Source organism: Sinanaerobacter chloroacetimidivorans (genome assembly GCF_018128545.1).
In the GTDB taxonomy this organism is placed as follows: Bacteria; Bacillota; Clostridia; order Peptostreptococcales; family Anaerovoracaceae; genus Sinanaerobacter; species Sinanaerobacter chloroacetimidivorans.
This window is the reverse complement of record NZ_JAGSND010000010.1, coordinates 1-57,671: the sequence shown is the minus strand read 5'-3', so window position 1 is coordinate 57,671 and position 57,671 is coordinate 1. Positions and strand designations below refer to the sequence as shown.

The following is a 57,671-nucleotide window of genomic DNA, read 5'->3' as shown; positions in this document are numbered from 1 at the left end:
AAACAACTAAAATAGACTTGCAAACACAACATTTTTACAGGTATTCCGTCAATTTCTTCCTGTTTACTATCTTTATTCCTTTTCTGGATACATTCACAATTCCTTCATTGGAAAAATACTTCAGCATTCTGGAAATGACCTCTCTGGCACTGCCCATATGACCTGCAATCTGCTCATGGGTCAGGGTAATCACGTCTCCGTTCTCCAGATTGGCCTGCTCCAGCAAAAACATTGCCAATCGCTTGTCAAGCTTCATAAAGAGAATTTGTTCCATTACCCACATGGCTTCCGAAAATCTCATGGAGATCAAATCGGTCATGAAATTCCCCACTGCAGGATTTTCCTTGGCCAGTTTGTCATAAACCGAAGAATTCAGTACAAAGAGTTCGGTGTCTCCCTCAGCATCCACATAAATATCAAAAGAAATGTTTCTCAAGATACAGGATGCGGAAAGCAGGCAGATATCATTCTCCAAGAGCCGAAACAGCGTCACTTCCTTCCCTTCTTCCGAGAGTAAGTATACCCTGATTCTGCCCTTTTTAACAGCAATGACCCCGGTGCAATCTTCATATCCGCCATGGACCTGCTCCCCATTTTTATACGCATGCAAAATGGTATGATCCATCACCTGTCTTTTTTCATTTTCTTTTAGATTCTTCCAAAACGGAAGTAATTCAGACAGTAGTTTTTTATCTTCCTGATCCATGCCTATCGCCCCCTTAATCCTATTTTCTTATTTGATCGTCACTTTGTCAATCATAATATGGAAATGTGACTTTGTCACTGAGATCCCTGCTCTGCCGTGCTAAGATTGTTACAAGAATATCAATCATGGGTGCAGAATCTCCATTTTATAAAAACTCTGCTGAGTATTCATTGTACCCCATTCAGGAAATAATAAATCGTAACATAAAATCAGAAAATCATATGTATAGGAGAATAAAAATATGAGTAAAAAGGTTTTAATCATTGGAGGTGTTGCAGGCGGTGCCAGTACGGCTGCAAGACTCAGAAGATTGGATGAAACACTGGAAATCATCATCTTTGAACGTGGAGAGTATATTTCCTACGCCAATTGCGGTTTGCCTTATTACATCGGTGATGTGATTAAAGAACGAGATGCTCTGCTCCTTCAGACTCCCGAAGCGATGATGGCTAAATTTAATATTGACGTTCGCGTAAATCATGAGGTTCTTTCCATTCAGAGAGAAGTCAAAGAGGTTACCGTGAAAAACGGTAAAACCGGCGAAGAATATCGTGAAGCTTATGACACTCTGTTAATTGCTACCGGTTCTTCTCCTATCAAGCCTCCCATTCCCGGCATTGACGGACCTGGAATCTACACTTTATGGACCGTACCCGATACGGATCGGATCAAGCAATTTGTAAGGGAGCAGAAACCGAAAAAAGCTGCCATTATCGGCGGTGGGTTTATCGGTTTGGAAATGGCCGAAAATCTGCACGCTGCAGGCTGCCAGGTGACCGTAATCGAAATGCAGAATCAGGTAATGGCTCCCATGGATTACGAAATGGCCCAGCTGGTACATGAGAACATGAGAATGAATCATGTCCGTTTGGAGCTTGGAGACGGCGTCAAAGAATTCCGCCAAAAGGAAGGGGCAACCACCATTCTCCTTCAAAGCGGGAAAACAGTGGAAGCCGATATTGTGATCCTGTCCATCGGGATCAAGCCTAACAGTGAGCTTGCAAGGAAAAGCGGGCTGACCTTGAATGCCAAGGGCGGCATCGTAGTGGATGAATTCCTGAAAACCTCAGACCCAAGCATTTATGCTGTAGGAGATGTCATCGAGGTGGAAGAGTATGTATCCAAAAACAGAACCATGATCCCGCTTGCGGGCCCGGCCAACAAGCAAGCCAGAATCTGTGCGGACAATATCGCTAAAGAATACGGATTACTTGCAGGGAAACCGGAGAAATACAACGGAACCCAGGGAACCTCCATTGCCCAGGTATTCGATCTTACTGCGGCAGCTACGGGTGTAAATGAAAAAACATTGACAAGCTGGGGCAAGGAACTGAACCGGGATTACTATATTGCTATCATTAACCAAAAATCCCATGCGGGATATTATCCAGGTGCTACCCCTCTTACCTTAAAGCTGATCTTCAATCAGGAAGGAAAAATATTTGGTGCTCAAATCGTTGGTCAGGATGGGGTAGACAAAAGAATTGATACCATCGCAACTACGCTGCGGCTCGGCGGAACTGTTCACGATCTTGCAGAATTAGAGCTTGCTTATGCTCCGCCTTATTCTTCGGCAAAAGATCCGGTGAATATGCTGGGCTTCGTAGCTGAAAACATCTTATCCGGTCTCGTTTCCATCGTGGGATGGAATGAGCTGGAAAACTTGGCCCAGTCCGGTTCAGAGGACTATATCATTCTGGATGTTGGTGAAGATTTGGAAAGAATGGCATTTTCCATTCCAAACTCCTGCCATATTCCACTGGGTCAGCTGAGAAAACGATATCAGGAGCTGGATAAGGAGAAACTGATCATTCCTTATTGTGCCATTGGCGTAAGAGCTTACAACGCTGCCAGAATTTTGATGAATTTAGGATTCAAAAATGTGAAGATCTTCCCCGGAGGCACCACCTTCTATAAATCCGTATTTCATGACCCTGCAATGGGCCAGCGATCTTCCGAAGGAGGAGAAACCATGGAACACACAACGCAACCAATCAAAACTCAGGAAATAGATATGGGAAAAATTGTGGCAAAGCAAACGCTGGACTGCAGTGGACTGCAATGCCCAGGACCGATTATGCGGGTCTTTCAAACCATAAAAGAAATGGAAGAGGGTGAAATACTCCAGGTATCTGCCACAGATATGGGTTTCGTCAGAGATATCGAGGCCTGGTGCAAGAGAATGGGAAATACACTTCTGAAATCCGAGAGGGTGGGAAAAGAAAATATCGTTTATATTCGGAAAGGTCTTGCCACCGGCAACGGGCTTCCACAGGAAGCTAAGGGAGCTGACAGCATACCGGCCGCCCTTCCCCAGGGTAAAACCCTTATCGTCTTCAGCGGAGATCTGGATAAAGTGCTTGCTTCCTTTATTATTGCCAACGGCGCTGCTGCCATGGGAAGACCCGTCACTATGTTCTTCACCTTCTGGGGCTTGAATGCGTTAAGAAAGCGTGAAAAACAGAGTATTAAGAAACCTCTGATGGATAGCATGTTCGGTGCCATGATGCCGAGAGGTACTTCAAAACTTACCCTTTCCAAGATGCATATGGGCGGAATGGGTACCCAGATGATGAAGAAGGTCATGAAAGATAAGAATATTGACTCTTTGGAAGATCTGATGCGACAGGCTATGTTCAACGGCGTAAAGCTGGTAGCCTGTACCATGTCCATGGATGTCATGGGAATTACAAAGGAAGAATTAATCGACGGAATTGAATATGCGGGAGTTGCTGCTTATCTTGGAGATGCGGAAGAGTCTAACGTAAATCTGTTTATTTAAGCAAATGAAAAAAGAGGACGATTCTATTATGGAGGAATCGCCCTCTTTTCTCGTTATTGTAGAAGATAATGGATGAAATAGAATCCGGCTAAAGTTTTGTTCCGCACTCGCCGCAGAATTTAACACCCTGAGCGATTTCGGCACCACAGCCGGGACAGGTTCTCAAAGATAAGTCCATACCGCAGTTGTTGCAGAATTTTCCGTTACCGCTGGGTTTCCCACAGCGAGGACAAATAATGGTTTTCGATTCTATATCTCCGTTGAACACTTGGGTTTCATCTGCTTTTGCATTGATATCCTCGACCATTTTACGCGCTCTTGCAGCAGAAACCTCCACGTTCATTCTTGGTGCACATTCGACACAAAGTCCTTCATCTTCGTTGAAGTCTGCATCACAAACCCACTGTCTGCATTTGTGACAGCGGTGAAAATGTCTTTGCGCTTCATTTTGAGCCCTTTCAAAAGCCTTCTCGTGCTCTTTCTGCCATTCCGGACTCATGCCGTCAAATCTTTCAGACAGGATATCGCTTCCATAGCCGGCATGCCATACTGCGTCTCCGATCCTGCCGCCGAACAATCCCCCTAATACTCTTGCTCCTCCTGATATCCCGCGGAGCAGTGACCCCTTTTTATAAGTTTCCGATTCTACAAAAGAGGATTTATAGCCATCATGACAAAGATCACAGTAAAAAGTAAACTGAAATCCTGCCTCTGTTGAATTGTCCTCATAATTCCTTGTGAATGCCTTCAGCATTATTTCACCTCCATAAACGGCAACGCTTTCCCCTTAAAAATTGCAGTTCTACTCTCTCCCCAGCTTCTTTCCGCAGGCCCGGCAATGTGAAACATCAAAGAAAACTTTTTCACCGCACCTCATGTTCGGGCAGTCAACCATCAGACTCTCACTGCAGACCTGACATTTTTCCAGTACAAAGGTTTCCTTTCCGCATTTGGGGCAGAGAATGAAAAGGGGCCTGCCGCAGCCTGCACAAATGGGATCATCGGTGGCTACTTCCCATAGGCAGGAGGGGCAGAGTACTGCCAAAGGATCTCTGTGCCCGCATTTGGGGCAAAATTTCGCGTCTGAGTCAATTAGCGTATTACAATAGATACAGGTTTGTTTATAAGATGCCATATTTACCAGTTCCTTTCTCGCTTCCTATTACAGACGGCCTCCGCAGGCACCGCAGAAATGCGCACCTGATTGAAAGGGCTCACCACAGGAAGGGCACTTCTGTTCTGCCGGGGGTGTTAGTTTTGTACCGCAATCCTGACAGAATTTAACACCCTCCGGGTTTACGGTATAACAGTTCGGGCAAATGCAGCTTTCAAACTTTTCCTTTTCCGATTTTTCCTTTTCCGCCTTTTCATTTTGAGCCTGATTGAGTTTGCTTTTCGCATTCTGGATTTTTTTATCATTAAGGTTCAGTTCCATGACCAGATCATTGTATTCCGGCAGTTCTTTAATTTTATCAAATTCTTTTTTTCCGATTTCCGCATAAAGTTCCTTCCGGCGGTTTTCCAATTCGCTCACTTCCGTATGTACCTGAAAGAGTCGAACATCGGGATCATCCTTAGGCATAAAAGCACCAAGTCCTTTCACCAGCCCTCCAAAGATATCGCTGCCCATAGTAAAATCCTCCTTTATCAATATGATTACATAGCAATTTTTTCGTATCCTGCAGGTATTTCAAACAGGCTGTCAGGAACCTGATTGCTCATCTCAAGAATTTCCATGGTGGTAGTCAGCCCTGCAATATCCGCAGTGATTTTAACAAGCTTTTTCCCGTCAAAATAATATTTCAGAGTACCGTCTTCCGTGGAATACTCCTCATAGGTTAAGCCGCCTTCCTTCCCGCTGCCCACATAGGTTATCCCCTCGGTATTGATGGTTTCATCTTCGACTTTATCGGTCTGGGCCATAACCAAAACAGACTTTGCCCCATGATCCACCATGTACATGGTATCGTCCTTAAAAATCATGGTGCTTTCCATACCAGCGCCTTTGCTGATGATTGCAGTATCGTCACCCTTTACGGCAACGGTGGCTTCCATTTCCACCTGCTGGCCTTCCATATCCAGGGATGCTTTATACTTCATGAGGTATTTTTCATCCTTCATCATGGCGATATAAGTGCTGGCAAGCTTATCGCCCAAAGAGTCCGTGTCTACATTCTTAGAGCTCTCTTCTGCCTGCTGATTATCGGATTCTTGCTGTGAAACGCCGTTCTCCGGCTGAGCCTTCTCTCCGCCTCCACCACACCCTGTAACCATGACCAGAACAAAAATCGCCACAAAGATACAGCTTAGAATTTTTTTCATTGGATCCTCCTTATGATCGCTCATTGAATTACTTATTGAATGATTCGAAACCTGCCGATAACCGGCAGTTCTCTAACCTTGCCATTGAGACCGTTTACCAGTCCGAAAATCAGCAAGGCCAGGATTGCCAGGCTGAAAAGTCCGTACAGCAGCGAAACAACACCAAAAAGTCTCCAGGTAATGGTCGCCAGGATGGTGGTAAAAATGGAGAGGACCATATACCCTCCAACACTCAGAATGAGCAGCAGCAAACCCTGGTTGGCATGAAACCTTCCGAATTTCGAATCCTTGCAAACTACCAGAGGCAGAAAAAACAGCAGATACGCCAACCCGGCCATGGTCTTATTTTGCTGAATATCATCGGTATCAAAAATCTCTACAGGAATACCATCTTTGACTTCACTTTGCATCTTATTTTCCTCCTTACTTTTTTAATTGGGGAAGGTATTATCGAATTTTAATTTCGTTGACTACGTTGGATTATTCTGGTAATGTAGTACCGATAAGACCTTCCCTATTATATTAATAAACTGGTATGATTTGTAATCACCCCAAGGGTGATTTTGGAAGAAAAAACAGGGTGATTTTTAGGGTGATTTTGAAACGGAGGCCTTACAATGAAAAAATTTCTGTACATAATGGTATTCGCACTGGTTTTTTTCCTTTTCACAAGCTGCAATGATGATCATGGCCTGAAACCAAAAGAACCGGTAACCTTAAGCCTATGGCACAATTACGGCGGGCAGATGAAGGAAACGATGGACAATATGGTGGATGAATTCAATGAAACCGTTGGAGCAGAGAAAGGTATTATTCTCAGTGTCACTTCCATCTCCAGTTCGGCCGCCTTACACGAAAAACTGATGATGATTGCCAACGGAGATCCTGGTGCACCGGAAATGCCCGATATCACAACAGCAAATCCCAAAACCGCTCTCATTCTTGCCGAGAAAGGCCTTCTGGCTAATTTAGATGATCTCTTTACCGAAAAAGAGCTTTCTGCCTATGTCCCACGCTTTATAGAGGAAGGAAGATTGGAATCCGATCATTTGTATGTTTTTCCTACGGCAAAATCCACGGAAGTCCTTTTTTTGAATCGAACTGCATTTGACAGATTTGCAGCAGAAACAGGCGTAACCTATGAGGATCTGAAAACCTTCGAAGGAATTGCAAAGGCAGCTGTCCTTTATTACGATTGGACCGACGCCAAAACACCGGATGTTTCAGGGGATGGGAAAGCCTTCTATCATGCCGATTCTCTCTTTAACCTTGCACAGGTAGGCTGCAGGCAGCTGGATGAAGACTTCATAAAGGACGGGATGCCGGAAATCTCTTCGGGGGCTTTCCAAAGGTTCTGGCATTTCTACTATGATTCAGCTGTAAAAGGACACTTTGCCATTTTTGACGGATACGCCTCTGATCTGGCCAAAACAGGAGAAATCCTCTGTTCGACAGGCTCAACTGCAGGCGTTCTATTCTTCGATCCCGTTATTACTTACCCCGATAATACGACGGAAACTGCGGAGCTGATGATCCTACCCTATCCGACCTTTGAAGGAGGCAAAAAAATAGCCATGCAGCGAGGCAGCGGCATGATGGTAGCAAACACCACGGAAACCAAAAGGTACGCCGCCGGCATTTTTCTGAAGTGGTTTACCAGCCCGGAAAACAATCTCCGGTTTGTATCATCCACAGGGTATCTTCCTGTTACGGACGAAGCCTTCGGTGATATGATGTCAAAAGAAATCGAGCAAATAGACAATCAAAATATACGGACCCTTTTAAAAACCTCCATCGAAATGCAGAAGGAATATGATTTTTATATCCCGCCTCTTTTCGCTGGAATTGACGTTCTGCAAGACAATTTTAACAATGAAATCCGACAAAAGGCAACGGATTCCAGAGCCGCTTATCGGTCATTGCTGACTGAAATGGCCCCTGATGCAGCCTTTGAACAGGTAAAAACAGATTTTAACATGGAAAAGGTAATTGAATTGAATGAATAAAATCAAATCCCTTTCTGTTCCATTCCGAAATTTGCGTTTTCATCTAAATAAACTGGGCATTCCCATGCGGATACAGCTTTTTCTGCTCCTCACCCTACTTGTGGTGTCCACCATTTTAGGGGTACTTGTCATACTCACGATTAATGGTACCTTTACAATGGGCATCCGTGAAACGGAAAAGGATATTTCACAGGAGCTTACTCATCTTCATCAAGAGATTGATCATCAATTTGACCAGATGTCTGCACATACTGTTGAATATGCAAACGAACTATCCTTCCAGCTGGAAAGAAATCTGGCACAAAGAGGTCTGCACCCGGAAGATCTGAAAAATCATCCGGAGCTCCTGGAAGAAGTCATCGCTTCAGAATATGATCTCAGCCTGTTTACAATGCAGCGAGCCCAGAGCAGCGGAGTTTTTCTGATTTTGGATGCCACTGTGAACCCTGAGGGCGACCATGCGGAGTTTTCCAAATCCGGCTTATATATCAAAGATATGGAACCCAATATTCTCCATTCCGGTTCCTCCTATCTCTTTATTCTTCGAGGACCGTCCGAAATTGGCAGGCAGCACGCCGTAACCTTGCATCCACAATGGCGAATGGAGTTTGACGTGGACAACGCTTCCTATTTTCAGAATCCCATCCAGGCAGCCAGAGAAAATGATCTGCCGGTATCCCGGCTCTATTACTGGAATCCCGGCACTACATTACCCGGAACCTCTGAGGAAGTCATGTTATGTTCTGCACCATTGGTCGATTCCAGAGGAGGCGTTTACGGCGTATGTGGTTTGGAAATCAGCTCTATGCTCTTTAAGATGTCCCACATTCCGGAAAATAACAATTATCAACGCCTTCTTTGTCTTCTGGCTCCGCAGACCGGAAGTAAGCTCAGCGTTTCAGAATCTCTTGCTTCGGGAAGTTATTCTTTACGGAACATAAAGGAAAACGGACAGAGTCTTTTTATCAAAGAGAATGAACCTTTTCCTTCTTATCGTATGGATAACGGCCCCCTTTTCAGCGGTCTCCACAAAAAAATTGGTCTGTATCCTCAGGATTCCGCTTTTAAAGAGGAGTCCTGGGTAGTTTTGCTTGCCATGCCCGACGAAGACATCTCCGCTTCGGTGATACAGTTGAATAAAAAGCTGCTGATTTTGTTCTGCATCCTGTTGTTCACCGGCATTTTTCTGTCTTACATTCTAAGTAAAAAATTTCTTCTGCCCCTTTCCCGGGGAATTGAAATTATCAAGTCAAGCGATTATCGCTCCCGGACCAATAATCCGGAGATCGATGACCTGATCGAATTTCTATCCACCAGCATCCAGACTCAGACGCTCTTAAAGGAAACTCCTCCTGTGACAGAAAAGCTTCCTTCTGTTATTTTTGATGAATTTGTAAAAAATACGCGGCTTCTTTCTCCTGCGGAGCGTGCTGTATTTGATCTTTATGTCCAAGGTTATACCGCAACGGAGATCACAAAAATCTTATGCTTGAGTATCAATACCATCAAAACCCATAATAAGCGCATCTATATGAAATTAAACGTAGCTTCCAGAGAGGAACTGCTAGTTTATGTTAATATGCTGAAGGAAGCAGGCAGAGATATTATATAAAAAAAAGTGGAAATGACAGAATCAAAGAAGCCCCTCAAAGTTTCACTAAGAAGCTTTGAGGGGCCTTTTGTTATTTCAAATTTTTAAGCAAATTTACCATTTCAATAGCGGATACGGCTGCATCAAAGCCCTTGTTTCCGGATTTTGTTCCGGCCCTTTCAATGGCCTGTTCGATGTTGTCCGTAGTGACCACTCCGAAGATCACCGGTACTTCGCTGGTCAGAGACACGCTGGCAATCCCTTTCGATACCTCTGCGCATACATGATCATAATGAGAGGTTGCACCACGAATTACGGCACCCAGGCAGATCACGGCATCATAATTCCCTGATTCCGCCATCTTTTTTGCTGCCAAAGGCAATTCGAAGGCACCGGGAACCCAGATAAGATCAATCTGATCCTCCTTGATTCCATGTCGTAGAAGTCCGTCTTCTGCTCCGCTTACGAGCTTTGATACGATAAATTCATTAAACCTCGCTGCAGCAATGCCGATTTTCATATCTCCCGCTATCAGTTTTCCCTGTATGATATTCATCACTTATTCCCTGATCAGATCTTTCTGTCTGACTTTTCCTTTCCTCTTTAAAATCTTAATTTTCTTCTTTTATAAAGCGCCTGCTCTCTAAATTTGGGAAACAGGCAAGCATCTAACAATTTTTTAGGATTACAGAGGACTAGGCTCCGTAATTCAGCATATGGTTCAGCTTTTCTTTTTTCGTTTTCAAATAAAATTCATTGTTCTCATTACATTCCATCTGAATGGGAACCCGTTCGGTGATTTCCAGTCCATACCCTTCCAGTCCCTTAATTTTTCTCGGATTGTTGGTCATCAGCCTGAGCTTGCCTGCCCCCAGATCTTTCAGAATCTGAGCTCCGATCCCATAATCCCTTAAGTCCTCGGAAAAGCCCAAAGCCAGATTGGCTTCTACCGTATCCATTCCGTTATCCTGAAGAGCATAGGCCTTCAGCTTATTGATCAATCCTATCCCACGTCCTTCCTGGCGCATGTAGAGCAAGATTCCCCTTCCTTCGGAAGCAATTTGTCTTAAAGCCGCTTCATATTGCTGCCCACAGTCACATCGCAATGAGCCCAGAGCATCACCGGTAAGGCATTCCGAATGCACTCGTGTCAGGATCGGAGCGCCATCTTCCACATCTCCCATGACCAATGCCACATGGTGCTCTCCATTCAGTTTATTCTGATAGCCGAACATTTTAAATTCACCATACTTGGTTGGAAGCTTCGTTTCCACCACCTGCTCAACCAGACTTTCCTCCTTGCTGCGAAAATCTACAAGGTCAGAGATGGTAATGATCTTGATTCCCTGTTCCTCTGCAAATTCCATCAGCTCCGGTGTCCGTGCCATAGTACCGTCATCTTTGAGAATTTCACAGATAACACCTGCCGGTTTTAAGCCTGCAAGTCTGGCCAGATCAACTGCAGCCTCCGTATGCCCGGTTCTCTTCAATACACCGCCTTCTCTGGCACGAAGCGGGAAAATATGTCCCGGTCTTCGAAAATCTTCGGGCTTGGCTTCTTCATCAATGAGCATTTTGATGCTATGGGCCCTTTCAAAGGCGGATATTCCTGTATCCGTGTCGATATGGTCTACCGATACGGTAAAGGCTGTTTCATGATGGTCCGTATTGCGCTCCACCATCGGATGAATGGAAAGCCGATCCAGATAGGCTCCGTCAACCGGCATGCATACCAGCCCACCCGCCTTCTTCACCATAAAATTAACCGCTTCCGGGCTGACCTTTTCTGCTGCCATGATCAGATCTCCCTCGTTTTCCCTTCCGGGATCATCCACTACAATTACCATCCTGCCATTCCTGATATCTTCGATGGCATCCTGAATTCTACTAAATTCCATTTTTTCTCCTCCTAAAAAAATCCGTTTTCTGTTAAAAAACTTTCTGTAAGTCTGCTTTTTTTCGCTCTATGTTCATCGCTTCCATAAAGAAGTTTTTCCGCATATTTTCCCATCATGTCGCATTCCAGATTTACCTTGTCTCCCGGTCCCATATTTTGTAAAGTAGTTTGGGCCGCAGTGTGCGGAATGATAGAAACACGAAATGCTCTTTCATCTGCGGAGACTACCGTAAGGCTGATCCCATCTATGGATACGGAGCCTTTTTCAATGAGATAACGGAGAATATCCTTCGGCGCGGAGATGGTGAACCATAAGGCATTTCCATCCTGCGTGATGGACTCAATCGTGCCGGTACCGTCGATATGTCCCGTTACCAGATGGCCTCCCAATCGTGCATTGAGCTGTAATGCTCTTTCCAGATTTACCGGACTTCCCGGCTGCAGATCTCCAAGTCTGCTTCTGCTTAAGGTCTCATTCATAACATCCGCCTCGAAGAAGTTTTTCCCCAGCTCCGAAACGGTAAGACACACACCGCAGGTTGAGATGCTGTCTCCCAGTCTGGTATCTTCTAATACCGCTGAGGCTGTAACTCTGATACGTGCTCCTGTTTTGCTCCGTATCATACGCTCCACCTTGCCCACTTCCTCTATAATTCCTGTAAACATGCGCTATCCTCCCTTCTGTCTTTAAAATAGGCAGTCATTTTCATGTCCTTCCCGATTTGCTCCACACTTTCAAACGTCAAGGATTGAGCCTGATCCGGACTTTGTACCCCCATACCTCCTACCGGTGTCCTGCTGCTTCCTCCTCCGAGAATCATGGGTGCGGTGTAGGCGATATATTTCTGCAGGATTCCCTGCTCCACTGCAGCTGCATTCAGCTCGGCACCGCCCTCCAGAAGGATACTGTCTATCCCCATAGCTCCCAGCCTGACCATAAGGTCCTGAAGGTCTACCCTCTGGTCTTTTTCATGCAGAACCAATACTTTCACACCTGCGTCTTCCAGCCGCCTTCTGGCTTCCGGATCTGCCTGCTCCGTGGTCGCGAGGATGGTCTGATTGTTCACCTGGTCCTGAAGAACCTTACTGTGAAGCGGAATCCGAAGCCGGCTGTCCAGAATGATCCGTTTGGGATTTTTCCCTCCGGTTAACCTGCAGGTAAGCTGCGGATCATCCTTGATTACGGTAGAGACTCCTGTCATAATTCCCGCATATCTGTTTCTGAGCCTATGGACATCTTCCCTTGCTTCTTCTCCGGTGATCCATTTGGACTTGCCGGTTACAGCCGCTATTTTGCCATCCAGACTCATGGCGGTTTTCAAGACGACATAGGGTTTTTCGGTTTTGATATAATAAAAGAAAACCTCATTCAGCTTTTTGCATTCTGCCTCCATGACTCCAACGGTAACGCTCACTCCGGCCTTTACCAGCATGGCAATCCCTTTGCCTTCTACAAGGGGGTTGGGATCGAGGGTTCCTATTACAACACGCTTTATTCTTTTTTGAATGATTAGCTCGGCACAGGGCGGCGTTTTCCCGTAGTGGGAGCACGGTTCCAGATTTACATACAAGGTGGCTCCTTCTACCGATTCCGATGCATTCTTCACGGCGTTTACTTCCGCATGACTCTCTCCATAAGCTTTATGAAAACCTTCCCCGATGATCCGCCCATCCTTCAGGATCACCGCGCCCACCATGGGGTTCGGCGCCGTTTTCCCCATACCCTGTTCTGCCAACTCCAGGGCACGTTTCATATATTGTTCCTCCATAATGGTCCTCCTGTACAATAAAAAACCCTGAGTAAAATAACTCAGGGCGTTTATACATGTTACCATGCATCCTTGTTCTTTGATTGTTTCGGAAAAATAAAAAACTCTGAAATATTTCTATTTCAGAGCGAATACCTTCCATAGCAGTCAAACTGCATCAAAAATCTCTTCTTTCATCCAGACTATACTGTCGGCCTCGGAATCTCACCGAATCATGCCTTGCGGCTCGTGGGCTATACCACCGGTGGGGAATTGCACCCCGCCCTGAAGAATTATTAAGTTGGCTTTATGGTAGCACGATACAATTTTTTTGTCAACTAGTATTTTTTTCATTTAAATTTCAATGTTGTTTACAACCCATTTCCAATTATCTTCTTATAAGTTTTTATAAAGTTACAGGCAATTGGTGTAAATTTGGTGTAATTGGTGTAGGAATTTGTACTCTCTCAATCTCTTTTCTAGCCCTTTCAATATCAACGTGATTGTAGATTTTCATAGTGGCTCTAATATCTGCATGCCCCATTAAATATTGAAGAACTCTAATCTCACAACCTTGCTCGGCTAGTCTAGTACATGCGGTATGTCTAAGGATGTGGGGACTTATATTTGGTAATTGTATATCACGTTCACTATTCATATCAACTATTGTTCTTAACATCCTTCTGATATTATTATGATTTATACACTTACCCGTAACGTGAGATAAAAATACAAAATTCTTATAACCGTCTACATTGAATTCAACGTCTTTCTTTGTAGCCAACCAAATTTTCCTTTGTTCTTGGAATAAATTATAAACTTCGATGGACATAGGTATTATACGTTTACCAGCTTTTGTTTTGGTTTTTGTTGCGTAATATTCTACATGTCCTTTTTCAGATTTAAACCTATACTGTACTTGATGATTTATATTTAATGTTTTATCTTCAAAATTAATATCATTCCATGTTAATCCTGCAACTTCGCTTATACGCAATCCTGTTTTTAAAACTATTTCATACATTGGTCTATATCTTTTCATGCGTGGTCTACTATTTAATCTGTCTAAAAACTCTTTCTCTTGTTCAATGGTTAAAGAATACTTTTTTTCCATATCATCTTCATATTCTTTCATACAACCACTACAAGGATTTTTATAGATAACATTATCATCACACGCTAGTTCTAATGCTGGCCTAATAATCTTTTGTAAGATTTTAATAGTGCCATTTTGATAACCAAGTTTTGCACAGTCTTTATAAAACATTAAGATATTAGATTTCTTAATATCAACAATTTTCATATTGCCTATCTTATTGTTTTTAATGACGTGATTATAATAATATTTATAGTTTTCATATGTGGATGACGCTAAGTTGTTTTTCGTAGCCAAATACAATTCTATTTGTTCGCTTAATGTAGCTGTATTCCTTGATACTCCAACAGCTAACTCTTGAGATATTAATTTTTCATGTTCTCTTAAATCATTTAGATCATTTGCATATATACATTGACGTTTACCATTATGGTCTGTCCATCTATACATGTAGGTTAAATCTTTTCTTTGACTCTCTCCTTTTCTTAAAATTCTACCCTTATTATCTTTTCTTTTGGTAGTCTCCATATTTATCCTCCTGTTAAAACAGAAGTTCTAATATGATACATTCTTAAAATATCACATCAGAACTTCTTTATCAACACATTTTAGATTACACCAATTTTGTTAATATAGTCTTCAAATTGCTTTCGTTTGATTAGCTTTTTGTTTCCTATGCATAATAGAAAATTACAATTACCCGTATTAGTTAAATCTTTAATTAATTCTCTTAAAGTATTTTCACCTATATTTGAATATATGGCTGTTTCTTCAACAGTTAAAGCGAATTTTTCCCAGATAGGTACATTTTGTTTCTTTTTATCATTGAAAGTTATAACACTTGTTAAATTTTCATTTTCCATCTATATATATAAATTCCTTTCATTAAAAAATATTTTAATAAAAAAATAAAGCTACCTGCCATTTAAGCAGATAGCCTTTCACGTAATCTTTTCTCTCGTTCGGCTTTAGAACTGTACCATAGATTATATGCTCCAGTACACCATTCCAGATTATTAACCGTATTATTTGAAGGATCTTCATCTTTATGATTTACTTCCAGATAATTATTGGGATTTGGAATAAATGTAATAGCGACTAGGCGGTGTAATCGCCAGGATTTTTCTTTACCGTCTTTATATAGATTGATTCTTATGTATTTCTTATGTTTATGTTTTGAAATTAATCTTCCTTTTCGGTTTATTACATCGCCATTTCTATTTATTTTATATAATCCTTCATAATCAGGAATATCAAACCATTCGTCATTATCTAAGAAGTCAACATATTTTGCTTTGGCTTTTCTTTGCAATCTGTCTTCTTTTCCATTAAAATTAATGTCCATAAGAACGCTTATTAATCTTGTGGAATATAGACCTTTACCAATTTCCATTCTATAACACATTCCGTTAAAGTCTTTTCTGAAAACCGGTTTAAGAATTTTACCGTTGTAAATTTTTCTTGCTCTTCCCAAATTCGATATTTGATATCCATCATATCCCTTCATATCTTGCCAAACTTCTATATTCTTATTGTTCATAATTTTTTAGTCTCTTAAAAAATTTTTAACACAAAAAAGGCATAGGTTCTATCCCTTGCCTTATCTAGGTCTTTTAAAATTAATTATCTTATAATAAGTACTTACCTCCGAATATTACCTGTTGTTGCCACTATATTTTTCATTTGACGAAGAAAACTATCACTATCATTTTCAGGAATAGTGTCCAATTTTCTTTGTAATAACGCTAAGTATATCTCTATAGCCTTTTTGGCTTCGCTCATAATTTCACCCCTTACCCTATTACCTCTTATATAATTTCTGCATCATCATATTTGGGAATTGCTGAATTATTGCGCTTGCTAAACAGCTAGAGTCATCTCCGTTTTTATTACTAATTTCTTTAAGTACCGCTGTTAAATATTCCTCAATAGCTCTTTTTGTCTCACCCATAATATCACCTCATAACACTAGCAAGATTCCTGAACGCTGTTGCAATTTCACCATCTAAGGCATCAACTTGACTTTGTGCAATTTGTCTAATTTTATTCAAGGTTATTTCGTCTGCGTTACCCTGTACAATAATATCACCCATCTGAATAGTAACTTTGTTTTGTGAACTCCCTCCGTTAAGATTTAGTCTCATAGCTCCAATGCTGCTTTTCATCAAATTGGCAAAATATGATGTTAAGCTAGGCATATTATGAATTAGATCATACAATTTCTTACTATCACCAGAATTAAATATTGTTTCTGATTTAAATTTTGTACCGTCTAATTGTGCTAACCCAGTAAAATCAACAACACCACCGGAAGCATATTTTGTAATACCTTCACCTTTAATCTTAGCTTCTCTTTGCTTTTCAAGTTTTGTGATTTCGGATGCTGGAGCACCATTAGCTTTAGCTTCATTTATAAGTGCCTGGTAGTCAGTATTCTTATTATAAGAAACACTACTACTACCGCTGGACGAGCTGCCGCCCCCCCCTGTAAAAGCTGATTTCGCAGCAGAAATTGCTGATGAAATGGCACTGGAAAAGAAACTTTTAATCTGTTCATAAAACCAACTTGCCATGTCCTGAATACCTTGCCAAACTCCAGATACAATATTCTGTCCTAAATTTCTCCAACCGCTAGCCCATGTAACTGCCATATCCCAAATGCCAGTAAGGAAACCTTTAAAATCACCCTGAAATAATGCCTTGAATGCTTTAAATACAGACATTATGCTATCAAATATAAAGCCAAATTTCGCTTTGGCAATATTACTTAAACTATCAAGTGTAACTGTAAAGAAATCCTTTATACTTGTCCAAGTTGTTATAAAGTAGTTTCTAAAATCTTCGTTGGTTTTCCAAAGATGTGCAAATATCGCTATTAATACCACAATGGAAGCAATTAAAATTCCTATTGGATTAGCTAACAGGGTTAAATTAAAAGCCTTAAATGCAGTGGTTGCCATTCCTATTATTGGTGTCAATGTCGTTCCAAGCGTTATTAGTGATGAGATACCAAGTGCCACTTGACCGACTATTATTAATAGCGGTGCAATTCCTACCACTAATAATGCAATTGTACCAATAACTTTTAAAGTTCCGGCATCAAGACCTCTTAACCAAGTCATGAATACTTTTATTGTTTCTAATAATTTCTTTAAATATGGCATAAGCATTGTACCGATTTCAACCCCAAGCTGACTGTATGTCCCTTTAGCGGTTGCTTTTAAAATATCCAGTTCATCATTAAAGGCATTGGCTGCATCTAAAGCATCTTGACTTAAAATAAGCCCTGCCTTTTCAGCTTCTTCCCCCATTTGTTTAAGACTGTCTGCACCACCCAACATTAATGGGTTTAAATCCTGTGCCGATTTGCCAAAAATCTGCATTGCCAATGCATCACGTTGGGTTTGATTCTCCATCTTACCAAGTGCATCAATCACATCATAGAATACATCTTGATTATTTCTAAGCTGCCCATTTGAATCAAGAAAGCTTATACCTAATTCATCAAATGCAGATACAACATTCTTGCTGCCATTTTTAGCACTTTGCATATTTTTAGTCAACTTTGCAAGTGATCCAGTAAAGGTTTCCAATGGGACATCAATAATATCTGACGCATACTGAAATTTCTGAATTGCTTCAGTTGTCAATCCCGTTTGCTTTGCTAATGTATTTATATCATCGGCTGCTTTACCTGTATTAATTGCAAGAGTAGCTGCCCCTGTAGCCACACCAGCAATTACGCCAGTAACAGGCATTAATTTCTTGCCCATATCCGTGGCTTTATTTCCAAAACCATCAAGCCCATCTGTCAAATCTTTTAAAGGTTTCTTCGTTTCTTTTAGTTGAGCCTCTAAACTCTTTAAATTCTGTTCAGCAGATTGCACTTCTCTTTGAAAGGCTCTAAATTGCTCTTCACCAATTTTACCGTCCTTGAACTGCTGTTCAACTTGCTTTTGAGCATCCTTTAGCTGTGATAGTTTATCCTTTGATGCCTGAACACTATCTGCAAGTAGCTTTTGCTTTTGAGCTAATAGTTCCGTATTTTTCGGATCTAATTTCAACAGTCTATCAACTTGCTTTAATTCGCTTGATAGGTCTTTTGTTTTTGTGTTAACCTCTTGTAAGGCTTTCTGCAAAGGTGAAGTATTACCACCAATATTAATCGTGATGCCCTTTATCCCTTTAGTTGCCGTATCCATTCACCTCACTTTTTCAATAAAAAAGGGTATGTTTCCATACCCAGCCTAGTATTAAAATTTATTAAAATCATCCTGTGTAGCTCTCTTTACTTTTGGTTGGTTATTATTTTCATTTGTACTTTCTTTTTGATCTTCAATATAAGCCCCAAATAAATCAAATATCATTCCAATTGTTAAGTAATCCAATTCTCCGATAGACAGACCAACCTGTTTACAACGTAATATATAAATATCAGTGGTAAAGGATTCATCTTCTGTCTGGCTATCGGATTCTAGTTTGGGGAGTTAGTTACTCCCAGCGAATTAATCAACAGGTCTTGAAGTTCTTTGCATATATCCATGATGGGAAATACGCTAAAATCATCCAGCCACTCTAAAGGTGTTTTAATTGTGGGGTCTGCTGTTTTCGCAAACACCCAAGCGATATTATAGAAAATTTCTAGATCCAAATAATCAACATTTACTTCATCACCTTTACTGACAACTTTTTCAAGTTTCATAATGTCAGCAAAGAAATCTCGTTTAAACTGGGCTTTATATCTCAAAGGAGCTGCCCCTGTTGATTTAAATACGATATCACGACCATCTATTTTAATTACTTTTTCCATATGTTACACCTCTGTCGATTTTTCATATACTTCGCTAAACCAATTCGCATAAATCGTTGTATTTTCAGTAGTATTATCTACTGATGCTTTAACGAGTTTATCGCCAATTCTCGGTCTTACCGTAATACTTAAAGTATCATTAACTGGCTCAATACTATCCCCTTTAGTACTTGATGCTATATTTGGTCTTGAACATTTACAACGATATAGCCAATGGCGTTTTTCATTTACATCACCTTCAAACTGGAACGCTAAAGCAAATTCTTTTGGTTTTGCATCTGCGTTTTCAAATTGCACTCCACTAACGAGCTCTTCTCCTAAAACCGCTGCTTTAAATGCATCATTAGCAATCAGCAATTCCAATTCTCCAGTATAGCCCTTATTATTTACTAGAGATAATGCTTCAACATTATCTGCATAGACTGGTATAATTTCACCGTCTGGTTCTAGTGACAGATTCACTGCTCCTTCAAGTGCAACTGGTGTACCATATGTATAACGCCTGTAATGGCATCTCTTCCAGTAAGCAAAGCATAATAGACATTGCTTAAACCGTACTTAATTTTATTACTCATCTATTTTATGTCTCCTTTAAATTTCTACTTCATAAATTATTTGCAACATTGATTCTGTATCAATGTAAACCTCAACTTTGTCATAAAAAATGGAAGCATTATCAAACACATTTTCTAGTGATTGTTCTGCTTCCAAATCCTTTTTACTGGTGTATAACTCCACCCGATATTTATTTATTTTAACCTTTACCTTATTATCTGCCCCTATGTTATTGCTTCCAGTTATCAAATATATAATATATGGTGGTTTAGTTGGATCTTCTTCACTGGCTTTAAAGCTGTGATAAACTACAGGATATCCAGCTGATTGAATCAGATTATAAAATTCTGGTTGTGTCATATCTCACCAACCGCCTTTTCAATTTTTTCCTGAAGAGACTCGATCATTTTTTCTTCATTTGGTTCGATATGCTTTTGTCCTTCAACCCTACCACCATCCCTTGTAGCAAAACCATTCTCTAACAAATGGGTAAGCTGTGGGTCTGATTTATTGTAAACCGTGTAAGAAATATTTAGGCTATTCTCAAACTGCTTTTTAGCAGTCCAATTTTTAGAATAACGATTTAGCACACGGTTCTTTATCTTTCTGCTCCGTTTTGGAGAATCATTACCTATATTTTCTACAAGCTGGTTGGCTTCCTCTGTAATGATCTCCTTAACCGATTCAGTCACCTGTTTATTATATTTTGCTAGTTCAGAAGCAATAAGGCCAGAAAAATTGTCTATCGTACATTTCATTATTTATCACCCTTACGTACTTCACAATAAATCTCTGTCATTTCATTTTTAGTATTATAAACACGATATATTGAATATTTAACACCGTTATATAAAAGCATCGTTTCGCCTTTATATTCTCCTGTCCTAATAATAAAAACAGTTGACGGTTTTATATCTGTTTGTCCTGCACTAAAGAATTCAGACTGAGGAATGCTTTTTTGCTTTGCATATACTTTCCGATAAGAGTAATCTTTAATTTGTTGTCCAATGCTATCTTTTGAATAGATAATACTTATTAACTGGATTATCTTATTAAACACTCGTATCACCTACCCCATACTGAGTAATTTGATTCAACATTTCAGCTTTTTTATTGTTATATTGGTTCAAATACCAATCCTTATCTGGGTTTTCCAACCCAAAGAAGGCTTTACAATAAAGAGTTATCACCCTTCGCAAATTACCGTCAGTATCAATATTTAAAAGAGCATCGGGATTAATACCCGATGCCCCTAAATCATCTTGACACTCTTCAATCAAATTATTGATCTCATCATTAAAATCTGTGTTAAAGATTGATATACGCAAACTGGTTTTTACGATATCAAGAATAGCCATGATATCACCTTATTAAGCAGTAGCTTTAATCAGCTTAACGAATGCTCCAGTTAATGCAACCTTGCCATCAAACATCCCTGCACCAAGATACTTATAACTATTAGTATCAATATCAAAAGCTGTAGTCACATTAACATCTTCAGGCATATTCCCATAATATCCAGCCATGAAATCACCTAAAATAGCTTCATGCAATGTGATACGTTCGTCAAGCATTACTGGATATCCGTAAATAAAGTAATTAGAACCTTCACGGGTAACCAGATCATTTTTAGATGCATCTTTTAATGGCATGAAATCTGTAAACAGTGTTTTCTTACTCATTAAGAATTTAGCATTTGCATCATATCCACCTGCAAGCAATCCGATTAAAGTTGTTACATTAGTATTTGTCAAAGAACCAGCCAAAGCAACAGTTACAGAATTAGTTGCATCCCAAGTAATTTCATCAATTCCTTCTGCTTCACCAGAGCCAGTACCGCTAATAATTAAAAAAGTGATCTTTGATGCCAAAGATTTACCAAGATTATTAGCAAGCCATGTCTCAAATGCATCTACTGACATCTTCATAACGGATTTAGAAATCTGCAACAATTTTGTTACTTCATATCCGAATAAATCAACATATGTAAGTGTATCGCCTGAAGCTGTGATAGTAGCATTTTCTGCATGTGTAATAGCTGCATCAACAACATCTTCAACAGGAACTCTTACGCCGCCTGGTACTTGAAGCAGATTAATTTCTGCCAACAATGGAGCATGCTGTTTAATTACTTCTACGATCTTATTCTGTGTTATTGTCGGAATAACCGCTTCTGCACTACCAACGGCTGTAGTAAATGCACGCTTTTCAGCTTCATTAAGTTCTACCCCTCTCAATTTGTTTAGAAACGCACTTCTATATTCAGCACTTTCAATTGTAAATTCTCTTGTTTCCATACTCTTATCTCCTTCAGGCTTTTTAACAACGATACCATCAATTAATTTCATTCTCTGTTCAATATTTGCATATTCAGTATCAAGACTTCTCAATTCAGCTTCAATTTCATCCAAATTTTCTGCCTTGTTTTCTTCAATAAGGCTCCTTATTTCAGCCTTTCTCTTGTTGATTTCAAATAATCTTTCTGTGTTTTTATCCATAATGTTTAATAATCTCCTTTTACATAAATGTTTTTAAAATGATTTCTTTTTTTCTTTGCTCCAAAGCCAGAGCATTTTGTTTGTTTATATAATCTGCCTTTAAGCTGTCCAGCTTTTCTCTCACGCTATCCAGCGATTCAGAACGGCTATTTATATCCGTTTGTGGATATGCCGGAAAATTTACCGCAGATATTTCTATAACCTTTGCAATATCTGTAATTCTTCTAGTTGGCATATCAGTATCTAAATCTTCCCAAACTTCATCCCGAACATAAAAAATGAAGGACATTCCTGTGATATCCTTCCTTTCGACTGCACTATATAAAGCTTTTGCTTCCGTATTATTATCCGTGTCGAGTGAAGCCCTTGAATATAATCCCTCTTCATCTATCTTTAAAAACAAGGTGCTGTTTTCGTTATTGTTTCGGCTTCTTGCAAGTGGTATTTTAGATAAATCATGGTTTATGCTAAATAATACATCAGTAAAATCTGTTTTATCAAATGCACCTCTTTCAATAACTTCATTGAACCAACCGCCAATATTGGCAACCTGGTTAAATACGGCTGCATGACCTTCAATTACATTGCCTTCCGGCTGCACGATTAAGTCAGGCATTGCAAACGCTCTGCATTCCTTTGAACCTATCATACTAAATTTATTCTCCATCTACTTTTTCACCTTCCTTTCCGTTATTGAGCTGATATTGATTTGCAATCTTTGAGTTTATATAGTTTAGCGATTGTAAATATTCCTCTGCATCCGGCGGCGGTGAAAGATTAAGTATCTCTGCAAGTTGACCTTTATTAAGAACCCCCAGCTCCTTGACCGCTACGATCATATCAATTTTGGATTTCGTATTCATATAAGAAAGTCTGTCTGCAATAAACACAACGGTATTCCCAAAGTCAATTTCTCTCTGAGTAAATATCTTAGCAGTGAATTCTTGACTGAAGGAAATTGCCAGCGGTTCCAGTACAGATTCGTAGAAACTCTGCCATTCATCCTCTGTATATTTTCCTTTAACAATTCCTTCAGATACCCCAAAATAGGTATATACTTTATCTTTTGCAAGAGCTGTATTTTTGTCATCTACTAAAATCGGTTTACTTTCAATTGGTATGTATGTTGATCTATCATCCGTAACGGCAATACCACCACTATTTTGTGCAGATAAATAGTCTTCTTCAAACTGTTTCTTTAATTCGGTTTTATCATCACCCTGCAACATCCCAACTAATTTCAATATGCCTCGGATTAATCCCGATGTTTTCACAGCCTGAATTATACCTTGATTAATGGTATATAAAAGATTAATAACCGGATTCAACGTCTGATGATTGCTTTCACCATAGAAGTCATTTTTATAGAAGTGCTTTCTCAGAACAATAATATTTTCAATGCTTTCCGTTATAGTCTGACTACCGCTAAAATTAAACCTCAGATAAAAATTCCCTAGTCTATCCTCAATCAACTCTGCCTGATTATATAAAACAGGGTAAAGCCCTATAATGTTGCCAAAAGAATCTCTTCGAATATAGATATACGCATTATTTTCTATATACAGATTTGTACAGATTTTGTACAAAAAATCATATGAAGACATTTCGGTATTAGGTCTTAAAGATAACAGTTTATTTAAATTGCTCGATTGCTCTACATTCTTCAATTTATGGGTTGGTTTCATCTTTGCAAAATGACGAGCAATTGCATCAACGCAAGCTCTAACAGTATCATCATCATAAATACCGCCATTGAAGCTTGTAATTCGATTATTGTAACCGTTAAGCATTTTTACAGCCGTATACTGCTTGTTATCTTTACTTGTGTCATTTTCCTTTGCACCAAACCATTTATTAAATATACTTCGTTTTTCTATTTCGCCCTACCTCCTTTCCTTATTTGATCATATTTAAAAAGTCCCGATAATTATCTATCAGAACTTTATAAGCAGTATATAAGCTTGTCATTCCATCATTACGCATATGTTTATTTTTACGCTTATCAAACTTAATGTTTCCGGCTGGATCTGTTATGACTTGAGTATTAGAGAGGCACCACTTTAGCGCAGGGTTATCATTATAATTTATCAGCTTAGATTTAAAATCCAGTTCCATTTCTCTCATTATTGGAGATACAGAAATAAAACCCTGCCTTACAGAAGACAGCTTGAATCCATGAGCCTTCATTTCCTCTTGCCAAAGGCTACTCATTGCCCAGTCATAACCTATATTGATTGGAATAATCCCATATTGCTTGATTACGGTTTCATTAAACCATTTGGTCACATCAGAAGTATTAACCTTATTACCTTTGCAGAAAGTAATATAACCTTTATCTCTCCAAATATCATAAGGTACTTTATCGGATTTGATTTTATTAAATGCTGCTTCTTCTGGAATAAAGTACATCTGGTGGACATACTTCATAGGATTATTACGCTTCATCATTATAATAGTTGCACAAGTCAGATCTCCAACTTCAGAAAGATCAACACCGCCTATACAATATGATCCTTTGAAATCTGCAATATCATAAGTACTTGTATTATTAAGGTCTGCAAAAGTCAACCAACTTCCGGCAACAGTTTCTCTAATATTAAAGTCCTTTGTAATAACTGTAGGCATAAACGTGGAATCGACTTTAGCTTTTTCAACATTTGCTTTCAGATCATCAAAAGACTTAATTACTCCAAGTGAAGGATTTGCTTTTCCCCAACAATCAGGATTATCAATTTCCGCTTTATCATCCAACTCATAAAAGAACGAAAGGAAAGAATCATTAATAATAATTCCATCCAGAACATCACAACCATATTTATACTGTGCATCAAACAAACCTTCCCTGATAAACCCTGCTGTGCTTATGCTAAACATCATAGGCTGCTGTCTTGAACTTTGAGACTGATATATAACATCATATGTATCTCTGTCCCGTATAGCTGCAACTTCATCAGCTATTCCAAGACTTACATTTAATCCGTCAAGAGTATTTGACTTGCTTGAAAGTGGCACAAAATTAGAAAAAGTGCTTTCCATATACATATCAGATTTTCTTTTTCTAATGTGTTTATTTAGATTAGGGGACTGTCTAACCATATTCAGAGCTTCATTAAATACAATCATTGCAGCATCTTTTTTGGTAGAAATACAAGCGACCTGTGCTCCATCCTCTTCCATCATTCCATATAAACCCAATCCAGAAGTAAGAACGCTCTTTCCATTTTTCCGACCGCAAATTATAAATATCTCTCTTGCCCTTCTCAGCTTCGTTTCACAATGTACAAAACCATAAATAACCTGTATCATTGCCTTCTGCCAGAGTAAAAGCTGAATCTGTTTTCCACTCCATTGTCCCTTACTGTTTTTACAGAAAGTTTCAATAAAAGTTATGGGTCTGGTTGCAAGTTCAATATCAAATATAAAAGGCGGTTTCGGATTCTCTAGTTCCGTTACCACCTTCTCATATAATTGCTTTATTCTTTTTGATACAATAACTTCATCACTTTGTATCTTGTCCCAATATTCCAGTATGTAATTTTCAGCCATTGAATCACCTACCTATTTTTTATAAAGGTAAGTAATTCATCCTTCGCATTATTATCTTCATTTGAAGGCTCTGAAATATTCTTGGGTAATAAATCAAGCAGTTGTTTTATTGAATTACTATAGCGGTTTATTAAGGCTGTATAACTTTTAACTGCCGGAGATTCTTTAACATTCCCTTTACCATCTGATGAGATTGCACCATCTCTATCTATGTACAAACTCAATTCTTTTAGGGTTGCTTGCATAAATGCGGTCTGATCTATAAGGCTTTCCGCAACTTGCATTTTATCTTTCGGGATATCTTTAAAAATCCCTTTAAGTTTTTTCAATTCTGCTTTATAAACTTTATCTTTGTCGAATTTATCTAATAAATTGTTATTTTCAATAGTGATTACCTCCTTGTCTAAGTCTTCCATGTGAGAATATCCCATAGAGAGGAAAATTGTAGATATCCATCGGTTTTAAATTTCAACGTTTTAAGGTTTGCAATGGGGGAGTACTCACGCTTTGGTTCGCTAAAGTAATCAGATCTGAATCATCAATCACTATTAAATTTCCCTCACTATCAAACATCAGACCATCAACCACAGCTCCACCATTTCCATGATGTTTCCTATTGTGACAGTCCTGACACACAGCTTGTAAGTTTTCAGGATTCCAAACTATATTCGGATCATTAACATTATCATCAGTAACTTCCTCAATATGGTCTGCTATTGTTCCCTTCTCAACATGACATACCTCACAGATTCCCCCTGCTCGATCAATAACGAACTGCCTTAACTTTCTCCAACGTGTAGTATTATAAAAACTATATTTCGCCATGTCTCTCCCCATATATAGATTAAATTGTCAGAATATTTATCGTTTTGTCTTGACAGCTATCGAATAGTAACTTATACTTTATATTGTGTTAGAACAAACGTTCATAACAATATATTGAAGAAAGGAGAGTGGACGGATATATGGCAACATCAAAAGTAACATCCAAGAGCGCGGCAACTGCCGCTTCAAAAGTCCTCCGTGATGGAAGGACTGGAGCAGCATCCAAAACCGCTGCCGGAAGTGCTTTGTCACAAAGACCTTCCAGTTCAAAGAAAAAGTAAATAATATGCCAGCTGAGCAAGATGATTTTCACCTTGCTCTTTTCATTTTATATTATTCAAACCTCAAATACCCGGCTTTATGATCCCAAACCGGTTGCCATTTACGACTATAAGCAATGCCGTCATATAACTTTTTTAATTGCTCATCGGTGATATTAAACTTATCTTTAAAATATGAATTAATAGGATCTTCTTCAGACTCTATCCTATCTTCCAATTCTTCTACCCTCACTGTTTCAATCTCATCCTTTGCGAAGATCATTTTAATTCCATCAACGCCCTCCAGCTCTATAAAATTCGCAAAGTTATTGAAGCTGTTTAAATTCAAATCCTTATCAGCGACACATTCATACTTTCGTCCATTCTTCAAGGTTATATTATATTTCTTCATTATCGGCACCACCCTCATAATAGATCTGATTCCATGCCTTCATCACATCAGGAGAACGTTGGAATTTACATATTAATTTATCATCAAAGTCTTTAGACTTTACCGCAAATACAAAACGCTTAATCAGTCCAAACTCTCTAATTAATCGTTCTGCATAGTCACTGCCCAAAATCTCAATAAATTGCATATGTCCCGGATATTGAATGGGAGTTTCTGCCCATTCTTTTTTAGTCTCTTCATGATACCGTTTAATGATTGACCATATCTCTTGACAGTTCTCAAACCGCCATTGAGGCACGCCGCTATTATGTTTACCAAGCCCTTTGTATAATAGTTTATTAAAATATCCTGCGTCTATAATGGCTTGTGCCAGATCGATATCTTTGATTAGAATGTTGTCATACTGTTTCATAAATTTCTGTATGCTCCCCCTGTAATTCATTTTTCATATTAGATTTCTTTTTTCTTCCCCTTTTAGCTTTTGGCTTTCCGTCATCCTCCGGCAAGAGGTCAGAATCATTCACTGATGAAATAGTTTCTTCCGTTGGTTCCGGCTCAACTATTTCTGATCCTGGCTTTTTAACTTTATCCGATATATTGTAATAGTCCTGCTCAGTCTTGCATCTTTCATTTTCAAGCCATTTTAAATCTTCTACCATTTGCTGAAACTCGTCCACAAGTTCTGGGAAATTAAAAAAGATATATACTTTCCTTCGTTCATCTCTATTAGATTTTTCTATGGCTATTAAATTTCTCAGACCATATCGAAACACTAACTTCTCCGCTATCCGCTGCGAAAATATAACCACAGTCTTTTCCTGTCTCATTTTTTCAAAATCAATCATTCTTTCTTTTACTCCTTTGTTTTTATAGTTTTATTTAACTCGCTAAGCAAATCAAATATTACATTTGCTTCCGGCGCATAATACTTTTGCTTTCGCTTACCTCGTCCAGTCATGGATACATCAAGATCAATATGTTTTGACCTAATATAATCCGCTTCTGCTCTTGAAATTTGTATCAAACAATCACTACTTTCATTTATTTATTGTCATCTCTCTTCTTTTCCGCACAACAAAAGGCGGTATATCACTACCGCCCTCTGCCGTGATCTATCAAAGAAAGAATGAGGATGAAATCATTTTATTTTTTGGCAACACAACCTCCAGTACACCCAGAGGTCATGCAGGTGGAAACTTACCACCTTTTGATTATTGATGCCTAGTATGGTTCAGACCTTACTTTGGAGGAAGGTGGATTTGCACCACTTCAGAACCAACAACTCTTACTAAAAATGGTTAAAACAATTTAGCAATTGTGTTTATATTTAAACGACTTTCACCGTATAAATATCAAAGGCACGAACCAAAACAGCTCATGCCCTCGAGAAAGAAAGGAAATATAAATGGTTAAAATATTTCCCATTATGCATTTTGGGAATGCACCAACCCATAAAAAGGATGAAAATAAAATGAACACTTCGGGCTGCTGAATACCCTTTATGTTATTTTCATATAATTAAATTCTCTTTCCGTATCCCAAAAAACACGCAACGGAAATAATTCTTAAAAACCATTGTTTTCAGTACTTTGAGGTATGCCGTATCCCAAAAAAGGTTACACATACATACAAAATATATATACTAGGCTTATGATTCTATATCTATCCATATACATATCCTTCTCTTTATACCAAGAAGGTATATATATTAACTCCATTAGGATTTACTGAATAATCCTTATAAATAATTAGATATCTAGCCTTCTCCAAATTCTTAATACATTCACACACTTCTTTCCGTGTTGTACCTAAATCATCTGCCAACTCATCCTGAGTCAGATTTTTACCTATTTGTTTTCTATATCTCATATAACAGTAAACTCTTAATTCGTTTGGCGTGATAACCCTATCAATAAACCTTTGTATCGAATGGAAACTTAAAAATAATAACTCGTTTTTCTCACATTGAGCTCTATTTAAAATATAAAAATTTGACTGATTTTTATTCTTACCTTCAATACAATCGACTATTTTATTATCTATCAAATCTCCTAGTACTCTAGAAATCGTATTCTTCGACATACAACATTTATGTGTAATTGTACTGGTTAATTGTTCAATAATCTGCTTTGTAGAAAGACCTTCTGAATAAATATTAAGAATACTTAACATTGCAAGATGATTTCCATTCATTTTAAAACCCTTTTTATTCTTCAAAAGCTGAATGTGCTTATGTTCTAATTCTACAACTTTTTCATCAATAACAATTATCTCATCCTGATCTGATTTATTACAATTAAACCGATCGCAGTAATCAGATAATATACTTTGGATTTCTGGATTATCTGTCTTGCATCCAAGCAATTTATAATCCTTCTTCCAGTAGGCTTGAAAATGCTTTTGTAAATCATTAACCTTTTCGGGAGGATTACATTTTGCATTCCACTCTTTAATAATTTCAAAGGCTTGTACTTGACTATAACTATTCTTTTTTAAGTGTGCCGCCAATCGTCCTAAACAGAAATTCCTATGTCCTTCAGGAACACCTTTTAGAATTTCTCCGATACAATAAGGCATAGCCGTTTTTATATGTCTGATAAATTTATCATCCGATAATAAGCAATACTGCTTATATAATTTATCGAGATCATATGGCTTCTGTTTCTCCGGCGTTGCCATATGCATTAAGTTCACTTGCTTCTTGGTATTATTTTTATGGTTGTATGTATGCGGAACTCTTAATATTTGAGTTGTCTTGACTGCATTTGGGTCAGCTCCTAACCTCTTGGCAAGTGCAGTATTTACTTCAATAATTTTATCAATATCATCAGTATCTTTAATTAGAACATAAACATGAAAGCCGCCACCGCTGCTAACAAGCGCATGATAATAAATACCATTTTCATTAAAGAGTCTGAGGATATCTTTATGATTGAAATTATTACCCAAATCTTTTTTATCAAAATCGAATGCTAACACTCTTCTTCTAATTAAATTTTCCCGTTCTCCAGATTGTCCATTTGTTGTACTCAGACTTGTAAAAATATTAAAATTATGCTTATATTTATTTACATAATCTATAGCATCATCTATGACATTAAAAAATTCAGGCTTCAAATCACCTGAATCACTTAAACACACTATTCTAATATACTCATTTTTCTGTAGATCACCAAACAGGAACCTGAAGAAGTTTCTTTGTGCATCAATGCCTTTATTAATCTTTCATCAACTTCTTTCCCGATTTCACCTTTTTGTTTTTCGTATTGATTCCCATAATGGGTATTTTTAAATTTAATATTGACATTACTTGAATATGATGTATAATACAAATGTAATTTATATCTATTATGCAGCCAAAAAAAATTATTTACCTTGTCTTGCTTCATACAGCCTAATAAATTCTTCATATTTATCCATTTTTTCATCCGATAAATCAAGAATGCCATTCTCAAACTGGGATATTGCCGATGCAGTACACTTGCAATATTTCGCAATATCTGTGAGTCTGATTCGGTTTCTCTTTCGCCAGATTTGGCATTTTTCACTATCATATAAGTCAAATATATCTATTTGCATACCGCTTGTTCCTTTCTATTAAAAATTTTTTAAGGCTAAATATTGCCTATATCATATAACCCCATTGGGACAATTCCTGTACTTATTGAAATAAGCAAGTTGCAGAACGCATCTTCCTATTTTTTGGAATTTACAACAAAAGGAAGTAGTTTTTCATACTTCCTTTCCAGTTAAATTAAGATATTTTTTTCTTATTCTGATCTTGAATTTCGGGATAATGTACAATTTTTCTGATGTACGTTTCACCAAATATTTCAATGATTCCGTCCCTTAGACCATCTGTAGTTTTTATAAGAAACTCGTCTTTAGTCTGAGTATTTCTAAAACAGTCCAATGTTTCTTTAGGATATGCGAAATATAATAGATTTAATGTCATCATTGCATGTTTGCTAAAACCAATGTCATTTTCAGTAACTCCAAAAGCCTTTCGTAAAATCATTAAAATGGTCTTACTGTTTATAGTGAGGTTCTTTAAATCACTAATAGCTTTCGATTTAGCATTTTGTCTTACTGTTTTTTTTGCCTTATCGTTTAAAACACACGAATCCAAATTTAATGATTTAATTTTATTATCCCACTTCTTAACAATGGCATATATTTTATCAAGTTGTTTTGAATTTGCGTCATTACCATTTAAATCCTTTTGTCTGACAAGCAAATCCTTAAATTGTACCTTGTCTTTAATAGGATGAGGTTTCTTGATTTCCTTATCAAGAATATCTTCTAAAAAATCCATCGGACATTGAAACCCTTCCGATCTAAAGGCTCTATATTTGTTATTGTCTCTATGATTATCTTTCTTTGTCACATATTTAAAAAAGCTTGGAACGATCATCTTTTTATCTAATATTGGTTTTCCTTTTTTATCAAATTTTCCGGATTCCGTTATATGAAAATCTAATATTGGTTTGTTGTCATACTGGAATTCATTAATCAAATTCATTTCTTTAGTAATTTTAATATTATCGAAACTTTTTTTACTCTTATCGATTTCAATCTGACTAAGGCTGGATAATCTGCTGCTGGCTTGATAATATGCATCAATCAATCCATCATCAGCACCTTTTGAAATATAATCCCACATATATGAGTTAATTATTTGGCTCTTATTTACGATCTTTCCAATGGCATTGTTACAAAGCATATTGTCTAGTTTTGCTAGTTCAAGATTGTTATTCTTCCTTAATTTAACTTTACCTTCAACCAGATTTATTGGAGTTGGGAAATTCTCTTCACAATATTTTGCCATTCTAACTAGTGTACTATGAGGAAGTAAAAGAAACTGGTCTGAATCCATGTCGGCACCCTGTGCCCTGTCCAAAATATCATTATCATTCGCATTTATAATGATAATATGTTCCGTAAGATTAAACCAACTGTATTCATCACGGTACTTATTTGTAAGATACAAAACGTTCCCACTATTAACGTGAGGGTTTCTGCTGCCACATAAATTCATACCTTCTTTATAATAACTGCACCAAATTTCTCTTCCCTTTTGAGAACATTCACCTTTTTCATACTTTCCTATGGTAGCCTGAAGCATACTATAAGGATTGCAAAATAATGTGACATAGACCGTATCTTTTAGCCTTAGTTTTCCACGCCTTAGCCCATCAATATAATAATTAATCTGCTCCTTTTTCCAATCTATAAATTTGGTTGTTTTCCGGAATTCACTGTTCACCGCCAAGAGTGCATTGATCAAAGCATTTGATTTATATTCATCATTTACGCTATCTTCTTTGTCTTCTATACCATCATCTTCAAGTAGACCTTCATGATTCTGACCAATATAGTTTTTAAATATAGCAAAGTCATTTTTCAAGGACATTACATAATCAATTTCAATTTTCGCCAGCTCTTTAACTTCGCCATAACTTAATGGAAGAGAATTGATTAATTGATAAGTGGCTCTATTAGATGATCCATAATTACCGGCTTTGTCACATTTAACAACCCCAACGGTATTTTCAATATGAGTTAGCCAATGTAGATAACATTTAATTTTATCACCTTCAAATTTACTATTGGTAAGTTTTAACCATTTAAGGCTGTTTGGGGTGATAATCAATTTGATTTCACTACATTTCAATGTTCGACCTGTTACTTTACCATCTAATTTTTCAACAATTTCTGTTATTCCTTCAGCTTCCCAAAATGATTGAAGTCTTGTATTGAAAGCACATGATTTCAACCAATCATTTCTTAAAAGCATAAAAGCTTTATGACTTTTATTATATTTCTCAAAAACAGATTCATCCAATAATGACTGACCATCAGTTAGGCAATTTGTTCTGGAGATTGTTTTGGTTTCGGTTATTATTTTATTTTCAACCTGTTCGGTAATACTTGCTCTTGTTTCGAATTCTCGACCATAAATATCATCGATTATAAGAATTTCACTAGCTTTCAATTCTATAGTGAATTCAATTGAAGACATTATTAAAGCCTCATATGCTCGAATACTTGCCATATCAATCATTTCATTTTTTTCAAAGGTTATACCTAAGTTGCTTTTTGAGATCAGCCTATCATAATACTGTCGTCTAACAAATATAGCGGATCCATTCTTGGCTTTATTTGAACCTCGTTTGTAAAAACAATATTTGATTCCATCAACTGAAAATCCGTGATTATAAATATATTTTCTGATCTTATTCTTTTTTACTTTTTTCCCTGTTTCAGCATCTTTGTAATCTTTTTTGAAGGTGACATTAATAAACATTTCCGTATATCGTTTATCAGCCTGAAACTCAAATTCGTTTTTAGCTAACCGTTTTGCTCTGATACTTTCTAAACTAAACGGAAATGTAGCCGTATATAAATTTGATATTGGAATATCTTTTACGCTGTATTCCTTCTCTGTTATTGCTGCCCGATAAATATAGGCGGCTTCCAGATTTTTAATATAGTAATTGTATGTACTAATTGTAATTTTCACCCTTTCTTAATTTCATCATAAGTTTTAATAAATATGTTCGGCGTTAGGTTCGGGAGCCGCAGAGATGACTTAGAGTGATATAGAACTGATGTGTGCCCATTTGAGGTAATCACATCTTCAAACAATGCGACCCCTCCAGCAATAGAGGGGATAAGCGGTATGCCTACCCCCAATACTTTTTCACTGTAACGTTCTGCTGCCTACAGGTACTTCAAATAATGAAGCTAATAAACAAACTTGGTAGTATTTATTTTCCATATCAAAATATTTGTTCATAGCCATCATGCCTAATTGATACATATATTTACTTTTTTCATACCAATAAAGGCTTGTGTCTGAAATCGGTTCCGGCTCATTATCATCTTTAATTATCTTGGGTTTACTCATACTGAAGTGTGCCTTTTTGTCTGTATATATGTTTATCTATGTCAGCATCAATTATTTTTTCTAAAACCTTTGGAAGTATCCGATACGAGAAATTGTCTAACTGTTTACAGACTTGAATGACCAGTTGCCATCTATCTTCATTGCGCCATTCTTCGGCTATGTCCCTTCCTATTGGGGTGATTGAGACTGTTTTATATTCAAATTTACCTTCAATTTTAAATTTAGAAAGCCCATGTTCGACTAGAAATTGTAATGCTAATTCTGTTTGTTCTTGGCCTAACGATACCTGCTCCATTAATTTTTTTGCGTTTACATCTTGATTTTTCTTTACTAACTCTAGTAATATTAATCTTGCGTTAATGATAATTGTTTCCATTGTTTTCATCCTTTCTATTTGTGTTGAAATTTCAACACCTTAGTGTTATACTTAATTCTGGATTTATTTTATGTGTGCTTGTCCCACTGATGCGCCAACATCAGTTTAAGGAACAGCATTTTTATTGGTTGTGGTCTACAATCAAGTGCATCACTCCTTCCAAATTCTAAAATAGCAATAACGAATTACGCCCCGAAAAATTAGCGCACAAAGCCAAGATATCAAACTTTATAGCATATGCTATAAAGCGAAATCCTGTTTTAAGGTGTAGAAAATCTACAGGTTGAGATTAATCACCCTACAGATTGCACCAAAGCCGTCATATTCAAGTTGTTCATATTAAATTATTTAATGGAAATTACCCACTGGAACGTGGGCTGTTTGATAGGTATATTATCGGGAAAACAGATTAATGTTTCAACCAGCACAATATAAATACCCTAATTATTTACATTTAAAACATTTTGCTTTTTATGGAGAGTAAATAACTTTATAATTACGCCCCCCAATGATGATGCCTACCGCAGCTCATTTCTACAACTTCTGGACAATCAGTTATGTAAACTTTCAAAATATCCTTGTTCCTATCGTCCCTTATAAGTTCGAAATTTGTTATGTCGGAATTTAAATACATTATGTTGTCGTCATTCTCACTATTCCAGAATTTAAACACTGATCCATTCCATTGTAACTTTACATTATGATAAACCGCCCTTTGCATAATTCCTCGTTTTCGTTTTGATTGAGATTGTAAATCCACTAGTTTGGTAATTATATAGTAGTTATATTCTTGTAACAGATTTAATAATTCTTCCTTATTTATCATCGCATGTACCATTCCCTTTCTATTATCATAGGTAATAAACATAGCCTGTCAGCTCAGTGCCGGTAGCTGTAATTCCGTCAGCTGGTCAGCTTGTCTCGCAAATTTACGCTTCTTTATTCAGTTTTCAAGGTACTAATTTATTTCAACAAGGCACCTCTTCCCCTTGTGGTGACGGATTCCCGTGATCTTCTTTAAGAGATTTCGGCTTGTACCCGGCAAGCCATCATCAGACGGGATTAATTTGTGTTTGTATTGCTCCTTACATTTTTGATTATAGCACGACAGAATTTAATGTCAAGATGATTTAGTAAATTTATTAGTAAATTTATATTTAATTATTGAATTTTATATTATTTATTTAAATATTTACCGATTTATTGACTTTTAGAATTTTTTTATGCTATATTAATTGTAAAAAGGAGTGATATTATGGCTACTATTAAAATAACAAAAGAATTAGCCCTAGCTTTGAAAGACTTAAGACAAGAATATAAAGTTGCATCAAAAGATGTCGCAACTTTCATTAATAAGAGCACTAGTTATATTTCTAAGCTTGAAAAAGGCGATATAAAGAAAATTTCTACCGATGAATTTTTTAGAATTTTTTCTTACATTGTGCCGGAAGAACAATCTCATTCACGTTTCGACGAATTTATAGGCAAATGTACTTTAGAATTTAGTAAGCGTGAGATAGAGCAACAAGAATGGTTGCAAAATTTCGATACGGTATATCGGCAAATACCTATTCCGCCTGAATTAATTGAACACATTAATGCCTTGCTGGTTGAAAATAACCTTTCAATTTCTGAAGTTGTAGCCCGAGTTAATTTAAATGAAGATTTAAAAGACTATACTCTTGATTTATCAACATATGAAAAAAAGGTATGGCACTACCCTCATAATGAATCACCGTTCATTATAATGGATATTTCATTAAATGAAATAGAAGACATTCTCTCAAAAAAGAAAACAACAACAAACTATACTACATTGCAAGCCTTTCTTTATAACCTATTAAAATATAAGAGCGAAGATTTTAAATCTACTTTTGAAGAAACAACAAATATTTTAACCACTTATAAGTTTTATTCAATTTCTAAGAAAAATGAACTATTACGGAAAACACACAGTCAAGAAGAAGTTGAAGAAATCTTAACAGATTTTGATAAATTAAATGAAGGCTACATTAATCAAATCCAGAGAAGAATAGAAAGTTTCTCAAATCTTAATATAGAATATGCCAATGGAAAACTTGATATTTTGACCAAAAACCTTCAAGCCGATACTCCTTTAGTATTTGGATTATTCGGCATTGATCTTACACCTTTAAAGGAATTGGATATTGATGTAAAACGCTCTTTTATTAAAGATATTGATAAATTAGTAAAAGAATATGGAACAAAAATTGATGAGAAAAAGCAAGAACTAATCTAACCATATAATTTAATTTCTAAAATTATTAAACCCCTGCCACCGATCAACCGGAGCAGGGGTATTAAATCATTTCAACATCTTACTTTTTGCTATTTTAGCAATTACATCTAACCTTGCTTTAATTCTTTGTAAGTTTCTTTCAAAATCTGGCTTGAATCCTTTTTTGTCAGTTTTACATTTTGAGCATGATTTATCATCAATTGCATTTTTGTTCCCACAATAAGGACACACCCATACTTGGAAGGATTTCAAACCATTTCTTTGAGTTTCAATTGTGACATTTATGGGTTCCAAATTATCCAATTGTTCAAGTATTTTTAGAATATAATCTATGTCTTTTTTATAATAAGTCGTCACCCTTCTTTCTAATAATGGAAAAACATAATCCTCCCAATTTACAAAGTTAATTTCATTTATTAATTTATATATTTCTGAGTAAGGAAAAGAAATATTCTGCGCAAAAGCTTTCCAGGACTTATGGAATTCTCTTCTTCCATTCAGCAACCCATCTTTGATATATTTAGTTAATATAAAATGACAATCTTCAAGATAGTATGATTTTAAATATGTAATAAATTTATTTAAACACTCTACCTCCTCGGTTATCCCTTCTTGGTTTATGTCTGAGATATGGGGTAATAGTTTTAGAACAAAGTCCTTATCTATATATCCCAAGTCATATGCTTTTGAAATCAGTTCACTTGTCAATGAATATATTTTGCTATTAGCAAATGAATTCTCAATTATAGGCAAAGTTTCTTCTACCTCAAGCTTAAAAACATTTTGCTTTATCTCATCTTCTGTCACTATAACTTCTTCGTTTGTTAATTCTTCTTCATTATTCTCGCAATCATCACAACTTAATTTTACGGCGGTTCCGACCCCTGATATCATAAACATTTGTGAATTCTTTCCGCTTATTTCGTCCATATCAACTTTCAACCCTATAACTGCATCGGCTTTTATTTTTCGCGCTTGAGCTTCTAAAGATGACATTAAATGATTGTATAATTCATTCATTCTTGCTTCAAATTTTCCAGATCTCCCCCCGACCAAATCTGTAAAACTAGCAAAGAATTCAGAGAACAAACCCGCACCAACAACAATTCTATCAGAAATAATTCCAAGATATTCAATAATTTCTTTTCCTTCAACCGAGTTTGTTGTAGTAATTATCATGCTCTTTTTCATTTGTTCAACACTCCTTCTTTTAGCATTGCATAGGTATTATTCTTTAATGTGGAAACATTTACTTTTAATTCTAACATGTTCAAGCATTTTAAAGAGCATTCTATCATTATACATCTTTCGGCAAAATAATATCTAAATCTTCCTTATTGTCTGAGCAATTTCACTTGATTTATCGTTTTCGCAACATTTAGATTCAACCATTTTTCAAATCGGTCTTTCGGAATGTAACATTTCCTTCCTAGTTGAATTTTTGGGAATCCGCTAGAGTGAATTGATACATTTGTCGTTTGCCACAATCAAATATTTTTTGTAAAATCGAGCTTTACAGCCTGTTTTTATTTAAAAGTAATTCCACTTTTATCAGAAACAATTTCTACGAGCCTAAAAACAGTCTTACAAGATTGTAAGCAGGTCTATCAAACTATTGTTTGTGGTAAATATATAAAATACATGCTATACAACAACTACCATAAGAGCCTAGCTATTAGCTAAACTCTTTATCTAACATCATTTTAAAATATTCATGAAATGATTCTTCAAAATCTTTTCCGTCTTTATTAAATGTAACGATTACTTTAAATTTTCCATCTATGCATGTATACTGATGGTCATTTAACATTATTATATCTTCCATTTTCATATTTGCCCTCTTTCGTAACATTAGGATTTATTATTACCTTAAGCCTTATCTATTAAAAAATTCCAACATGTTTTCCAACATTACCATTTATCCATTTCTCTAATTTATCCTTTGGTATGTAAGAAGTTTTTCCAATTTGAATTGTAGGAAAACCTTTAGAATTTTTAACTGATATGTTTTATCTCGACCTAATTTAAACATTTTTTGAATATCTTCTGTTGTATATAATATAATGCCTTGATCATTTTTTCAATTTCTCATTCATTGGATATCCACAATTAGGACATACTGAAGCTTTATCTGACACAGGTTAATAAGCATTGATTTTCCTCTATAAAAATACCCACTTTATATATCAACCCCTTACAGCCTGTTTTGTTTAAAAAGAATATAAGTGTTCCACTTTCGCCAGAAACAATTTATACACGTCACTCAAGACCCCTACACAGAGTTGTAAATGGGTCTCTGTTCGTTAACCAAACTGGTTAATACTGCTAATGATAAGGGAGTAACGAAATGTGACACCCTTTCAACTGTATCCAATTTGGTTACACTTTGGGTACTCGACAGTTTGTCTACTACTGAAAAATTACCCTACTAATTACTGTTTAGTGGGTATTGAAGACTAAATATTGTTTAGGGACGCAAATTTCCATTCTATTTCACGTTCAGGAACAACGTAATCAAACGCATTCTTTTCTGTTTTTATTTCAGCTAAAATATCTTCATCTAAACCGATTGTGTTTGACTTTATTAATTCTCCGGTAGCAACATTTTTAAAAGCTCCACCACCTTGAGATTCCTGTTGAGTATCTAAACTTTTACGTTTACAATCCTTACAAACTTTGTCATCTCCAAAAAAATCAACTATAGGTTTTTCACTATCGCAGCAGGTACAAATACGGGCAGTTTCCTTAACCTGTACTAATTGTTTCGGATTAGAAGTTGGTTTTGGCGGATTAATTTCTTTATACGCCGCATCTATAGATTTCTTTCCAGTCAGAACTTCTTGTTTTACTACTTCATTGTTAGATTCTAAAATCTTACGCCCCTTGTCATATGTACGATCTGAAACACCAGCGATTTTGGCGAGTTCTTTACGGGTGTCGATAGGATTATCTATCGTTTTTGGCAAATTTTCCGAAAACGTATTATTCATTTTATCTGCCGCTACCTGTTTATTTTCTTTAGCCTGTTTCTCAAACATACTACGATATTTTTCAGCAAGTGCTATTTTCTGAATAGGGGTCAAGTTTCTACGACCCAGATTTCCATCTATGACCACATTGTAAACAAGTGATCATTACTTTCTGACTACCAGCAAAACCACCTAGTAATCCAACTGGGCCTAATGCTATACCCCCTATCGCTGCTTTTCCCAATCCAAATCCTTTATTTGATGCATGAATTTGTGTTGATCCACATTGTGGACACTTTATTACATCATAATCTTGTGGTTGAGTAGTACTGGGATTTGGAGATTCCTTAGATACAATTCTTTCAGTTATACCGCAGGAGCAGGATATCGGAGGATTAAAATGAAACTCGTCACCGTATTTTTTATAAGAAACCCTATGCTTTCTATGTTCTGCTCCACACTTTTCACATTTCACTATTATGTATTGACCATCTTCTTGTATATAAATCATGGTTTTCCCTCCAATTACTCTACATTGACTTTAAATGAAGATCATTTTACTTACCGGCTTGCCATTTATGACCGCAAGCAAGACAAGTAATCATGATCTTACCTGAACCAATAAACCCAGTAGTAATTTTCCATCCTCTCTTTCCGGCATGAAGTTGAGAACTGAAACATTTAGGGCAAACGACTGGTTTATTGGAGTTGTTTATAGATTTACCTTCTGAGTTATATAACAGACTGCAATGTGGACATTTAATTGTGCTTTGATTTTTATCAATAATATATTCTTTACCACACATATGACATTCATATTTCTAACCTCCAATTGAAAACTTTTAATATATTATTTTAATTCTAACATGGTAGCAGCTCTAAAATCGGTACAATAGTTTTACATTTTTCGACAAAATAATACCCCTTAATACAAGAGCTGCATTCACTGCAATTTTAGAATCAAGGGGTATTCTCTATTTTTTCACTTTGAGAAAAAGCAATAGTATAATTATATAACCTTATGGTCATCAATTTATTTTTATCGTTTAAATAACATAAATCAATCTTATTAAAATGATCTGTCTGAAATTCTTCTACATTCAAGTATATCGATTGCTCCAGTTGAACAGCTTCCCTCGAATTGATATTCACAACACCCACTTCGTTGACATGAATAGAATGTGCTGCATAAACCTTAGTCGTTTCATCTCTTGGTATCTCTTGAACAATTAATTTATCATTCGTATAAAACCTAATTTGAAAATTTCTCATTATTTGGGGAACATCAAAACTGTTATATACTTGTAGTGTATATTTTAATCTAAAGCCATACAAATCATTATCTTCACTACCATTCGAATAGCAACCCACACTTTTATATGTATCGAAATTATATTCTTTATTCACTATATAGACATTGAGTTTTCCACGATGACGTAAAAAATCTGTTACAATTAAAGTAGATACAGACCCTAAAACAGCTCCAATTATTCCTTCAAATTCTTGTATATAATTTAGTAAAACCAATCCGTATCCCCACCAGTTCTTCTATATAATCTATTTCCCCGCTCATATGACAATCCTCTCTTCAAGCCAGATCAATATACATAATAATTTCATTATTCTTGTCAATATGAGAATACAAATCTTGAATTAACACTACTATATTATCATACGTCTTTTCCTGAAATCTCAAAGCCGAAGTAATTTTATAAGTTCGCTCAGCTCCATTTTCTAATTCAGTGGTTATCTCTACTGAAATGTCTTGATTATCTTCATCATTAATACTACCCCATTCAGCTATAACAGATTTAAAAAATTCCTCATATGGTATTTGCGCTAATGGTTCCGGCTTTACTATTTTAATGCTAAATTTTTTTTGCATTTAGACATCCTCCAAATCGTATTTGTATCTCTATATAATTTCAATTCTAATGTTTTACTTGGTTAACCTTTTCAATAATGAGATATTCCCCATCACCGTTTATTTCAACTTTTCCATCAACCTCAATAATCTCTTTTATTGGTGACTCTTTATCTTTATCATTATCCTCATCAGTTTTCCGACTTTTTCTGGTTTCTCTCATTGTACCACCTCTTTGGTTACTGATTTTTATTCCATATTTTTATTTTACCAATATTAAACTTATTGTCAAATATTATCATATTAAAGTACGTTCAGCATAAAATCCCAATTTTATAACCAAAAGGAAAAAAGCGGGGTGCCTCAGATTTTAACCTGAGACACCCCCTTTATTTATGTGATATATATTATATATGCACTACTGGTTATTTAAAATATAGTCTCTATATTTATGATAATACTTAATATAATTCACATCATCAACATAGTCTTTCATCACATCAAACTTAAAGAAGTAATAGAAATATTCTTCCTTATACTCGATGTTTGCATGTTGATATGCTCTAATACAATAATTATAAATCAAATCTTCCATTGTCTTTATTTCATTTTTATCATAAAGTTCTAAAGACTGATTTTTTATATCAATCATTGTGCTAAAATAATCTTCAACTTCTTCAAGTCTATATGATGGTTTATCTATATAATCTGACATGAATGTTGATGCTTCTTTCATTTTATTCTTCTTAACTAATTTGATAACGGATTTATAAATATCATCAGGAACAAAGAATTTAAGGAATTTTAGTATATTGTTATATTGTTCATATTGTTCTTGTGTTCTTGTATTGTAGAAAATCATATGTGAGTAGAAAATCTTATGAGCATCTATGACTTTATCTTTATTTTGAAACGGTATATAAGAAAGCGGTCTAAATAATAAAGCATTGTCATCAGCACCTTTAGCCATTGCCCCTGCATAATTATGTACTATTTTGTGAGCATCAATAAAATTCATTTTATTATCCTCGTTTTCTAATCATTATCTTATTTAGGAAAACTATACTACTTTAATTGATCTATACACTTTTGACAAACTCTTTTACCCTTGAAATATCTTAAATTATCTATACTCCTACAGATACAACACGAAGGGGCGTATTTCCCAACATAAACCGTTCAATGTATTCTATCGGATTTGCAGTCGGAGTAAAGTTTTCAGCAATGTAAGTAAACAGAAAACCAATAATACCTAGTTCCAAGGCAACTAGAAAACATCTAAAAATATTCTTTATTATTATATGTATTCTCTTAATTCCCATCTGCGTTCAAACCTTAATGTTAACAATAATTTCTATTACATCTATGATATCACCATAATTTCTCACTCTCAACTAAATGCGAAAAAAAATACCTCCTAACCCAACTGCACTTGGCAATTAAGTTAGGAGGTATGTTTTGATCTAATTCGGTTTAGTGTATCATATTAAAACTAACTGTTTTTCTTGTTTGTTTTTTACTCTTTGATGGTGTAAAATTGGTGTAAAATACATTTCCAAAATGGTCACATGTGTTGAAATTTCAGGCTTCCAAGAACTTAAGAATTGCACCCCGCCCTGAAGAATTATTAAGTTGGCTTTATGGTAGCACGATACAATTTTTTTGTCAAGGCGGAAAATAAAACCTGTGTGCTGACTTTTCACTTTTCCGATTATCGCAAAAATTTTTCATAGCAATAAAATGGATTTTCTTTACCGTGAAAACTCATTTCGCCAATACGTTTGTAACCGATCTTCGCCAGTAAACCATTCATTTTTGTATTGAATGAATAAGTATCTGTTTTCAAATATGTGATTCCCTTTGCTGCGGCCAATTCTTCCGCATATCGGATCAGCCTCGTTGCAATTCCCTGCTTTCTGCTGTCGATGGAAACAGACATTCTATGGATCACCATGGCTTTTTCATCGGAAGACCAGTTCAGTCCGTTATATTCTTCCGGTTCTTCATAGTTTATGCAAATGAAACCCTCAACTTTTCCGTCTGTTTCTTCCACAAATAAGTCTCCGTTCTCTATATCCCTGGCAAAATCCTTAGATTGAGGATAATTGTCATCCCATTGGTCGTTGCCGCCGGCATTCATTTCTTCTATTGTGCCTTTTATGATCTGCATGATGCGATCCAGATCACAGTGTTCTGCTTTTCTCATATCAATCTCTCCTAGTATTTTTTCAATTCACACCAGCTTGTGTCAATATTTTCTCTCATTTTTTTCACAAGCTCATATACCAATACTCTTTCTTTCTCCGTAAAATCCTGAAAGCAGATTTGAATATTTTTATTCTCCTCTTCAATCACGGCGTTATAAATTTCCAAACCTTTTTCAGTAGGAGACAGACTGTATACTCTCTTATCTGTTTCATGATTTTCCTTCATTGCATAGCCCTTACCGATCAGCTTCTGAATTGCTTTCGTCGTCGTTGTTTTATCTACTTTCAATAAGATCGATAATTGGATCAAGCTGATTCCGGGATTTTCACAGATACGTGTCAGAAAGATAAACTGCCCTTTCTGCAAATGATGTTCTTTCAGCTTCACATCACTTATAGCATGGATGGTTCTCGATAAAGCACCGATTTCTCTCAAAATAGGACTGTGTAACTGTATCATAATCACCTCCGCAATTAGTTGAAAGTTCAACTAATTATAGCATACTACAAAATGGTTGAAAGTTCAACTAAAAAATTGCTGTACCAGACTAATAAATAAAATCCGCTGTCATTCGCAAAAATTACAGCGGATCCATTTACATTGTCTATACAGCAATTGCTTTTTTTCTGTATATTGAATTGCGGTGAGCCCCAGAAATGCTGGCAAAGTGCCCTAGGAATGCTCTGTCAATTCCCCTCTCAGGTTTGTTTCCATCAGCTTTTTGATCATTTCCATATTATAGCCTTTGCTGAACAAATAAAAAAGTTTTGTTACAGCCGCCTCTACGGTCATATCCAGACCGCTAACGGCTCCGGCCTTCACCAGTTCCTGACTGGCTTCATACTCTCCAAGAGAAGCCGCTCCTCGCAGGCACTGAGTACATACCAGAATCAAAGTTCCCTTCTCCTGAGCCTTCTTTAAAAGTTTAAGGAAGGCAGCATTTTTGCCGGGAATGTTGCCGGAACCGAACGCCTCTATCACGATGGCTTTGATTTTGGAAGAAATCATTTTTTCAATAAGCTGGAATTGGATGCCGGGGAATAGCCTTATAACGGCAATGGGATGTTCCTGTATAGGAAACATTTGAATTCCTGTTCCCGGATCCCGGATGTTTTTGTCATTTAAAACTATTTTAACACCTGCATCTGCAAGAGAAGGAAAGTTTGGTGAGTCAAAGGCGATCAACTGATTGGTACTGACTTTCTTTGCCCGGTTTCCCCTCATAAGTCTGCTTTCGAAATAGATACATACTTCCGGAATCTGATAGTTTCCTGCAATCAGCAAGGCGGTTATCAGGTTATCCCTGGCATCATTTCTGATCTCGCATAAGGGTATTTGGGAACCCGTTAAAATGACGGGCTTCGTCAGCTCCTCCAGCATGAAGGATAACGCCGATGCAGTATAAGCCATGGTATCTGTTCCATGAAGGATGATAAAACCATCGTATTTGTTATATTTTTTTTCAATATCCTTGGCCAGTTTCACCCATTCCTTGACAGAAATGCTGGACGAATCCAACAGCGGGCTATATTCGATGAGATCAAATTTAGGCATCTCTGCAGCATTCAGTTCCCTGATTTCCGACAAGGTCGATTTCACAAACCCTGCCTGGGGAGCATACCCCTTTGCTGTTCTTGCCATGCCGATGGTTCCGCCGGTATGAATAATGCATACCTTTTTTCTGTTTTTCTCTACCATGATACCACTACTCTTTCTTCGCCAAACGCTCTGCATGAACTGCTCTCATAAGGGCTTACCGAACAAATTCGGAAAAGGTTGAGTTTCAGACCCTAATTACGGTTTTATTGCTCCAGTTCCTGCGTTCCGGTAACAGAACTCTTGTCATCCATTGTAAAGGTGGATTTTGCTTCTTCGCTGGCAAAATAAATATTTCCATCCACTACAGCATCCACAAGTTGAAAATTCTTTTCAACTACATACAGATCTCCTTTAAAGGTCCCATGCTGAATACTGGCTTCCGGACTGTTGATCGTAAGTTTTGGTGCTGTCAACGTAAACCTTGCAGTAACGTTTCGATTTTCATCCTGAGTGTACAATCCTATTTTACGCTGAACGATATCATTTCCTGCATCATCTTTTTTACCGTTTATAAAATTGCCTTCCAGTACAAGATCTTCATCAAAGGTCAAGTCCTTCAAAGTGCAGATAATCCAGGTTCCCTGGGAGCTGATGGCAGCTTTAAAATCCGCTTCATTATCCACGACAGATGCTGTTGTTACCGCATCCACTCCCGGAGGGCTTGTGGTATCCTGATCTCCATTGTCACCGAGATCTGCTTCCCCATCACCTCCGCAGCCTGCAAACAAAGCAAATATTGCTACTAAAGCCAGAACAAATAATTTCTTTTTCATAGATTCCTCCTTAATTATATATGAAATGTAATATTTATGAAAGTATTTTGTCCAAGTCACGTATAGGTATACATTCTAAGCTTTTTAATTCCTAAAATATTAGTAATTTATACCAATCATCATTGGCTTTCAAATAAAGTCTTACAGAAAATTAGTCTAACTCTATATGTATTCCTTTCCTTCTTGTCTAAAATAAGCAGAAAGAGACTGTAACATGTGTTGCAGTCTCAGTTGATAGTAAACGTATTTAAAAATTGGCAGGGGGTGATACGATTGCACCCCCTGCCAAATCAATCCTTATATAAAAATAACAAAAGGCTGTTCCTGTTCTAAACCAAGGAGTTTATTAAGCTTTTTTGCTTTCCAGTATTGCACCTTTATTCCCCGAGGTAACCAGATCCGCATAACGGGCAAGGTATCCGGAAGTAATTCTAGGCGGTTTCGGCTGCCAGTTTTCTCTCCGCCTTTGCAGCTCTTCGTCACTTACCACAAAATCTATTTTGTTCTTCATGATGTCGATCTGAATAAGATCACCTTCTTCAATCAGTGCGATATTACCGCCCACTGCTGCCTCCGGTGAAACGTGGCCGATGGCGGCTCCCCGGGTTGCCCCGCTGAATCTTCCGTCGGTAATCAGCGCTACGCTTTCTCCTAAGCCGCGTCCCATGATGGCGGAAGTCGGATTCAGCATTTCACGCATTCCCGGTCCTCCTTTCGGACCTTCATAACGAATGACCACAACGTCACCTGACACGATTTTGCCGGTATTGATTGCCTCAATGGCATCCTCTTCACAGTCAAATACCCTGGCAGGTCCTTCATGCACCATCATTTCCGGCGCTACTGCCGACCGTTTTACCACACAGGTGTCGGGAGCCAGGTTACCCTTCAGAACAGCAATTCCTCCGGTTCGGCTGAACGGATTTTCTACGGGGCGAATCACTTCAGGATCCAAATTTACGCATCCCGCTATGTTTTCTCCCACTGTTTTTCCCGTACAGGTAATCAAATCTGTATTCAGCAGTCCCAGCTTGTTAATTTCATTCATAACGGCATAAATTCCGCCGGCTTCATTCAAATCCTCAATAAAGGTGTCTCCTACCGGAGCCAGATGACAGAGATTCGGAGTTCTGTCACTGATCTCATTGGCCAAGTCAAGATTCAGTTCAATACCGCATTCATTGGCAATGGCAGGCAAATGAAGCATGCTGTTAGTACTGCATCCCAGCGCCATATCCATGGTCAACGCGTTTTGGAAGGCGCCTTCTGTCATGATATCTCTGGGTCGGATATCTTTCTTAAGTAATTCCATAATCTGCATGCCTGCATGCTTGGCTAGTTGAAGCCTCTGAGAATAAACCGCAGGAATGGTTCCGTTTCCTTTCAGGGCCATTCCCAGTACTTCTGTAAGACAGTTCATACTGTTTGCGGTAAACATGCCCGCACAGGATCCGCAGGTTGGACATGATTTATGTTCAAATTCCTGAAGCGATTCCTCGCTGATCTTTCCTGCATGATACGCTCCCATTGCTTCGGAAACGCTGGAAAAGCTCACTCGTTTACCGTTTACCTTCCCCGCCAGCATAGGTCCTCCGCTGACAAATATAGCCGGAACATTCAGCCGGGCTGCTGCCATAAGAAGTCCCGGAACATTTTTATCGCAATTTGGGATCATGACCAGCGCATCAAAGGCATGAGCCAGTGTCATGGCTTCCGTGGAATCTGCAATCAATTCCCGGGTTACCAGCGAATACTTCATTCCCTGGTGGCCCATGGCAAGACCGTCACATACGGCTATGGCAGGGAACACCAAAGGGGTTCCTCCGGCCATGGAAACGCCAAGCTTGACAGCATCCACGATCTGATTGATATTCATGTGCCCCGGTACGATTTCATTATAGGAGCTGACGATTCCGATTAATGGTCTTTCTATCTCCTCGTTGGTAAGCCCCAAAGCATGGAGCAGTGCTCTGTGAGTTACATTTTTTGTTACTGCATCACTCTTCATTTTCACACCTCGCTTTTCTTATTCTCTCTTTTCTGTCCTGTCTATAGTTCGACTCTACAATCATGTTTCTGCGTTGTATAATGTCATTATATATTGTACGATGTCTTATGTCAATGAATCTATTCTTCAAAAAAGCCAAATCCTCTCATCGCATGGATGATGTGCAGCTTCATAGCGGTTTCGGCACCCTGTGCGTCTCTTTTCAGCAAAAATTCCATGATCATTCTGTGATCATGCAAGGTATCCTGGAGAATTTCATCGTTTTGCTCCGACAAGAGAACCCCCTTGTCAATGGCCTGATAGATGATAGGCATAAGCCGGTTCATAAACTCGTTATGGGTAGCCTTTGCTATGGATTTATGGAATGCCTGCTCAACTTCAGTACGGTCTTCGCCCTTTAAGATGAGCGCTTCCTCCTGTTTTCCATAGTGAAGAATCCGTTCCAATTCTTTGTCCGTGGCCCTTTTTGCAGCATAATAAGCAAGCTGTGGCTCAAAAATTAACCTCATTTCAAAGAGATCTTTGATGTCAGGCTTCATATCAGTTAAATTCTTCAGACCGAAGTCCTCCGTCAGTTCCCGGTTCTCTTTTACATAGGTACCCTTACCCCGCCTGATTTCCAAAACGTTATGAGTGACTAAAATACGCACGGCTTCCCGTAAGGTTGTCCGGCTGATCCGAAGCTCTCCGGAAAGCTCGTTCTCATTGGGCAACTTATCTCCGGGCAAAAACTTCTTATCTATGGTAATCATCGCAAGAATGTCATCGGCAACCTTCTCCGCCAGGCTTTTTCCATCTTTCATTTTTCAACAGTCCCTTCCCTTCCATTTGTTTGACTGTTTTGAGTATACCACAAACTGATGTCATATTACAAGAAAGATGTCTGATGTCTAACACTTTTATTAAATGAGTCAAAAACAAAATATCATCTGCTATTTATTTTTATTGACACTTTTAGAAACTCAATGATAAAATAAGTGTGGATGGCGAAATCAAAGATTTTCTATCCACTTATAAAAAGTTGGGAATGAAGTTCTCCCATGGCAAAAGCCTGAACCGCCTGTAAGCTGATGACTTCTGTGACTTATCACGGAATCATCGGTTTTTGTTTTATTTGAACAAGACATGATATCCTGAAAGAACCTGAACTCGTTGAGAAGGAGAAAAATACTTTGCAATATTTCTATATTATTTTTTTCGGAGGACTTGGGGCTATGAGCCGATATGGCATCAACCTTCTTTTGTCTTCAGACGGTTTTCCGTTTCATACCCTGTTGGTCAATATTCTCGGATGCTTCCTGCTGGCATTGGCGATTGAGTATTTGTCTGCCATTCCGAAAATACCACACCAACTTGTCAGCGGTCTTGGAACCGGCTTCTTAGGTGCCTTTACCACCTTTTCCGCTTTCAGTGCAGAAAATGCCCACTTACTTCTGGAAGGCTCCTATACCATAGCTGCACTATATATTATTTCCAGTCTTATTGGCGGTTTTTTTTCCGCAGGCTTGGGTTTCCTCTTCTGTAGGAAGTGGTTACAGAGAGGAAATGAGGCAGAAGATTAGAATTTTAAGAGATGATAGGAGAATACAAAATGCCCATCGAATTTTTACTGGTAGGTTTAGGCGGTTCTCTGGGTGCCGCAAGCCGTTTTGCCATAACGAATATAATAAAAAGGAAACTCGCCAGCGAGTTTCCCTTTGCTACTTTTATTATTAATTTATGTGGATCTTTTTTGCTTGGGATCCTTCTTGCATCCCAGATGGGAAATCTCACCCAGCTTCTGTTGGGAACAGGCTTTATGGGAGGCTTCACCACCTTTTCCACCTTCCACGTGGAGAACATCCGCTTACTGCAAAAGAAGCGGTATGTTATGTTGGGTTTCTATTTTTTAGCGTCCAGTATCTTCTGCATCCTGGCTGCCCTTCTTGGTCTGAAGATGGGGTCTAGCGGAACCTTTTAATTGAAGGTTTCAATAGAAAGATTTTCATTCCTCTAATTCATCTCTTCAGCCAGATACTCCATCACATCGTAGTTGATGGCACGTCCCGCAGGGTCATCATAATTGGGTATCAATCCCAGCCTCCAAAGGGAGATGCTGTTGATTCCGAACATACGGGCCAATTCTACCTTCGCGGCCACGCTGCGCTCATCTTCATACCAGACAATATTGTCCGTTCCCTGGGTCTCATTTTTAAAGGTAATGTAAGGATTCTGATACTTTGCGGCGTAATTCATCGTGGTTCCTTCGATAATCAGCCTCTCATAGATGCTGGATGGAACGGGACGGTAAGCACCGGCATTGGTTACACTTCCATTCTTCATGGCCCACTGTACACTGTTGAAGCTCATGGCTAGTGCTATCTTGCTCCTGTCTTCTACTCCGGTTTTACTGTCCGTAATGGCTTCCAGAGCATAGAAAACGTCGTAGACCGGTGTTACCGGTGTCGTGGTAAAGCCTGCACTCATCAAGGCCGAGGTCAGAGAAGTGGCCTGATAATCGTGTGCCATCAGGATTACCTTGTCCGCATATTGACCAATGGTTTTATAATCATAGGCATCAAAGTAATACCCATCCGCGGTTGCAGGAGGAACACAGACATACACTTTTTTACCCAGCTTGTTCATTTCCGCCCGCAATTCTTTCAAAAACTCCGAGAGTCCGGCTTTCAGCTCGTTTCCCTTCATCTCTTCAAAGTCAATGGTCACACCGGCATAATTGATTTTGTCCGTGAGCTCCGCTATAATTTGTGAGATCACCTCTGTACGCATCTTCGGATTCAACAGAATTTCTCTGCAGGCATTGGAGGTAGTTCCGTCAGAAAGCTTTACCGTCTGAACAGTGCTCATGTAGATGTTTAAATTCGCCGGGACGCTGTTGTTCTGGGCGAGCGTGACAACCTCCTCATATCCCGAAGGAATGCTGTATTCATTGCTGTCTGCAGATGTGGTATTCAGCAAGGGGCCGCCGCTTTCCGTATATTGAAGCTTGCTCCACCCGAAGGATAAAGCGCTGAGTTCGGGTATGTAACTGCTTTGAGAATACGAAGATACCGCATAAAAAGCATGGAGCCATTCTAACCGAGCACCATATTTCTCATGGAGACGTATCATCATAGCTGCCGCCTGTTCTCTTGTGGCAGAGCCATCAGGTTGAAAGATATTGCCAGGCAGGCCGTTAATAATACCAAAGTCATACGCCATGGTAATATATCCCTGATTCTTCTGAACATCGGCAAAAGGCAGGTTCTGACTGGATACATCTCCTGCCAGCGTGTTGTAACCCAACGCACGAACCAGCATCACGGCCATTTCCTCTCTGGTAATATTCTCATTCGGTCTGAATACCGCCGTGTCTTTCACGACAGCACCATGAACCACCGCCGTTTCAATTTCTGAATAATACCATTGGGATTTGTCGCTGTTATCTGTAAAAGCCGGATTTTCCGGGGTCACTTTTTCCCAGCCGAATAATCGGACCAGCATAGCGGCAAATTGTGCACGTGTAACAGATTGTCCAAATCCAAAGATTCCGTCACCGAAGCCGCTGATGATGCCCAAATCCACAGCCTGCTGAATATAGCTTTCAGCCCAGCTGTCCTTCGGCACATCGGAAAAAGCCGATTCCGCCGCATTTGACGGAACGCAGCCCAAGGTAAGCACCATGATCAGTGCAATGCAAATCATTCTTTTGTTCATTAATCTCTCTTCTTTCCGGGGTTAAATTTATGGTGTTTCTACCAAAACCTCTTTGCATTACTCTTTTCATTATACCACATTCATATCATTGTGATAAGTTCCTATATGTCAATAGAGGCCTCAAGAGGCTGGCAGTAAGGACAGAAGTAAACATTTCCGCCTAAAAAAGCCTGTCTGATAATAGCGCTCCCGCACTGAGGACAGGGATCCTTCCAGGTTTTGGCGGAAAGCGCCGTTGGGTAACCCCCCGGATTGCCAAAAAGGTCTTTCTCCGTGTTCCTTCCGCCTCTTGCGGTCATTGCTGCAAGGGTTTCCTTCAAGCTTTGATAGAGCCCTTCCACTTCCCGCGCCGAAAAGGTTTCCAGCTTTCTTCTCGGATGGATTCCTGCGTTGAAAAGAATGTCTTGCAAAACCCCATTTCCCAGTCCCGGGATTCTCTGTTCCGTTGCAAGAAATGCCTTTGTACTGAGATTTTTCTTCGTTTGATTAAAAAGCTGATGGAAATAGGATCTGTCAAAGTGATCAGCTAAAGGTGAAATTTTATCTCTGGCTGCCAGATAATAAGGATTGTCATTTGCCCCTTCGGGATATGCCCAAAGACCTCCGTACATCTGTACGGTGCATACCAGTCGGGAATGGTCCTCAAACTGAATCAGCAGCTGATGCTTCTCCGGAATTTTATCACCATCAGCATAATATCTTATATTGATCCCATCATTGAATAAAATTCTGGCATCCTCTGCAATGATCTCCACCTGACCGGAAAGAGCCTGGACTTTTTCCAGCTTCTTTCCCTTCAACAGGTCGTGATAATCCTTAGGATCGCCAAAATAAAAGGCAAACCCGTGAGGAGAGGAATTAGCTTGTACGGTTTTTATCACTTTTCCGGTTATGGTCTCATTCATCTGCCTTGCAATGGTATGGCTTTCAGGAATCTCCAACATTTTCTTTCACCCCTGTTCATTACATAAAATTACCATTATTTTACCATATATTTCTGACATCTGTATGTCATATTTTCTTCTAATATATCCATATCAGTACCAAAATAGAGTAACTTAACGACCCGGCATAAAAAATTTAAGGGCCTCGATCTTGATCCAGGCCCTTCCGTTATACATCCTCTCGTTCTTCAGAATCGTTCTTTCCATCTTTTGTAAAGCAAAGATAGTACTGATTCTCATGTCTTTCCAGTTCCGCGCCCAACTGTGTGAATATTTCAAGAATCTCTTCATAGAGCTCCGGACTGGAAGCCGTACAAACAAGCTGGCCTCCCGCCGATAAAAGTCTGAATAAGATTGTAAACAGTTCCGTCTTTTGGGTAAGTTGATTGGAGTCGCTTTCCAATATAATATAATCGTACTGTCTGCTTCCAAATCTCTCCTCCAGGGTTTCCATGGTACCATACATGCAATCGTCGCATATGGTATTCAGTTCAATCATGTTGCCCGGATGTTCGGAAAAATAGTACAGTCCTACATTTTTGCTTCCATGACTCTTACAGAAATTCTTCAATTGGAGTACCGTTGTTCCGTAGGAACCGCCAAGCCCCAGGATATTTACATCCTTCGTGCCGTTATAAGTCAGTATATTCAGCACGTTATAATCAATCAGCCCTGCAACATAAGGATTCACTCCAAATTTTCTCATAAAAGTAGCTTTATTGCGATATAAAAGGGTGTTATCCTTTTCATACTCTATATTAAAAGAGCAAGCTCCGTAATGATGCACGAAGGTATCTTTGGCAAGGATTACCTTGAAACCCCTTCTTCTGATGCTGAAGCAAATCGCATCATCATCATAGCTGCCCGGATTGAAATCCTCATCAAATCCGCCAAGAGACTTCTGCAGATCGGTTCTGTAAATACCGGCATAGGTACAGAGCTTCAGTCGTTCTTCCCAAAAATCCGGATTGCTGACATTATAGATCTCGGCTTGCACCTGCATATCCTCCAGATCCTGATATGGAAGATAGATCTGCTGATAATTGCAGGATGCATCACAGACGGGAACTGCCATTCCGATTTTAGGATTCGATTCCATGCAGATCAATAAATTATCAAGCCAGCGTGTGGTGACCACAATATCGTTGCTGACATTTAACGTGTATTTGCCCTTCGCAATACGGAAGCCATGATTTATGGCCTTACAAACTCCGATATTTTCCGGAAAATTTATTTTTCTGGTATTGGGAAGGCTGTTAAAGTATTCTTCGGTTCCGTCCGTAGATCCGTTATTTATGGTAATCAGTTCAAAGTCTATATGGGAAGTATATTGGTAAATGCTTTCGATGCACTGCTTTGTATAATTTAAATGATTATACGCTATTACTACAATACTGACCAGCGGAGAAGGTGCAGTCTTGTTTGCCGCCCCGTCGTTGGTCGCTGCACTGACCGGTACTTCCCCGTTATTATTGACTGGGACGATCGTATTGGATTCACTCATCATTTTATCTCTCCCGAGTTTTAGTATAGTAAAAGTGGATGCCACTTCTCACTCCCACTATATGCATCTGTCAGGATAAGTGTTTCCTCTCAGCTTTACTTCCGTATTTCCGATAACCTTGTTTCTCTTATGGCCGGAACATTCCGCATCTACCTTTTATTTTCCGTAAAACCCGATATCCAGGTCTGGATCTGAGTTTTGATGATATCCTTATTTTCCTGTGCAGGATTTCTAAAATCGATGGTTCCTAAAATCTGATTGTTCCTCAGGATTTTCTTTATCCTGTCGAAGCATTTGTCGGTACCTCCGCCGGCATGGCAGGCAAATAGCGCGAGTTTTCTGCCATTTATCCCGCAGTGGGCAAGAAAGGTATTGATCGGCGCCGTAAAGCTTGATGCCCAGACAGGAGTACCGATTACGATCAGATCATAGGAATCCAGTTCTGGAATCGCAGTGAGCAATTTCGGCCGTTCATGAAAAATGACACTTTTGCCACCCAAGAAAAATTTAAGAAAACCGGACTTGGGGATTTCTTTTTTCGGCTTTAGTTCCAGTCTATCTGCTCCCAGTTCTTCGATTATCATGTCTGCAATAAAACGGGTATGTCCCTCCAAAGAATAATACACCACCAGACTTTTCATCTTCATCACTCCTGTTACTATAAATTTATGGTGATGAACACGGCATCCGGCCGCGTCCTTTTCCATCTTATTTCATTTATATTCAGCTTATGCCTTAAGCTGCCGTTTGTCAATTTTCAAAAATCACACAATACATGATTCTGTAATATATTATAGTACTGACGGAAGGAGGTTTTATATATGGGTTGCAATTTTGTTTCGTCAAATGCAGATGGTTCATGGGATAGATTCCATGAGAGAGACAGAGATTTTCACCATAGGGATAGGGCTCTTGAGAGAGCTATCGTCGAGAGTATACAGGATATTATAGAACGGGATAGGCTCTGTTCCAGAAGAGCAAACTGCTGTGAAAAAATTCATTTTTGCACGAATTGCCCAACTGCTTGGAGATAAATTAAATATAAATATAAATATTGATATTATAACGTCCACCTCCGCAGAAGGTGGACGTTTTTTGCTTCAGCCCCCAGCCACTATCCTGAGTATTTTTATCACATCACCCTCCCGAATCATTCTGGTCGGATATTCTGCCTGAAGAAGCTGGATTCCGTTAAGCCATACTGCTGATCTATGTTTTGCCTCTCTGTCTTCCAACAACTTCAGGATTGTCATTTCTTCCTGTAAAACTGTTTCTTGGTTATTGATGGTAACACGAATTTTCTTTTTGCTTTCTGCTGACATTGCCGCCTCCGTTTATTGAATCCAATCAAGTTCGAGCCGCTTTAGGGTTTCCTCCGTCGGCATTCCGTCTTTACCCCATCCGGCGAAATCATAATAGGCATCCAGCGCCTTTTCAAAATCTTCTTTTGTGATTCCGACTCCTTGATTCGGGCCGCTTGGTATCGGAAGAAAAGCTTTAGGCGGCAGGCGATCATCTTTTCTGTTAAAGCCTACCTTTACATTAAACATTCTCATCATATTGATTCTTCGTTCACCAATCTCTTGAAGCTCCTGAATCGTTGTATCCCATCCTACACCATACTTACAGAATTCGATCAACTCAGCCGGACCATAAAGCTGCCAGGATGGGCCCCAGGCAAATTGACATAAGCAAAGCGTATCAAGAGTAGAATAAAACTTTTGTGTTGCAAGCGCAAACTTTGCTTTATTCGCATCCAGAACTCCATAGTCCCCGCATTTTTCAAAGGACTCCAGCATGTTTGCCCAAATCCAGTCATTGGAATCTTCCGCGGCCATCAGTGTCGGATCATGCTCGGAAGATTGATGATCTGCCCCAAAATTATTTACGGCATAAATTACTGCAAGATTCGGCTTCATCTGAACCATATGAGCCGGCCACTCCTGTCCTTTGCATGTTACGACTAATTCTGCCGCTCCATTGCCGATGAGAGTCGCTGCCCTCTCACTTCCTTGTGCCAAGAGTGTTCCGATCCCCTCTTCCTTATAAGCGATTTTATAAATTAAAGGGCCAAATACATCACTGTTGCCAAACTTCAGTTCCAGTCCATCGGTTTGCTCTCTTGTCAGAATCCCTTTTTCATAACAATCCATTGCAAAAGCGATGGTCGCTCCACAGGAAATGGTATCCAGGCCGTACATATTGCAAAGCTGATTGGCATAACAAATATCTTCCAGATTTGAATTGCCGCAATAGGATCCAAAAGTTGCACAGGTTTCATATTCCGGTCCGCCATATTCCGGATCAGCCTTTCCCGGTATTTCAACGACCCCTTTACATCGGATTGCACAGCCAAAACAGGTTTCTCTTGTTTTCAGCACTGTATTGGTGATGGTAGTCCCAGCGGTTTTCATATAATTCTCAAGCACTCCGCTTTCCCAATTTTTAGTCGGCAGGAACCCCTCCGCGCCATGAGCATCAACAACACCGGCCGAACCATTTAAGGATGTGTCTACGATAACCTCATTTGCAGCCATCCGCTGTTTTACATCCAAGGTCAAAGTTTTTAGTCCGTCCGGATCATCCGGTTTTATTGACGGCTGCCGTTTCACAACCAAGGCTTTCAAATTTTTTGACCCCATGACGGCACCAACACCATTTCTACCGTTGGCTCTGCTTCTCATATGCATAATGCTTGCATACAATACCTGATTTTCTCCAGCCGGTCCGATGATTGAGGATTCAATCTTAGAATCACCCAGATCTTCAATGATCAGCTTTTCCGCATCCCCGGTAACCTTACCCCACATCTTGCCGGCATCTTTGAATTCCACTTTATCCTTATCTATGTAGATATAAACCGGACGTCGAGCCTTTCCCTTACATACGATAGAATCATATCCGTTTCCTTTTATATGTGCAGGTATAAACCCGCCTACCTGGGAATCGCCCGCTGTTCCTGTCAGCGGACTCTTTGTCGTGACACACATGCGGCTTTGTCCGCTTATTGGGATTCCGGTTAATGGGGACACAGAAAATATCAATAAATTTTCCGGCGAAAGAGGCTCCACCTCCGGGTCCATTCTCTGCATCATAAGATACATGCCTAATGCAGACCCCCCTGGGTATTTCCTGTAAACTTCTGAAGGTAATGTTTCTATCTTATAACTTTCTTCTGTTAGATCTAAGATTAATATTTGTGCATCTTTTATCATTGGATATCTCCGCCTTTCTTTTGCACACTTTGATTGTCTGGAATCATTTTTGTTTTTTATGATAAAGGAGCTGTCAACTAACAACCAGCTCCTTTATCATGAGTGCTATCTATCTTAAAGTTTGCACTGCCGTAGGGATAATATTTATTTTTTGCCCTGAACAACTTCGGCCAGTCTCTTATAGCTTTCATATCTTTCCGCTGCATTTTCTTCTGCAACTTCGAACAGTTTATCAGCAACATCCGGGAATTCCTGAGCAAGGGATGAATATCTTACCTGACCCAGGATGAA

At 38.3% G+C, this 57,671-nt stretch carries 65 protein-coding genes and 2 riboswitches; of the genes, 7 read left to right on the top strand and 58 right to left on the bottom strand.

All coding sequences use genetic code 11. The features are described from left to right. Nucleotides 1-34: 34 nt before the first annotated feature. Entirely contained in the window at nt 35-706 is a 672-nt protein-coding gene (locus tag KCX82_RS14470) for a Crp/Fnr family transcriptional regulator (protein ID WP_227019203.1), read from the bottom strand. A 241-nt stretch (nt 707-947) separates the two neighbouring features. On the opposite strand from KCX82_RS14470, the gene KCX82_RS14465 reads away from it, so the two are divergent. Next, the gene (locus KCX82_RS14465; RefSeq protein WP_227019202.1) at nt 948-3,488 is read left to right on the top strand and encodes an FAD-dependent oxidoreductase; all 2,541 of its coding nucleotides are present in this window, start codon (nt 948-950) and stop codon (nt 3,486-3,488) included. A gap of 88 nt (nt 3,489-3,576) precedes the next feature. On the opposite strand, the gene KCX82_RS14460 is transcribed toward KCX82_RS14465, so the two are convergent. Genes KCX82_RS14460 through KCX82_RS14440 form a run of 5 tightly spaced genes read right to left on the bottom strand, consistent with a single transcriptional unit; the run spans nt 3,577 to nt 6,220 of the window. Beyond that, nucleotides 3,577-4,242 (bottom strand): zinc ribbon domain-containing protein, encoded by a 666-nt coding sequence (locus KCX82_RS14460; protein WP_227019201.1) that lies wholly within the window; start codon nt 4,240-4,242, stop codon nt 3,577-3,579. 48 nt (nt 4,243-4,290) lie between these two features. Further along, nucleotides 4,291-4,623, bottom strand: coding sequence for a zinc-ribbon domain-containing protein (locus tag KCX82_RS14455; RefSeq protein ID WP_227019200.1), 333 nt, complete (start codon nt 4,621-4,623; stop codon nt 4,291-4,293). Nucleotides 4,624-4,650: 27 nt separating this feature from the next. Continuing rightward, a complete protein-coding gene (locus KCX82_RS14450; RefSeq protein WP_227019199.1) occupies nt 4,651-5,118 on the bottom strand; it encodes a zinc ribbon domain-containing protein in 468 nt (155 codons plus the stop codon). Nucleotides 5,119-5,144: 26 nt separating this feature from the next. After that, nucleotides 5,145-5,810 (bottom strand): DUF4412 domain-containing protein, encoded by a 666-nt coding sequence (locus KCX82_RS14445; protein WP_227019198.1) that lies wholly within the window; start codon nt 5,808-5,810, stop codon nt 5,145-5,147. A gap of 32 nt (nt 5,811-5,842) precedes the next feature. After that, nucleotides 5,843-6,220 carry a magnetosome magnetite crystal formation protein family gene (locus KCX82_RS14440; RefSeq protein ID WP_227019197.1) on the bottom strand — a complete coding sequence of 126 codons (378 nt, stop codon included), beginning with the start codon at nt 6,218-6,220 and terminating at the stop codon, nt 5,843-5,845. Nucleotides 6,221-6,427: 207 nt separating this feature from the next. Here KCX82_RS14440 and KCX82_RS14435 point away from each other — a divergent pair, with 207 nt between their 5' ends. Continuing rightward, entirely contained in the window at nt 6,428-7,816 is a 1,389-nt protein-coding gene (locus KCX82_RS14435; RefSeq protein WP_227019196.1) for an extracellular solute-binding protein, read from the top strand. Then, on the top strand, nt 7,809-9,428 hold the full coding sequence (locus KCX82_RS14430; protein ID WP_227019195.1) for a LuxR C-terminal-related transcriptional regulator: 1,620 nt from the start codon (nt 7,809-7,811) through the stop codon (nt 9,426-9,428). The genes KCX82_RS14435 and KCX82_RS14430 overlap by 8 nt, the downstream gene beginning before the upstream one ends. A 70-nt stretch (nt 9,429-9,498) precedes the next feature. Here KCX82_RS14430 and ribH read toward each other — a convergent pair whose 3' ends face one another. The 23 genes from ribH to KCX82_RS14320 all read right to left on the bottom strand — a co-directional run bounded on the left by ribH (nt 9,499) and on the right by KCX82_RS14320 (nt 26,382). Next, entirely contained in the window at nt 9,499-9,963 is a 465-nt protein-coding gene (ribH, locus tag KCX82_RS14425; RefSeq protein ID WP_227019194.1) for a 6,7-dimethyl-8-ribityllumazine synthase, read from the bottom strand. A gap of 139 nt (nt 9,964-10,102) precedes the next feature. Then, nucleotides 10,103-11,305, bottom strand: a complete 1,203-nt coding sequence (locus tag KCX82_RS14420) for a bifunctional 3,4-dihydroxy-2-butanone-4-phosphate synthase/GTP cyclohydrolase II (RefSeq protein ID WP_227019193.1) — start codon at nt 11,303-11,305, stop codon at nt 10,103-10,105. Nucleotides 11,306-11,316: 11 nt separating this feature from the next. Beyond that, nucleotides 11,317-11,970, bottom strand: a complete 654-nt coding sequence (locus KCX82_RS14415; protein WP_227019192.1) for a riboflavin synthase — start codon at nt 11,968-11,970, stop codon at nt 11,317-11,319. Then, nucleotides 11,952-13,073, bottom strand: a complete 1,122-nt coding sequence (gene ribD, locus KCX82_RS14410) for a bifunctional diaminohydroxyphosphoribosylaminopyrimidine deaminase/5-amino-6-(5-phosphoribosylamino)uracil reductase RibD (protein ID WP_227019191.1) — start codon at nt 13,071-13,073, stop codon at nt 11,952-11,954. The genes KCX82_RS14415 and ribD overlap by 19 nt, the downstream gene beginning before the upstream one ends. 161 nt (nt 13,074-13,234) lie before the next feature. Continuing rightward, nucleotides 13,235-13,349, bottom strand: a riboswitch (FMN riboswitch). Between the two features lie 109 nt (nt 13,350-13,458). Then, nucleotides 13,459-14,676, bottom strand: a complete 1,218-nt coding sequence (locus tag KCX82_RS14405) for a site-specific integrase (RefSeq protein WP_227019190.1) — start codon at nt 14,674-14,676, stop codon at nt 13,459-13,461. Nucleotides 14,677-14,756: 80 nt separating this feature from the next. Beyond that, complete coding sequence (locus KCX82_RS14400) at nt 14,757-15,011, bottom strand: excisionase (protein WP_227019189.1); 255 nt, start codon at nt 15,009-15,011, stop codon at nt 14,757-14,759. 62 nt (nt 15,012-15,073) lie between these two features. Beyond that, nucleotides 15,074-15,688: an NUMOD4 domain-containing protein gene (locus KCX82_RS14395; protein ID WP_227019188.1), complete on the bottom strand. Its 615-nt coding sequence runs from the start codon at nt 15,686-15,688 to the stop codon at nt 15,074-15,076. 101 nt (nt 15,689-15,789) lie between these two features. Beyond that, nucleotides 15,790-15,930, bottom strand: a complete 141-nt coding sequence (locus KCX82_RS14390) for a hypothetical protein (protein ID WP_227019187.1) — start codon at nt 15,928-15,930, stop codon at nt 15,790-15,792. A 19-nt stretch (nt 15,931-15,949) separates the two neighbouring features. Then, on the bottom strand, nt 15,950-16,099 hold the full coding sequence (locus KCX82_RS14385) for a hypothetical protein (protein WP_227019186.1): 150 nt from the start codon (nt 16,097-16,099) through the stop codon (nt 15,950-15,952). A gap of 4 nt (nt 16,100-16,103) precedes the next feature. Next, on the bottom strand, nt 16,104-18,350 hold the full coding sequence (locus KCX82_RS14380) for a phage tail tape measure protein (protein WP_227019185.1): 2,247 nt from the start codon (nt 18,348-18,350) through the stop codon (nt 16,104-16,106). Nucleotides 18,351-18,401: 51 nt separating this feature from the next. Further along, a complete protein-coding gene (locus KCX82_RS23005; RefSeq protein WP_264373285.1) occupies nt 18,402-18,536 on the bottom strand; it encodes a hypothetical protein in 135 nt (44 codons plus the stop codon). Between the two features lie 86 nt (nt 18,537-18,622). Further along, a complete protein-coding gene (locus tag KCX82_RS14375) occupies nt 18,623-18,958 on the bottom strand; it encodes a hypothetical protein (RefSeq protein WP_227019184.1) in 336 nt (111 codons plus the stop codon). A 3-nt stretch (nt 18,959-18,961) separates the two neighbouring features. Further along, nucleotides 18,962-19,420, bottom strand: coding sequence for a major tail protein (locus KCX82_RS14370; RefSeq protein WP_227019183.1), 459 nt, complete (start codon nt 19,418-19,420; stop codon nt 18,962-18,964). Between the two features lie 129 nt (nt 19,421-19,549). Further along, a complete protein-coding gene (locus tag KCX82_RS14365; RefSeq protein WP_227019182.1) occupies nt 19,550-19,873 on the bottom strand; it encodes a hypothetical protein in 324 nt (107 codons plus the stop codon). Continuing rightward, nucleotides 19,870-20,271, bottom strand: a complete 402-nt coding sequence (locus KCX82_RS14360; protein ID WP_227019181.1) for a hypothetical protein — start codon at nt 20,269-20,271, stop codon at nt 19,870-19,872. Before KCX82_RS14360 ends, KCX82_RS14365 begins: the two co-directional genes overlap by 4 nt. Then, nucleotides 20,271-20,573, bottom strand: a complete 303-nt coding sequence (locus KCX82_RS14355) for a phage head closure protein (RefSeq protein WP_227019180.1) — start codon at nt 20,571-20,573, stop codon at nt 20,271-20,273. Before KCX82_RS14355 ends, KCX82_RS14360 begins: the two co-directional genes overlap by 1 nt. After that, nucleotides 20,566-20,871 carry a phage head-tail connector protein gene (locus KCX82_RS14350; RefSeq protein WP_227019179.1) on the bottom strand — a complete coding sequence of 102 codons (306 nt, stop codon included), beginning with the start codon at nt 20,869-20,871 and terminating at the stop codon, nt 20,566-20,568. Before KCX82_RS14350 ends, KCX82_RS14355 begins: the two co-directional genes overlap by 8 nt. Nucleotides 20,872-20,883: 12 nt before the next feature. Further along, nucleotides 20,884-22,011, bottom strand: coding sequence for a phage major capsid protein (locus tag KCX82_RS14345; protein ID WP_227019178.1), 1,128 nt, complete (start codon nt 22,009-22,011; stop codon nt 20,884-20,886). Nucleotides 22,012-22,030: 19 nt separating this feature from the next. After that, nucleotides 22,031-22,678 carry an HK97 family phage prohead protease gene (locus tag KCX82_RS14340; protein ID WP_227019177.1) on the bottom strand — a complete coding sequence of 216 codons (648 nt, stop codon included), beginning with the start codon at nt 22,676-22,678 and terminating at the stop codon, nt 22,031-22,033. Continuing rightward, nucleotides 22,668-23,801, bottom strand: a complete 1,134-nt coding sequence (locus KCX82_RS14335) for a phage portal protein (RefSeq protein ID WP_227019176.1) — start codon at nt 23,799-23,801, stop codon at nt 22,668-22,670. The genes KCX82_RS14340 and KCX82_RS14335 overlap by 11 nt, the downstream gene beginning before the upstream one ends. A 106-nt stretch (nt 23,802-23,907) precedes the next feature. Further along, nucleotides 23,908-25,557 (bottom strand): terminase large subunit, encoded by a 1,650-nt coding sequence (locus KCX82_RS14330; protein WP_227019175.1) that lies wholly within the window; start codon nt 25,555-25,557, stop codon nt 23,908-23,910. 8 nt (nt 25,558-25,565) lie between these two features. Further along, nucleotides 25,566-25,973 (bottom strand): hypothetical protein, encoded by a 408-nt coding sequence (locus KCX82_RS14325; protein WP_227019174.1) that lies wholly within the window; start codon nt 25,971-25,973, stop codon nt 25,566-25,568. Between the two features lie 52 nt (nt 25,974-26,025). Next, nucleotides 26,026-26,382: an HNH endonuclease gene (locus tag KCX82_RS14320; protein ID WP_227019173.1), complete on the bottom strand. Its 357-nt coding sequence runs from the start codon at nt 26,380-26,382 to the stop codon at nt 26,026-26,028. Nucleotides 26,383-26,522: 140 nt separating this feature from the next. Between KCX82_RS14320 and KCX82_RS14315 the strand changes: the two genes are divergently transcribed. Continuing rightward, complete coding sequence (locus tag KCX82_RS14315) at nt 26,523-26,663, top strand: hypothetical protein (RefSeq protein WP_227019172.1); 141 nt, start codon at nt 26,523-26,525, stop codon at nt 26,661-26,663. A 52-nt stretch (nt 26,664-26,715) separates the two neighbouring features. Here KCX82_RS14315 and KCX82_RS14310 read toward each other — a convergent pair whose 3' ends face one another. From KCX82_RS14310 to KCX82_RS14270, 9 genes are all read right to left on the bottom strand, one after another. Continuing rightward, complete coding sequence (locus tag KCX82_RS14310) at nt 26,716-27,054, bottom strand: hypothetical protein (RefSeq protein WP_227019171.1); 339 nt, start codon at nt 27,052-27,054, stop codon at nt 26,716-26,718. Then, on the bottom strand, nt 27,041-27,466 hold the full coding sequence (locus KCX82_RS14305) for a hypothetical protein (RefSeq protein ID WP_227019170.1): 426 nt from the start codon (nt 27,464-27,466) through the stop codon (nt 27,041-27,043). Before KCX82_RS14305 ends, KCX82_RS14310 begins: the two co-directional genes overlap by 14 nt. Then, nucleotides 27,453-27,899, bottom strand: a complete 447-nt coding sequence (locus KCX82_RS14300) for a hypothetical protein (protein WP_227019169.1) — start codon at nt 27,897-27,899, stop codon at nt 27,453-27,455. The genes KCX82_RS14305 and KCX82_RS14300 overlap by 14 nt, the downstream gene beginning before the upstream one ends. 841 nt (nt 27,900-28,740) lie before the next feature. After that, complete coding sequence (locus KCX82_RS14295; protein ID WP_227019168.1) at nt 28,741-30,171, bottom strand: hypothetical protein; 1,431 nt, start codon at nt 30,169-30,171, stop codon at nt 28,741-28,743. A 23-nt stretch (nt 30,172-30,194) separates the two neighbouring features. Beyond that, on the bottom strand, nt 30,195-30,608 hold the full coding sequence (locus tag KCX82_RS14290; protein WP_227019167.1) for a hypothetical protein: 414 nt from the start codon (nt 30,606-30,608) through the stop codon (nt 30,195-30,197). 200 nt (nt 30,609-30,808) lie between these two features. Continuing rightward, nucleotides 30,809-33,577 (bottom strand): hypothetical protein, encoded by a 2,769-nt coding sequence (locus tag KCX82_RS14285; RefSeq protein ID WP_227019166.1) that lies wholly within the window; start codon nt 33,575-33,577, stop codon nt 30,809-30,811. A 180-nt stretch (nt 33,578-33,757) separates the two neighbouring features. Further along, the gene (locus KCX82_RS14280) at nt 33,758-33,964 is read right to left on the bottom strand and encodes a hypothetical protein (protein WP_227019165.1); all 207 of its coding nucleotides are present in this window, start codon (nt 33,962-33,964) and stop codon (nt 33,758-33,760) included. After that, nucleotides 33,957-34,340, bottom strand: coding sequence for a hypothetical protein (locus KCX82_RS14275; RefSeq protein WP_227019164.1), 384 nt, complete (start codon nt 34,338-34,340; stop codon nt 33,957-33,959). The genes KCX82_RS14280 and KCX82_RS14275 overlap by 8 nt, the downstream gene beginning before the upstream one ends. 496 nt (nt 34,341-34,836) lie before the next feature. Next, nucleotides 34,837-35,166 carry a hypothetical protein gene (locus KCX82_RS14270; protein ID WP_227019163.1) on the bottom strand — a complete coding sequence of 110 codons (330 nt, stop codon included), beginning with the start codon at nt 35,164-35,166 and terminating at the stop codon, nt 34,837-34,839. 429 nt (nt 35,167-35,595) lie between these two features. Here KCX82_RS14270 and KCX82_RS14265 point away from each other — a divergent pair, with 429 nt between their 5' ends. Next, nucleotides 35,596-36,600 carry a helix-turn-helix domain-containing protein gene (locus KCX82_RS14265; protein WP_227019162.1) on the top strand — a complete coding sequence of 335 codons (1,005 nt, stop codon included), beginning with the start codon at nt 35,596-35,598 and terminating at the stop codon, nt 36,598-36,600. A gap of 66 nt (nt 36,601-36,666) precedes the next feature. Here the strand turns inward: KCX82_RS14265 and KCX82_RS14260 are convergent, their stop codons facing one another. The 14 genes from KCX82_RS14260 to KCX82_RS14195 all read right to left on the bottom strand — a co-directional run bounded on the left by KCX82_RS14260 (nt 36,667) and on the right by KCX82_RS14195 (nt 48,824). Then, nucleotides 36,667-37,791: a heavy metal-binding domain-containing protein gene (locus KCX82_RS14260; protein WP_227019161.1), complete on the bottom strand. Its 1,125-nt coding sequence runs from the start codon at nt 37,789-37,791 to the stop codon at nt 36,667-36,669. A 484-nt stretch (nt 37,792-38,275) separates the two neighbouring features. After that, nucleotides 38,276-38,431, bottom strand: coding sequence for a hypothetical protein (locus tag KCX82_RS14255; protein ID WP_227019160.1), 156 nt, complete (start codon nt 38,429-38,431; stop codon nt 38,276-38,278). Between the two features lie 625 nt (nt 38,432-39,056). After that, complete coding sequence (locus KCX82_RS14250; protein WP_227019159.1) at nt 39,057-39,716, bottom strand: hypothetical protein; 660 nt, start codon at nt 39,714-39,716, stop codon at nt 39,057-39,059. Next, on the bottom strand, nt 39,688-40,080 hold the full coding sequence (locus KCX82_RS14245) for a hypothetical protein (protein ID WP_227019158.1): 393 nt from the start codon (nt 40,078-40,080) through the stop codon (nt 39,688-39,690). Before KCX82_RS14245 ends, KCX82_RS14250 begins: the two co-directional genes overlap by 29 nt. A gap of 449 nt (nt 40,081-40,529) precedes the next feature. Then, on the bottom strand, nt 40,530-41,096 hold the full coding sequence (locus KCX82_RS14240; protein ID WP_227019157.1) for a hypothetical protein: 567 nt from the start codon (nt 41,094-41,096) through the stop codon (nt 40,530-40,532). Nucleotides 41,097-41,157: 61 nt separating this feature from the next. Then, complete coding sequence (locus KCX82_RS14235; RefSeq protein ID WP_227019156.1) at nt 41,158-41,454, bottom strand: hypothetical protein; 297 nt, start codon at nt 41,452-41,454, stop codon at nt 41,158-41,160. A gap of 46 nt (nt 41,455-41,500) precedes the next feature. Then, nucleotides 41,501-41,656, bottom strand: a complete 156-nt coding sequence (locus KCX82_RS14230) for a hypothetical protein (RefSeq protein ID WP_227019155.1) — start codon at nt 41,654-41,656, stop codon at nt 41,501-41,503. A 195-nt stretch (nt 41,657-41,851) separates the two neighbouring features. Then, nucleotides 41,852-42,451 carry a hypothetical protein gene (locus tag KCX82_RS14225; protein WP_227019154.1) on the bottom strand — a complete coding sequence of 200 codons (600 nt, stop codon included), beginning with the start codon at nt 42,449-42,451 and terminating at the stop codon, nt 41,852-41,854. Between the two features lie 693 nt (nt 42,452-43,144). After that, nucleotides 43,145-43,639 carry a GNAT family N-acetyltransferase gene (locus KCX82_RS14220; RefSeq protein ID WP_227019153.1) on the bottom strand — a complete coding sequence of 165 codons (495 nt, stop codon included), beginning with the start codon at nt 43,637-43,639 and terminating at the stop codon, nt 43,145-43,147. An 11-nt stretch (nt 43,640-43,650) separates the two neighbouring features. After that, a complete protein-coding gene (locus tag KCX82_RS14215; protein WP_227019152.1) occupies nt 43,651-44,100 on the bottom strand; it encodes a MarR family winged helix-turn-helix transcriptional regulator in 450 nt (149 codons plus the stop codon). 213 nt (nt 44,101-44,313) lie between these two features. Further along, a complete protein-coding gene (gene ansA, locus KCX82_RS14210) occupies nt 44,314-45,375 on the bottom strand; it encodes an asparaginase (protein WP_227019151.1) in 1,062 nt (353 codons plus the stop codon). Nucleotides 45,376-45,443: 68 nt separating this feature from the next. Further along, a complete protein-coding gene (locus tag KCX82_RS14205) occupies nt 45,444-46,013 on the bottom strand; it encodes a hypothetical protein (protein WP_227019150.1) in 570 nt (189 codons plus the stop codon). Nucleotides 46,014-46,359: 346 nt separating this feature from the next. Continuing rightward, complete coding sequence (gene ilvD / locus KCX82_RS14200) at nt 46,360-48,021, bottom strand: dihydroxy-acid dehydratase (RefSeq protein WP_227019149.1); 1,662 nt, start codon at nt 48,019-48,021, stop codon at nt 46,360-46,362. A gap of 119 nt (nt 48,022-48,140) precedes the next feature. Continuing rightward, nucleotides 48,141-48,824, bottom strand: a complete 684-nt coding sequence (locus KCX82_RS14195; RefSeq protein WP_227019148.1) for a FadR/GntR family transcriptional regulator — start codon at nt 48,822-48,824, stop codon at nt 48,141-48,143. A gap of 211 nt (nt 48,825-49,035) precedes the next feature. Then, nucleotides 49,036-49,108, top strand: a riboswitch (Fluoride riboswitch). 85 nt (nt 49,109-49,193) lie between these two features. On the opposite strand from KCX82_RS14195, the gene KCX82_RS14190 reads away from it, so the two are divergent. Further along, nucleotides 49,194-49,583 carry a fluoride efflux transporter FluC gene (locus tag KCX82_RS14190; RefSeq protein WP_227019147.1) on the top strand — a complete coding sequence of 130 codons (390 nt, stop codon included), beginning with the start codon at nt 49,194-49,196 and terminating at the stop codon, nt 49,581-49,583. A gap of 29 nt (nt 49,584-49,612) precedes the next feature. After that, entirely contained in the window at nt 49,613-49,981 is a 369-nt protein-coding gene (gene crcB / locus KCX82_RS14185; RefSeq protein ID WP_227019146.1) for a fluoride efflux transporter CrcB, read from the top strand. 32 nt (nt 49,982-50,013) lie between these two features. Here the strand turns inward: crcB and KCX82_RS14180 are convergent, their stop codons facing one another. The 6 genes from KCX82_RS14180 to KCX82_RS14155 all read right to left on the bottom strand — a co-directional run bounded on the left by KCX82_RS14180 (nt 50,014) and on the right by KCX82_RS14155 (nt 57,380). Next, nucleotides 50,014-51,717 (bottom strand): S-layer homology domain-containing protein, encoded by a 1,704-nt coding sequence (locus KCX82_RS14180; protein WP_227019145.1) that lies wholly within the window; start codon nt 51,715-51,717, stop codon nt 50,014-50,016. A gap of 101 nt (nt 51,718-51,818) precedes the next feature. Continuing rightward, the gene (locus KCX82_RS14175) at nt 51,819-52,661 is read right to left on the bottom strand and encodes an endonuclease VIII (RefSeq protein ID WP_227019144.1); all 843 of its coding nucleotides are present in this window, start codon (nt 52,659-52,661) and stop codon (nt 51,819-51,821) included. 169 nt (nt 52,662-52,830) lie between these two features. Then, complete coding sequence (locus tag KCX82_RS14170) at nt 52,831-54,165, bottom strand: glycosyltransferase family 2 protein (protein ID WP_227019143.1); 1,335 nt, start codon at nt 54,163-54,165, stop codon at nt 52,831-52,833. 149 nt (nt 54,166-54,314) lie between these two features. Beyond that, complete coding sequence (locus KCX82_RS14165; RefSeq protein ID WP_227019142.1) at nt 54,315-54,806, bottom strand: flavodoxin family protein; 492 nt, start codon at nt 54,804-54,806, stop codon at nt 54,315-54,317. 459 nt (nt 54,807-55,265) lie between these two features. Further along, nucleotides 55,266-55,487, bottom strand: coding sequence for a sulfur carrier protein ThiS (thiS, locus tag KCX82_RS14160; RefSeq protein ID WP_227019141.1), 222 nt, complete (start codon nt 55,485-55,487; stop codon nt 55,266-55,268). Nucleotides 55,488-55,499: 12 nt separating this feature from the next. Further along, a complete protein-coding gene (locus tag KCX82_RS14155) occupies nt 55,500-57,380 on the bottom strand; it encodes an aldehyde ferredoxin oxidoreductase family protein (RefSeq protein WP_227019140.1) in 1,881 nt (626 codons plus the stop codon). Nucleotides 57,381-57,671: the final 291 nt, after the last annotated feature.

Coding starts and splice junctions, on each gene's coding strand:
- KCX82_RS14470 (WP_227019203.1), bottom strand. CDS start 706: ATGGATCAGGAAGATAAAAAACTACTGTCTGAATTACTTCCGTTTTGG.
- KCX82_RS14465 (WP_227019202.1), top strand. CDS start 948: ATGAGTAAAAAGGTTTTAATCATTGGAGGTGTTGCAGGCGGTGCCAGT.
- KCX82_RS14460 (WP_227019201.1), bottom strand. CDS start 4,242: ATGCTGAAGGCATTCACAAGGAATTATGAGGACAATTCAACAGAGGCA.
- KCX82_RS14455 (WP_227019200.1), bottom strand. CDS start 4,623: ATGGCATCTTATAAACAAACCTGTATCTATTGTAATACGCTAATTGAC.
- KCX82_RS14450 (WP_227019199.1), bottom strand. CDS start 5,118: ATGGGCAGCGATATCTTTGGAGGGCTGGTGAAAGGACTTGGTGCTTTT.
- KCX82_RS14445 (WP_227019198.1), bottom strand. CDS start 5,810: ATGAAAAAAATTCTAAGCTGTATCTTTGTGGCGATTTTTGTTCTGGTC.
- KCX82_RS14440 (WP_227019197.1), bottom strand. CDS start 6,220: ATGCAAAGTGAAGTCAAAGATGGTATTCCTGTAGAGATTTTTGATACC.
- KCX82_RS14435 (WP_227019196.1), top strand. CDS start 6,428: ATGAAAAAATTTCTGTACATAATGGTATTCGCACTGGTTTTTTTCCTT.
- KCX82_RS14430 (WP_227019195.1), top strand. CDS start 7,809: ATGAATAAAATCAAATCCCTTTCTGTTCCATTCCGAAATTTGCGTTTT.
- ribH (WP_227019194.1), bottom strand. CDS start 9,963: ATGAATATCATACAGGGAAAACTGATAGCGGGAGATATGAAAATCGGC.
- KCX82_RS14420 (WP_227019193.1), bottom strand. CDS start 11,305: ATGGAATTTAGTAGAATTCAGGATGCCATCGAAGATATCAGGAATGGC.
- KCX82_RS14415 (WP_227019192.1), bottom strand. CDS start 11,970: ATGTTTACAGGAATTATAGAGGAAGTGGGCAAGGTGGAGCGTATGATA.
- ribD (WP_227019191.1), bottom strand. CDS start 13,073: ATGGAGGAACAATATATGAAACGTGCCCTGGAGTTGGCAGAACAGGGT.
- KCX82_RS14405 (WP_227019190.1), bottom strand. CDS start 14,676: ATGGAGACTACCAAAAGAAAAGATAATAAGGGTAGAATTTTAAGAAAA.
- KCX82_RS14400 (WP_227019189.1), bottom strand. CDS start 15,011: ATGGAAAATGAAAATTTAACAAGTGTTATAACTTTCAATGATAAAAAG.
- KCX82_RS14395 (WP_227019188.1), bottom strand. CDS start 15,688: ATGAACAATAAGAATATAGAAGTTTGGCAAGATATGAAGGGATATGAT.
- KCX82_RS14390 (WP_227019187.1), bottom strand. CDS start 15,930: ATGAGCGAAGCCAAAAAGGCTATAGAGATATACTTAGCGTTATTACAA.
- KCX82_RS14385 (WP_227019186.1), bottom strand. CDS start 16,099: ATGGGTGAGACAAAAAGAGCTATTGAGGAATATTTAACAGCGGTACTT.
- KCX82_RS14380 (WP_227019185.1), bottom strand. CDS start 18,350: ATGGATACGGCAACTAAAGGGATAAAGGGCATCACGATTAATATTGGT.
- KCX82_RS14375 (WP_227019184.1), bottom strand. CDS start 18,958: ATGGAAAAAGTAATTAAAATAGATGGTCGTGATATCGTATTTAAATCA.
- KCX82_RS14365 (WP_227019182.1), bottom strand. CDS start 19,873: ATGACACAACCAGAATTTTATAATCTGATTCAATCAGCTGGATATCCT.
- KCX82_RS14360 (WP_227019181.1), bottom strand. CDS start 20,271: ATGAAATGTACGATAGACAATTTTTCTGGCCTTATTGCTTCTGAACTA.
- KCX82_RS14350 (WP_227019179.1), bottom strand. CDS start 20,871: ATGGCTATTCTTGATATCGTAAAAACCAGTTTGCGTATATCAATCTTT.
- KCX82_RS14345 (WP_227019178.1), bottom strand. CDS start 22,011: ATGGATAAAAACACAGAAAGATTATTTGAAATCAACAAGAGAAAGGCT.
- KCX82_RS14340 (WP_227019177.1), bottom strand. CDS start 22,678: ATGGAGAATAAATTTAGTATGATAGGTTCAAAGGAATGCAGAGCGTTT.
- KCX82_RS14335 (WP_227019176.1), bottom strand. CDS start 23,801: ATGCTTAACGGTTACAATAATCGAATTACAAGCTTCAATGGCGGTATT.
- KCX82_RS14330 (WP_227019175.1), bottom strand. CDS start 25,557: ATGGCTGAAAATTACATACTGGAATATTGGGACAAGATACAAAGTGAT.
- KCX82_RS14325 (WP_227019174.1), bottom strand. CDS start 25,973: ATGGAAGACTTAGACAAGGAGGTAATCACTATTGAAAATAACAATTTA.
- KCX82_RS14320 (WP_227019173.1), bottom strand. CDS start 26,382: ATGGCGAAATATAGTTTTTATAATACTACACGTTGGAGAAAGTTAAGG.
- KCX82_RS14315 (WP_227019172.1), top strand. CDS start 26,523: ATGGCAACATCAAAAGTAACATCCAAGAGCGCGGCAACTGCCGCTTCA.
- KCX82_RS14310 (WP_227019171.1), bottom strand. CDS start 27,054: ATGAAGAAATATAATATAACCTTGAAGAATGGACGAAAGTATGAATGT.
- KCX82_RS14305 (WP_227019170.1), bottom strand. CDS start 27,466: ATGAAACAGTATGACAACATTCTAATCAAAGATATCGATCTGGCACAA.
- KCX82_RS14300 (WP_227019169.1), bottom strand. CDS start 27,899: ATGATTGATTTTGAAAAAATGAGACAGGAAAAGACTGTGGTTATATTT.
- KCX82_RS14290 (WP_227019167.1), bottom strand. CDS start 30,608: ATGATAGTGAAAAATGCCAAATCTGGCGAAAGAGAAACCGAATCAGAC.
- KCX82_RS14280 (WP_227019165.1), bottom strand. CDS start 33,964: ATGAGTAAACCCAAGATAATTAAAGATGATAATGAGCCGGAACCGATT.
- KCX82_RS14275 (WP_227019164.1), bottom strand. CDS start 34,340: ATGGAAACAATTATCATTAACGCAAGATTAATATTACTAGAGTTAGTA.
- KCX82_RS14270 (WP_227019163.1), bottom strand. CDS start 35,166: ATGATAAATAAGGAAGAATTATTAAATCTGTTACAAGAATATAACTAC.
- KCX82_RS14265 (WP_227019162.1), top strand. CDS start 35,596: ATGGCTACTATTAAAATAACAAAAGAATTAGCCCTAGCTTTGAAAGAC.
- KCX82_RS14260 (WP_227019161.1), bottom strand. CDS start 37,791: ATGAAAAAGAGCATGATAATTACTACAACAAACTCGGTTGAAGGAAAA.
- KCX82_RS14255 (WP_227019160.1), bottom strand. CDS start 38,431: ATGAAAATGGAAGATATAATAATGTTAAATGACCATCAGTATACATGC.
- KCX82_RS14245 (WP_227019158.1), bottom strand. CDS start 40,080: ATGATTTATATACAAGAAGATGGTCAATACATAATAGTGAAATGTGAA.
- KCX82_RS14235 (WP_227019156.1), bottom strand. CDS start 41,454: ATGCAAAAAAAATTTAGCATTAAAATAGTAAAGCCGGAACCATTAGCG.
- KCX82_RS14230 (WP_227019155.1), bottom strand. CDS start 41,656: ATGAGAGAAACCAGAAAAAGTCGGAAAACTGATGAGGATAATGATAAA.
- KCX82_RS14225 (WP_227019154.1), bottom strand. CDS start 42,451: ATGAATTTTATTGATGCTCACAAAATAGTACATAATTATGCAGGGGCA.
- KCX82_RS14220 (WP_227019153.1), bottom strand. CDS start 43,639: ATGAGAAAAGCAGAACACTGTGATCTGGATCGCATCATGCAGATCATA.
- KCX82_RS14215 (WP_227019152.1), bottom strand. CDS start 44,100: ATGATACAGTTACACAGTCCTATTTTGAGAGAAATCGGTGCTTTATCG.
- ansA (WP_227019151.1), bottom strand. CDS start 45,375: ATGCAGAGCGTTTGGCGAAGAAAGAGTAGTGGTATCATGGTAGAGAAA.
- KCX82_RS14205 (WP_227019150.1), bottom strand. CDS start 46,013: ATGAAAAAGAAATTATTTGTTCTGGCTTTAGTAGCAATATTTGCTTTG.
- ilvD (WP_227019149.1), bottom strand. CDS start 48,021: ATGAAGAGTGATGCAGTAACAAAAAATGTAACTCACAGAGCACTGCTC.
- KCX82_RS14195 (WP_227019148.1), bottom strand. CDS start 48,824: ATGAAAGATGGAAAAAGCCTGGCGGAGAAGGTTGCCGATGACATTCTT.
- crcB (WP_227019146.1), top strand. CDS start 49,613: ATGCCCATCGAATTTTTACTGGTAGGTTTAGGCGGTTCTCTGGGTGCC.
- KCX82_RS14180 (WP_227019145.1), bottom strand. CDS start 51,717: ATGAACAAAAGAATGATTTGCATTGCACTGATCATGGTGCTTACCTTG.
- KCX82_RS14175 (WP_227019144.1), bottom strand. CDS start 52,661: ATGTTGGAGATTCCTGAAAGCCATACCATTGCAAGGCAGATGAATGAG.
- KCX82_RS14170 (WP_227019143.1), bottom strand. CDS start 54,165: ATGAGTGAATCCAATACGATCGTCCCAGTCAATAATAACGGGGAAGTA.
- KCX82_RS14165 (WP_227019142.1), bottom strand. CDS start 54,806: ATGAAAAGTCTGGTGGTGTATTATTCTTTGGAGGGACATACCCGTTTT.
- thiS (WP_227019141.1), bottom strand. CDS start 55,487: ATGTCAGCAGAAAGCAAAAAGAAAATTCGTGTTACCATCAATAACCAA.
- KCX82_RS14155 (WP_227019140.1), bottom strand. CDS start 57,380: ATGATAAAAGATGCACAAATATTAATCTTAGATCTAACAGAAGAAAGT.